The organism is Clostridium caldaquaticum, from assembly GCF_023806125.1.
GTDB classification, from domain to species: domain Bacteria; phylum Bacillota; class Clostridia; order Clostridiales; family Clostridiaceae; genus Clostridium_AT; species Clostridium_AT caldaquaticum.
Window position 1 is genome coordinate 1 of record NZ_JAMSKT010000014.1, and the last position, 57,671, is coordinate 57,671.

Annotated in this window: 55 protein-coding genes, 11 tRNA genes, 1 rRNA gene, 1 other RNA gene, 1 pseudogene and 1 other annotated feature (1 of these 70 running past the window's edge); of the genes and pseudogenes, 61 read left to right on the forward strand and 8 right to left on the reverse strand. The window is 30.5% G+C overall.

Annotation, left to right across the window (positions count from 1 at the left end):
* The 24 genes and pseudogenes from rrf to M2651_RS10000 form a co-directional block, all read left to right on the forward strand.
* Positions 1 to 88 (forward strand): 5S ribosomal RNA (rrf, locus tag M2651_RS14495); the annotation flags it as partial.
* Positions 89 to 219: 131 nt separating this feature from the next.
* Positions 220 to 296: transfer RNA gene (locus M2651_RS09890), tRNA-Ile, on the forward strand.
* A 3-nt stretch (positions 297 to 299) separates the two neighbouring features.
* Positions 300 to 375, forward strand: a tRNA-Ala gene (locus M2651_RS09895).
* Between the two features lie 313 nt (positions 376 to 688).
* Positions 689 to 1,858, forward strand: coding sequence for an ABC transporter substrate-binding protein (locus M2651_RS09900; RefSeq protein WP_252132197.1), 1,170 nt, complete (start codon positions 689 to 691; stop codon positions 1,856 to 1,858).
* Between the two features lie 77 nt (positions 1,859 to 1,935).
* A complete protein-coding gene (locus M2651_RS09905) occupies positions 1,936 to 2,829 on the forward strand; it encodes a branched-chain amino acid ABC transporter permease (RefSeq protein WP_252132198.1) in 894 nt (297 codons plus the stop codon).
* Between the two features lie 9 nt (positions 2,830 to 2,838).
* Positions 2,839 to 3,888 (forward strand): branched-chain amino acid ABC transporter permease, encoded by a 1,050-nt coding sequence (locus M2651_RS09910; RefSeq protein ID WP_252132199.1) that lies wholly within the window; start codon positions 2,839 to 2,841, stop codon positions 3,886 to 3,888.
* Position 3,889: 1 nt separating this feature from the next.
* On the forward strand, positions 3,890 to 4,663 hold the full coding sequence (locus tag M2651_RS09915; protein WP_252132200.1) for an ABC transporter ATP-binding protein: 774 nt from the start codon (positions 3,890 to 3,892) through the stop codon (positions 4,661 to 4,663).
* Positions 4,656 to 5,372 (forward strand): ABC transporter ATP-binding protein, encoded by a 717-nt coding sequence (locus M2651_RS09920; RefSeq protein ID WP_252132201.1) that lies wholly within the window; start codon positions 4,656 to 4,658, stop codon positions 5,370 to 5,372. Before M2651_RS09915 ends, M2651_RS09920 begins: the two co-directional genes overlap by 8 nt.
* A gap of 130 nt (positions 5,373 to 5,502) precedes the next feature.
* Positions 5,503 to 6,000, forward strand: coding sequence for an HDIG domain-containing metalloprotein (locus M2651_RS09925; protein WP_252132202.1), 498 nt, complete (start codon positions 5,503 to 5,505; stop codon positions 5,998 to 6,000).
* A 15-nt stretch (positions 6,001 to 6,015) separates the two neighbouring features.
* Positions 6,016 to 6,531, forward strand: a complete 516-nt coding sequence (locus tag M2651_RS09930; protein WP_252132203.1) for a transcription repressor NadR — start codon at positions 6,016 to 6,018, stop codon at positions 6,529 to 6,531.
* Between the two features lie 19 nt (positions 6,532 to 6,550).
* Positions 6,551 to 7,717 (forward strand): DUF362 domain-containing protein, encoded by a 1,167-nt coding sequence (locus M2651_RS09935; protein WP_252132204.1) that lies wholly within the window; start codon positions 6,551 to 6,553, stop codon positions 7,715 to 7,717.
* Between the two features lie 2 nt (positions 7,718 to 7,719).
* A complete protein-coding gene (locus M2651_RS09940) occupies positions 7,720 to 10,431 on the forward strand; it encodes a UPF0182 family protein (RefSeq protein WP_252132205.1) in 2,712 nt (903 codons plus the stop codon).
* A 310-nt stretch (positions 10,432 to 10,741) separates the two neighbouring features.
* Entirely contained in the window at positions 10,742 to 12,136 is a 1,395-nt protein-coding gene (locus tag M2651_RS09945; RefSeq protein ID WP_252132206.1) for an NAD(P)/FAD-dependent oxidoreductase, read from the forward strand.
* Positions 12,137 to 12,163: 27 nt separating this feature from the next.
* Positions 12,164 to 12,379, forward strand: a pseudogene (locus M2651_RS09950) (DUF1667 domain-containing protein); the annotation flags it as partial.
* A gap of 27 nt (positions 12,380 to 12,406) precedes the next feature.
* Positions 12,407 to 13,684 (forward strand): serine--tRNA ligase, encoded by a 1,278-nt coding sequence (serS, locus tag M2651_RS09955; protein ID WP_252132208.1) that lies wholly within the window; start codon positions 12,407 to 12,409, stop codon positions 13,682 to 13,684.
* Positions 13,685 to 13,835: 151 nt separating this feature from the next.
* Positions 13,836 to 13,926 (forward strand) — tRNA-Ser (locus M2651_RS09960).
* Positions 13,927 to 13,940: 14 nt separating this feature from the next.
* A tRNA-Ser gene (locus M2651_RS09965) sits at positions 13,941 to 14,031 on the forward strand.
* Between the two features lie 41 nt (positions 14,032 to 14,072).
* Positions 14,073 to 14,149: transfer RNA gene (locus M2651_RS09970), tRNA-Arg, on the forward strand.
* Between the two features lie 191 nt (positions 14,150 to 14,340).
* Positions 14,341 to 15,369, forward strand: a complete 1,029-nt coding sequence (locus M2651_RS09975; RefSeq protein WP_252132209.1) for an iron-siderophore ABC transporter substrate-binding protein — start codon at positions 14,341 to 14,343, stop codon at positions 15,367 to 15,369.
* A complete protein-coding gene (locus M2651_RS09980) occupies positions 15,366 to 16,364 on the forward strand; it encodes a FecCD family ABC transporter permease (protein WP_252132210.1) in 999 nt (332 codons plus the stop codon). Before M2651_RS09975 ends, M2651_RS09980 begins: the two co-directional genes overlap by 4 nt.
* The gene (locus tag M2651_RS09985) at positions 16,361 to 17,386 is read left to right on the forward strand and encodes a FecCD family ABC transporter permease (RefSeq protein ID WP_252132211.1); all 1,026 of its coding nucleotides are present in this window, start codon (positions 16,361 to 16,363) and stop codon (positions 17,384 to 17,386) included. The genes M2651_RS09980 and M2651_RS09985 overlap by 4 nt, the downstream gene beginning before the upstream one ends.
* Positions 17,387 to 17,478: 92 nt before the next feature.
* Positions 17,479 to 18,333: an ABC transporter ATP-binding protein gene (locus tag M2651_RS09990; protein WP_252132212.1), complete on the forward strand. Its 855-nt coding sequence runs from the start codon at positions 17,479 to 17,481 to the stop codon at positions 18,331 to 18,333.
* A 207-nt stretch (positions 18,334 to 18,540) separates the two neighbouring features.
* Positions 18,541 to 19,110 (forward strand): serine/threonine protein kinase, encoded by a 570-nt coding sequence (locus M2651_RS09995; protein WP_252132213.1) that lies wholly within the window; start codon positions 18,541 to 18,543, stop codon positions 19,108 to 19,110.
* A gap of 138 nt (positions 19,111 to 19,248) precedes the next feature.
* Positions 19,249 to 19,695, forward strand: coding sequence for a chemotaxis protein CheX (locus tag M2651_RS10000; protein ID WP_252132214.1), 447 nt, complete (start codon positions 19,249 to 19,251; stop codon positions 19,693 to 19,695).
* A gap of 26 nt (positions 19,696 to 19,721) precedes the next feature.
* Here the strand turns inward: M2651_RS10000 and M2651_RS10005 are convergent, their stop codons facing one another.
* The gene (locus M2651_RS10005) at positions 19,722 to 20,609 is read right to left on the reverse strand and encodes a phosphatidylserine decarboxylase (RefSeq protein WP_252132215.1); all 888 of its coding nucleotides are present in this window, start codon (positions 20,607 to 20,609) and stop codon (positions 19,722 to 19,724) included.
* A gap of 206 nt (positions 20,610 to 20,815) precedes the next feature.
* Between M2651_RS10005 and M2651_RS10010 the strand changes: the two genes are divergently transcribed.
* The 4 genes from M2651_RS10010 (at position 20,816) to M2651_RS10025 (ending at position 23,702) form a co-directional block, all read left to right on the forward strand.
* Positions 20,816 to 20,892, forward strand: a tRNA-Arg gene (locus M2651_RS10010).
* 166 nt (positions 20,893 to 21,058) lie between these two features.
* Complete coding sequence (locus M2651_RS10015; RefSeq protein ID WP_252132216.1) at positions 21,059 to 23,026, forward strand: HD domain-containing phosphohydrolase; 1,968 nt, start codon at positions 21,059 to 21,061, stop codon at positions 23,024 to 23,026.
* Positions 23,027 to 23,108: 82 nt separating this feature from the next.
* Positions 23,109 to 23,549: a nucleoside deaminase gene (locus M2651_RS10020; protein WP_252132217.1), complete on the forward strand. Its 441-nt coding sequence runs from the start codon at positions 23,109 to 23,111 to the stop codon at positions 23,547 to 23,549.
* 61 nt (positions 23,550 to 23,610) lie between these two features.
* Positions 23,611 to 23,702, forward strand: a tRNA-Ser gene (locus M2651_RS10025).
* Positions 23,703 to 23,745: 43 nt separating this feature from the next.
* Here M2651_RS10025 and M2651_RS10030 read toward each other — a convergent pair.
* Positions 23,746 to 24,045 (reverse strand): ACT domain-containing protein, encoded by a 300-nt coding sequence (locus M2651_RS10030; protein WP_252132218.1) that lies wholly within the window; start codon positions 24,043 to 24,045, stop codon positions 23,746 to 23,748.
* On the reverse strand, positions 24,035 to 25,714 hold the full coding sequence (gene ilvB / locus M2651_RS10035; RefSeq protein ID WP_252132219.1) for a biosynthetic-type acetolactate synthase large subunit: 1,680 nt from the start codon (positions 25,712 to 25,714) through the stop codon (positions 24,035 to 24,037). Before ilvB ends, M2651_RS10030 begins: the two co-directional genes overlap by 11 nt.
* A gap of 57 nt (positions 25,715 to 25,771) precedes the next feature.
* Positions 25,772 to 26,029: a binding site (T-box leader), on the reverse strand.
* A 208-nt stretch (positions 26,030 to 26,237) separates the two neighbouring features.
* Between ilvB and M2651_RS10040 the strand changes: the two genes are divergently transcribed.
* Genes M2651_RS10040 through M2651_RS10055 form a run of 4 tightly spaced genes read left to right on the forward strand, consistent with a single transcriptional unit; the run spans position 26,238 to position 29,493 of the window.
* A complete protein-coding gene (locus tag M2651_RS10040; protein ID WP_252132220.1) occupies positions 26,238 to 27,197 on the forward strand; it encodes a CobW family GTP-binding protein in 960 nt (319 codons plus the stop codon).
* A 15-nt stretch (positions 27,198 to 27,212) separates the two neighbouring features.
* On the forward strand, positions 27,213 to 27,863 hold the full coding sequence (locus M2651_RS10045; protein WP_252132221.1) for a GTP-binding protein: 651 nt from the start codon (positions 27,213 to 27,215) through the stop codon (positions 27,861 to 27,863).
* Positions 27,860 to 28,774: a permease gene (locus tag M2651_RS10050; protein WP_252132222.1), complete on the forward strand. Its 915-nt coding sequence runs from the start codon at positions 27,860 to 27,862 to the stop codon at positions 28,772 to 28,774. Before M2651_RS10045 ends, M2651_RS10050 begins: the two co-directional genes overlap by 4 nt.
* A complete protein-coding gene (locus tag M2651_RS10055) occupies positions 28,771 to 29,493 on the forward strand; it encodes a TIGR03943 family putative permease subunit (protein ID WP_252132223.1) in 723 nt (240 codons plus the stop codon). The genes M2651_RS10050 and M2651_RS10055 overlap by 4 nt, the downstream gene beginning before the upstream one ends.
* Positions 29,494 to 29,526: 33 nt before the next feature.
* Here M2651_RS10055 and M2651_RS10060 read toward each other — a convergent pair.
* The 3 genes from M2651_RS10060 to M2651_RS10070 form a co-directional block, all read right to left on the reverse strand.
* A tRNA-Tyr gene (locus M2651_RS10060) sits at positions 29,527 to 29,611 on the reverse strand.
* A 3-nt stretch (positions 29,612 to 29,614) separates the two neighbouring features.
* A tRNA-Thr gene (locus tag M2651_RS10065) sits at positions 29,615 to 29,689 on the reverse strand.
* Between the two features lie 14 nt (positions 29,690 to 29,703).
* Positions 29,704 to 29,779, reverse strand: a tRNA-Val gene (locus M2651_RS10070).
* Positions 29,780 to 30,096: 317 nt separating this feature from the next.
* Between M2651_RS10070 and M2651_RS10075 the strand changes: the two genes are divergently transcribed.
* The 7 genes from M2651_RS10075 to M2651_RS10105 all read left to right on the forward strand — a co-directional run bounded on the left by M2651_RS10075 (position 30,097) and on the right by M2651_RS10105 (position 34,044).
* Positions 30,097 to 30,186, forward strand: a tRNA-Ser gene (locus tag M2651_RS10075).
* Between the two features lie 10 nt (positions 30,187 to 30,196).
* Positions 30,197 to 30,462: signal recognition particle sRNA large type (ffs, locus tag M2651_RS10080), an RNA gene on the forward strand.
* A gap of 114 nt (positions 30,463 to 30,576) precedes the next feature.
* Complete coding sequence (gene dnaX, locus M2651_RS10085) at positions 30,577 to 32,199, forward strand: DNA polymerase III subunit gamma/tau (RefSeq protein WP_252132224.1); 1,623 nt, start codon at positions 30,577 to 30,579, stop codon at positions 32,197 to 32,199.
* 80 nt (positions 32,200 to 32,279) lie between these two features.
* Positions 32,280 to 32,624, forward strand: a complete 345-nt coding sequence (locus M2651_RS10090) for a YbaB/EbfC family nucleoid-associated protein (protein WP_252132225.1) — start codon at positions 32,280 to 32,282, stop codon at positions 32,622 to 32,624.
* Positions 32,625 to 32,755: 131 nt separating this feature from the next.
* A complete protein-coding gene (recR, locus tag M2651_RS10095) occupies positions 32,756 to 33,352 on the forward strand; it encodes a recombination mediator RecR (RefSeq protein WP_252132226.1) in 597 nt (198 codons plus the stop codon).
* Between the two features lie 77 nt (positions 33,353 to 33,429).
* Positions 33,430 to 33,702: a YaaL family protein gene (locus M2651_RS10100; protein ID WP_252132227.1), complete on the forward strand. Its 273-nt coding sequence runs from the start codon at positions 33,430 to 33,432 to the stop codon at positions 33,700 to 33,702.
* Between the two features lie 87 nt (positions 33,703 to 33,789).
* Complete coding sequence (locus M2651_RS10105; RefSeq protein ID WP_252132228.1) at positions 33,790 to 34,044, forward strand: pro-sigmaK processing inhibitor BofA family protein; 255 nt, start codon at positions 33,790 to 33,792, stop codon at positions 34,042 to 34,044.
* Positions 34,045 to 34,060: 16 nt separating this feature from the next.
* Here M2651_RS10105 and M2651_RS10110 read toward each other — a convergent pair whose 3' ends face one another.
* Positions 34,061 to 34,213, reverse strand: coding sequence for a hypothetical protein (locus tag M2651_RS10110; protein ID WP_252132229.1), 153 nt, complete (start codon positions 34,211 to 34,213; stop codon positions 34,061 to 34,063).
* Between the two features lie 567 nt (positions 34,214 to 34,780).
* Here M2651_RS10110 and M2651_RS10115 point away from each other — a divergent pair.
* The 17 genes from M2651_RS10115 to M2651_RS10195 all read left to right on the forward strand — a co-directional run bounded on the left by M2651_RS10115 (position 34,781) and on the right by M2651_RS10195 (position 51,982).
* On the forward strand, positions 34,781 to 35,434 hold the full coding sequence (locus M2651_RS10115; protein WP_252132273.1) for a sugar transferase: 654 nt from the start codon (positions 34,781 to 34,783) through the stop codon (positions 35,432 to 35,434).
* Positions 35,435 to 35,534: 100 nt separating this feature from the next.
* A complete protein-coding gene (locus M2651_RS10120) occupies positions 35,535 to 36,320 on the forward strand; it encodes a DUF4422 domain-containing protein (protein ID WP_252132230.1) in 786 nt (261 codons plus the stop codon).
* A 53-nt stretch (positions 36,321 to 36,373) separates the two neighbouring features.
* Positions 36,374 to 37,813: an O-antigen polymerase gene (locus M2651_RS10125; protein ID WP_252132231.1), complete on the forward strand. Its 1,440-nt coding sequence runs from the start codon at positions 36,374 to 36,376 to the stop codon at positions 37,811 to 37,813.
* Positions 37,761 to 38,717, forward strand: coding sequence for a glycosyltransferase family 52 protein (locus tag M2651_RS10130; RefSeq protein ID WP_252132232.1), 957 nt, complete (start codon positions 37,761 to 37,763; stop codon positions 38,715 to 38,717). Before M2651_RS10125 ends, M2651_RS10130 begins: the two co-directional genes overlap by 53 nt.
* A 44-nt stretch (positions 38,718 to 38,761) precedes the next feature.
* Complete coding sequence (locus M2651_RS10135) at positions 38,762 to 39,631, forward strand: N-acetylneuraminate synthase family protein (RefSeq protein ID WP_252132233.1); 870 nt, start codon at positions 38,762 to 38,764, stop codon at positions 39,629 to 39,631.
* Between the two features lie 13 nt (positions 39,632 to 39,644).
* Positions 39,645 to 40,802, forward strand: coding sequence for an acylneuraminate cytidylyltransferase (locus M2651_RS10140; RefSeq protein ID WP_252132234.1), 1,158 nt, complete (start codon positions 39,645 to 39,647; stop codon positions 40,800 to 40,802).
* 25 nt (positions 40,803 to 40,827) lie between these two features.
* Positions 40,828 to 42,270, forward strand: a complete 1,443-nt coding sequence (locus M2651_RS10145; protein ID WP_252132235.1) for an oligosaccharide flippase family protein — start codon at positions 40,828 to 40,830, stop codon at positions 42,268 to 42,270.
* Between the two features lie 60 nt (positions 42,271 to 42,330).
* Positions 42,331 to 43,437 (forward strand): UDP-galactopyranose mutase, encoded by a 1,107-nt coding sequence (gene glf, locus M2651_RS10150; protein ID WP_350338297.1) that lies wholly within the window; start codon positions 42,331 to 42,333, stop codon positions 43,435 to 43,437.
* 158 nt (positions 43,438 to 43,595) lie between these two features.
* Positions 43,596 to 45,101: a hypothetical protein gene (locus M2651_RS10155; protein WP_252132236.1), complete on the forward strand. Its 1,506-nt coding sequence runs from the start codon at positions 43,596 to 43,598 to the stop codon at positions 45,099 to 45,101.
* A 160-nt stretch (positions 45,102 to 45,261) separates the two neighbouring features.
* Positions 45,262 to 45,939, forward strand: coding sequence for a YveK family protein (locus M2651_RS10160; protein ID WP_252132237.1), 678 nt, complete (start codon positions 45,262 to 45,264; stop codon positions 45,937 to 45,939).
* Between the two features lie 12 nt (positions 45,940 to 45,951).
* Positions 45,952 to 46,620 (forward strand): CpsD/CapB family tyrosine-protein kinase, encoded by a 669-nt coding sequence (locus M2651_RS10165; RefSeq protein ID WP_252132238.1) that lies wholly within the window; start codon positions 45,952 to 45,954, stop codon positions 46,618 to 46,620.
* An 18-nt stretch (positions 46,621 to 46,638) separates the two neighbouring features.
* Positions 46,639 to 47,406, forward strand: coding sequence for a tyrosine-protein phosphatase (locus tag M2651_RS10170; protein ID WP_252132239.1), 768 nt, complete (start codon positions 46,639 to 46,641; stop codon positions 47,404 to 47,406).
* A 127-nt stretch (positions 47,407 to 47,533) separates the two neighbouring features.
* Complete coding sequence (locus tag M2651_RS10175) at positions 47,534 to 48,406, forward strand: SGNH/GDSL hydrolase family protein (RefSeq protein ID WP_252132240.1); 873 nt, start codon at positions 47,534 to 47,536, stop codon at positions 48,404 to 48,406.
* A gap of 147 nt (positions 48,407 to 48,553) precedes the next feature.
* Positions 48,554 to 49,132, forward strand: a complete 579-nt coding sequence (locus M2651_RS10180; protein ID WP_252132241.1) for a hypothetical protein — start codon at positions 48,554 to 48,556, stop codon at positions 49,130 to 49,132.
* A complete protein-coding gene (locus M2651_RS10185; protein ID WP_252132242.1) occupies positions 49,122 to 50,300 on the forward strand; it encodes a signal peptidase I in 1,179 nt (392 codons plus the stop codon). The genes M2651_RS10180 and M2651_RS10185 overlap by 11 nt, the downstream gene beginning before the upstream one ends.
* Before the next feature lie 26 nt (positions 50,301 to 50,326).
* Positions 50,327 to 50,833: a hypothetical protein gene (locus M2651_RS10190; protein WP_252132243.1), complete on the forward strand. Its 507-nt coding sequence runs from the start codon at positions 50,327 to 50,329 to the stop codon at positions 50,831 to 50,833.
* Positions 50,834 to 50,911: 78 nt separating this feature from the next.
* A complete protein-coding gene (locus M2651_RS10195) occupies positions 50,912 to 51,982 on the forward strand; it encodes a DUF5305 family protein (protein WP_252132244.1) in 1,071 nt (356 codons plus the stop codon).
* A 30-nt stretch (positions 51,983 to 52,012) separates the two neighbouring features.
* Here the strand turns inward: M2651_RS10195 and M2651_RS10200 are convergent, their stop codons facing one another.
* Positions 52,013 to 52,885 (reverse strand): cation diffusion facilitator family transporter, encoded by an 873-nt coding sequence (locus M2651_RS10200; protein WP_252132245.1) that lies wholly within the window; start codon positions 52,883 to 52,885, stop codon positions 52,013 to 52,015.
* A 459-nt stretch (positions 52,886 to 53,344) separates the two neighbouring features.
* On the opposite strand from M2651_RS10200, the gene M2651_RS10205 reads away from it, so the two are divergent.
* The 5 genes in view from M2651_RS10205 to lonC are tightly spaced (at most 45 nt apart) and all read left to right on the forward strand, a layout consistent with a single transcriptional unit that may run on beyond the window.
* Positions 53,345 to 53,662 (forward strand): MazG-like family protein, encoded by a 318-nt coding sequence (locus M2651_RS10205; protein ID WP_252132246.1) that lies wholly within the window; start codon positions 53,345 to 53,347, stop codon positions 53,660 to 53,662.
* Between the two features lie 10 nt (positions 53,663 to 53,672).
* Complete coding sequence (locus M2651_RS10210) at positions 53,673 to 54,674, forward strand: YybS family protein (protein WP_252132247.1); 1,002 nt, start codon at positions 53,673 to 53,675, stop codon at positions 54,672 to 54,674.
* A gap of 14 nt (positions 54,675 to 54,688) precedes the next feature.
* Entirely contained in the window at positions 54,689 to 56,680 is a 1,992-nt protein-coding gene (locus tag M2651_RS10215; RefSeq protein WP_252132248.1) for a DHH family phosphoesterase, read from the forward strand.
* A complete protein-coding gene (gene rplI / locus M2651_RS10220; RefSeq protein WP_252132249.1) occupies positions 56,680 to 57,126 on the forward strand; it encodes a 50S ribosomal protein L9 in 447 nt (148 codons plus the stop codon). Before M2651_RS10215 ends, rplI begins: the two co-directional genes overlap by 1 nt.
* Positions 57,127 to 57,171: 45 nt before the next feature.
* Positions 57,172 to 57,671, forward strand: the 5' end (the start) of a protein-coding gene (gene lonC / locus M2651_RS10225) for a Lon family ATP-dependent protease (protein ID WP_252132250.1). It continues 1,393 nt past the right edge of the window; 500 of the gene's 1,893 nt are visible here — the first part of the coding sequence; it begins with the start codon at positions 57,172 to 57,174; the stop codon falls past the right edge of the window.

Consider the following 57,671-nt stretch of genomic DNA (forward strand, 5'->3'; position numbering starts at 1 on the left):
CGTTTCCATGCCGAACACGCAAGTTAAGCTCCGAGATGTCGATGATACTGCACGGGAGACTGTGTGGAAAAGTAGATAGTCGCCAATTAAGTTGGCCGATTACGGGGCAATTTAAGAGCGTCGATTCTCATCGACTAAATTGCCCGTAAATGTCCATTTAGGACATTTACCTGCAGGGGAGGCTCTGTGGAAGAGTAGGTCGTTGCCAGATTTGTATATGGATCTTTAGCTCAGTTGGTTAGAGCAACCGGCTCATAACCGGTCGGTCCGGGGTTCGAGTCCCTGAAGGTCCACCATATGGGGGTATAGCTCAGTTGGGAGAGCATCTGCCTTGCACGCAGAGGGTCAAGAGTTCGAATCTCTTTATCTCCACCAAAAACAGTCTGAAAAGGCTGTTTTTTTATTTTTTTGATTAAAATATAGTAGTTTAATTATATATTTATGTTCTAATAATATTTAGTTACTCAAAAACTGATAAATATATATTTAGAAAATTAATAAATGCAATTTTTCTGGTATTGTAATGCATTTCTTTTAATAAATCGACAAAAATATTTATTTTTTTTAAAAATATTGCTAAAATTAATAAAAAATATTATAATTATGAATAAGATTATTTTAAAAGTTGCAATTTTTATATATTTAAAAATCTTGCAATTATAGGACAGTATAAAAAAGGGGGATAACTATGAAAAAGAGACTAGCTGTATTACTATCATTAGTTATGACAGCATCATTAGTATTTGGAGGATGCAAAAAGACAGAATCAACTTCAGCATCTAATAGTTCAGATGTAATAAAAATTGGAGTATTTGAACCAATGACCGGAGCTAATGCAGCAGGAGGAGCATTAGAAGTTGAAGGTGTAAAATTAGCTAACAAGCTGTATCCAACAGTTTTAGGTAAAAAAGTAGAGCTTGTAATAGTTGATAACAAGTCTGATAAATCTGAAGCTGCTACTGCAGCATCAAGATTAGTTGAAAAAGAAAAGGTAACTGCTATTATAGGAAGCTGGGGTAGCGGGTACTCAATGGCTGCAGGACCAATAATTAAGGATGCAAAAGTTCCTACTGTAGCTGCTTCTGCTACAAATCCATTGGTAACTCAAGGAAATGATTATTACTTTAGAGTATGTTTTATAGATCCATATCAAGGAACAGTAATGGCTAACTATGCTTACAGTAAGCTAAATGCTAAGAAAGTGGCAATAATTCAGGAAGTGTCAAACGACTACGCTGTTGGACTAGCTAAATATTTTAAAGATTCTTTTACAAAGTTAACAGGAGATGCAAATTCTGTAGTATCTGTATCAAATTATAATACCGGTGATCAGGATTTTTCAGGTATACTTACAAACATAAAAGCTCAAAATCCAGATGCAATATTTGCACCAGGTAATTTCACAGAGTCTGCACTAATTATTAAACAAGCAAGACAGCTTGGAATAACTGCTCCATTTATAGGTGGAGATACATGGGAAACTCCTGAGTTTATAGATATTGGTAAAGAAGCTGTTGAAGGGGCTACTTTCTCAACTTTCTTTGCAACAGAAAAACCAATAACAAAAGAATCAGAAAAGTTCATGGAAGAGTATAAAAAAGAGTATAATGGCAAGGAACCAGCAGCAGTTGCAGCTTTATCTTATGATGCTTATATATTAATATTAGATGCTATAAATAGAGCAGGAAGTACAGATCCTGTTAAAGTAAGAGAAGAACTTGCCAAATCAAAGGACTTCCAAGGAGCTGCAGGTGTTATAAACTTTGATGAAAATAGAAACGCAGTTAAGAGTGCGGTTATTAAAGAGGTTAAGGGTGGAAAGTTCACATTTAAAGAAATAATAGATTCTGCAAAATAATATAACTTAAGGTAGTACGGAGCTTCAAGGAAACTTGAAGTTCTGTAACTATTTAAGAAAATTTTAGGGGGGACAACATGAGTCTTAATTCGTTTTTACAGCATCTTACTAATGGAGTGTCTCTTGGAAGTTTATATGCATTAGTAGCTATAGGATATACTATGGTTTATGGAATACTTAGACTTATAAACTTTGCTCATGGAGATATTTTTATGATGGCAACATACTTTGCTTTTTATGGTATAGCAGCTTTTATGCTTCCATGGTATGTTTCTTTCATAGTAACAATAATACTTACAGCACTTCTTGGAATTGTAGTTGAAAAATCAGCCTATAAACCTATAAGAAATGCACCTAAAATATCCATTATGATATCAGCTATAGGAGTTTCATTCTTTCTTCAAAATTTAGCAACAGTATTATTTGGTGGAAGACCTAAGAAGTTTCCTGAGCCAGCTATATTTACACAAGTTATTCATATAGGGAATGTATCACTTCAAAGACTTACTTTAATAATACCAGTTGTTACTGTAATAATATTATTTTTACTTTTATATTTAATAAATAAAACAAAAAGCGGTATGGCTATGAGAGCAGTTTCAAAGGACTATGAGACAGCTAGCATAATGGGTATTGATGTTAATAAAACAATATCTTTTACTTTTGCCATAGGCTCAATACTTGCTGCCTTTGGGGCTATTATGTGGGGGATGAAGTTTCCACAGGTTCAGCCTACAATGGGGGTTATACCAGGTCTTAAATGCTTTATTGCAGCTGTAATAGGTGGAATAGGAAATATAACTGGAGCTGTAATAGGCGGTTTTATTCTTGGTATAGGGGAAATACTTCTTGTAGCTTTCCTGCCTTCATTAACAGGTTATAGAGATGCCTTTGCATTTATACTTCTTATAGTAATTCTTCTATTTAAACCTACTGGCATCATGGGCGAAAATATTTCAGAGAAAGTGTAGGTGAAGAGGATGAAAAAAAGAAATTATATTTTAACAATAAGTGCTTTAGCACTTTTAATAGGATTTTTAATATTTGCTCATATATACTTAGATTCCTATATAGTAAGAATATTAAATATGTGTGCTATTTATGTAGTACTTGCTTTAAGCATGAATTTAATTAATGGTTTTACAGGTTTATTTTCTTTAGGACATGCTGGATTTATGGCTGTAGGTGCATATACAACCGCACTTTTTACTATGTCTAAAGAAGTAAAGATGCAGAACTTTTTTATGACTCCAATAATTAAGCCTTTAGAAACAGTTCAATGGCCTTTTATTGCAGCTTTAATATTAGGAGGAGCTTTATCTGCTATTATAGCATTTTTAATAGGTGCTCCAGTATTAAAACTAAAAGGAGACTATTTGGCAATTGCTACACTTGGTTTTTCTGAAATAATAAGAATTATATTTACAAATACACAAAGCATTACAAATGGAGCTTTAGGTATAAAAGGTATACCAAATACTACTAACCTTGGGTGGAGTTTTGGAATTGCAATATTTACAGTAATTTTTATATTGCTGCTTATAAACAGTAGCTATGGAAGAGCTTTAAAAGCTATAAGAGAAGATGAAATAGCAGCTGAAAGCATGGGAATAGGTTTATTTAAGCATAAAATTCTATCCTTTATGATAGGAGCCTTTTTTGCTGGTGTAGGGGGAGGACTACTTGGCAACTTATTAGGTACAATTGACCCTAACATGTTTAAATTCTCTTTAACCTTTAACATACTTCTTATAATTGTTTTAGGTGGAATGGGAAGTGTAACAGGAACTATTATTTCTTCTTTTGTAATAACTATTGCAGGTGAAGCATTAAGATTTTTAGATGAAAGCATGAATTTAGGTTTTATAGTTATACCAGGAGTTGCAGGTCTTAGAATGGTTGTGTTTTCGGGACTTCTTATGATAGTTGTGTTATTTTTCAGCAATGGTTTAATGGGAACAAGAGAGTTTAGTTGGGATAAATTTATCAGTTTTCTTACTAGAAAACCTCTAAAAAAAGGAGGTAACTAAAATGAGCTTACTTAAAACAGAAAATGTAGTTATGCAGTTTGGAGGCTTGACAGCAGTAAAGGATTTTAATCTGGAGCTTAATAAAGGTGAAATTGTTGCATTAATTGGTCCTAATGGTGCTGGAAAGACTACAGCTTTCAATATGATAACAGGAGTTTATACTCCAACATCAGGTAAGATATATTTTAATGGTAAAGATATTACAGGAATAAGGCCGGATAAAATTACAAAATTAGGTATAGCAAGAACCTTTCAAAATATAAGATTATTTAAGGATTTAAGTGTACTTGATAATGTTTTGATTGCAAATCATCTTCATATTAATTCGGGGCTTTTTAGTTCAGTGTTCAGGATGCCTTGGTACTTAAAAGAAGAAAAGTCCATGGTTAAAAAATCTTTAGAGCTTATAGAGAAGGTTGGGCTTATAGATGTGGTAAATGAAAAATCAAGTTCCCTTCCTTATGGTAAGCAAAGAAGACTTGAAATAGCAAGAGCACTTGCTACAAACCCACAGGTACTTTTACTTGATGAGCCTGCTGCTGGAATGAATCCAAAGGAAACAGAAGATTTAACAGAGTTTATACAGCATATAAGAGATGAATTTGATTTAAGTATATTTATGATTGAACACCATATGCAGGTAGTAATGGGAATATCTCATAAAATTTATGTTTTTGACTATGGAGTTACTATTGCAAAAGGAAGCCCTTATGAAATACAGAATAACCAGAGGGTAATAGAAGCTTATCTGGGGGTGAATGAAGAAGATGCTTAAAATAGATAATTTGGTTGTATCCTATGGAGGTATAGAAGCTTTAAAAGGAATCAGTCTTGATGTAGAAGATGGAAAAATTGTTTCTTTAGTTGGTGCAAACGGAGCAGGTAAAAGCACTATGTTAAGATCTATAATGGGGCTTGTTAAACCAAAAAGCGGTTCAATTAAATATAATAATATAGACTTATTAAATTTAAAAACTAAAGATATGGTTAACAATGGTATAGTTTTAGTACCAGAGGGAAGAAGAGTTTTTTCAAATCTTACAGTGCTTGAAAACTTAAAAATAGGAGCTTTTACAAGAAAAGATGAAAAAGGTATTAAAGAGGATATTGAGTGGGTATACAGTCTTTTCCCAAGACTAAAAGAAAGAAGCTGGCAATTGTCTGGTACACTTTCTGGAGGTGAGCAGCAAATGCTTGCTATAGGAAGAGCACTAATGTCAAGACCAAAGCTTTTAATGATGGATGAGCCGTCTTTAGGCCTTGCACCTTTAATTGTTAAGGATATGTTTAATATTATTAAGGAAATACACAAGCAAGGTGTTACCATACTTTTAATAGAACAAAATGCAAATGCTGCTCTTAAAATTTCTGATATTGGGTATGTAATAGAAACAGGAAGGATTACTCTTAAGGGTGAAGGAAAAGAACTTCTCCAAAACGAAGAGGTTAAAGCAGCATATTTAGGACAAAGTACAAAAAAATAAATTTATAAAAACTAGTCTTAATAGACTAGTTTTTATTTTTGAAAATTTCATTAACAAATTGTTAATAGACTAGTAAAGTTAAATGTATTAAAATGTAAGTAAATGCTTTAATAGAAGGATTGAAAAATATATGTCTTTATATAGAATAAAGCAGTTTTACTGGTCAATAACTTCTAAAATAGAATTAGAGGATAGAAAATTTATAGATAAATACTTAAATAATGATGAAAAAAAGTTATTTAACAAGCTCTCAGTATATGAACAAAAGCACTGCATAAATACAGCAAGAGACGTTATTAAAGCCTGTAAAGATGCTGGAATTATAAATGAGATGCTTATTAAGGCTGCGCTTTTGCATGATATTGGAAAAACATGCAAAAAATTAAATCCAATAGAAAAATCTTTAATTGTAATTTTAGACAGTATATCTAAAGGAAAGCTTAAAAAATTTTCAAATATTAAAAAAATAGATGTTTATTATAATCATGCTTATAAGGGTTATAATATTTTGAAAGATATAGGAAATTATGATGATAGGTTTCTTTATTTAATAAAAAACCACCATAACAATACTATTAAGGAAGATAAAGAACTAGATATATTAAAGAAATGCGATAGTAAAAATTAATATAGGAGAGATTATATGAGCTCAAAAGAAAGAAGAAAACTTATTGAAGAATTTTTAATAAAAAGAGGAGCTCCTCAAAAAGGTCAGGATTTAGCTAAGGAATTAGGAGTTACAAGACAGGTAATAGTTAAGGATATAGCTATACTTAGAGCAGAGGGTATAAATATAATAGCAACTCCAGAAGGTTATATGATACCAAAGGATGAAAAACATAAAATTAAAAGAGTTATAGCAGTATGTCATAATCCAGATGAAATTGAAGATGAGCTTACCTGTATCGTAAAGTTTGGAGGTACTATAGAAAATGTTATAATTGAGCATCCTTTGTACGGTGAGATGAGAGGTATGCTAATGATAAAAACTTTGTATGATGTTCAAAATTTTATGGAAAAGTGCAAAAAATATAAGGCAGAGCCTTTGTCTGCACTTACAAGAGGAGTTCATATCCATACTATTGAAGCAGACGATAAGGAAACTATGGAACGGATAATTAAAGAATTAAAAAATAAAAAATATATAATATCAGACTAAATTATTGGGGGAAAGTAAAATGCAAAAAGTAGCATTATTAAAGTGCAGTGACTACAATGTAGAACTTATAGAGAAAACCTTAAGAAACGGCTTTGAGCTTTTAGGTGGGGACTCTTACCTTAGAAAGCTTATACCACATGGGAGCAGTGTTCTTTTAAAGCCCAATATGCTAAGTATAGAACAGGCTGGTTCGCCGGTTATAACTCATTATGCTGTTTTTGAAGCTGTAATACGTATAATTAAAGATTATTCAAGTAATATAAGTTTTGGAGACTCACCAGGATTTGGAGATCCAAGAAAAGCTGCAGAAAAAAGTGGCCTTATGGCAGTTGCTAACAAGTTTGGAGTAAAGTTTGAGGACTTTAAAGAAACTATTCATGTTAAGCTTGATAATTCAATTCTCTGCAAGTCTTGGGATGTGGCAAAAGCTCCTTATGAAGCTGATGTTGTTATATCTCTTCCAAAGTTAAAGACGCATGCTATGGCTTATTTCACAGGTGCTATAAAAAATCAGTTTGGATGTATTTCAGGAACTCAAAAGGCTGGCTGGCATACAAGAATGCCTGATGCTAATAATTTCTGCAAAATGCTTTTAGATTTAAACACGTTAATTGGTACAAGTTTCGCTATATTAGACGGAATAATTGCAATGGAAGGTAACGGTCCTAAAAATGGAAATCCTCATAAGATGGATACAATTATTATGGGTGAGTCTTTAAGTGCTGTAGATTCTGTAGCAGTAAGACTTATAGGTTATAATAATCCTCTGGATACACCTACACTTAAGGAAGTTTATGATAATAAATGGGGAGCTGTTCTTGAAGAAGAAATTGAAGTAGTTGGAGAAACAATAAGTAGTATGAAAGCAGAGAATTTTAAGCTTTCAAGAAAAGGGGGGACTTTTCACTTCTCAAGTCCTGCAGTTTCAAGATTTCTATCAGGAATGCTGGCACCAAGTCCATCTCTTATAGAGGATAAGTGCATAGGCTGTAAAAGATGTGAAGAGGTTTGCCCGGAAAAAGGTAAAGTTATAAAAATGGTAGAGAAAAATAATAAATTAAAACCTGTATGGGAGATGAAAAATTGTATAAGATGTTTCTGCTGCCAGGAATTATGTCCTGCAGGAGCTATAGAAACTAGGAATACAACTTTAGGGAAATTATTAGGTATGGATAAGAGAGGTTAACTATGAAAAAAAGAAATTACGGGTTAATTACGTTAATTGTCTTAATAATTTTTATAATTTTGTTTTTTGACAGAATAGTAAGCTTCTTAGTAAATATAAAATGGTATGAAGAGGTAGGTTATCTTTCAGTATACTTTACAAAGCTGTCAGCTATAGCAAAGCTTATGATTCCATTATTTTTTATAGTTTATATTGGAATATGGCTTTATTACAGGAGTTTAAGAGCAAATATTGCTAAAATATCTAATGTAATAGATGTTAACAAAAAGCCTTTAGAGAGAAAGATATTTATTATAACAAATTCATTAATATCTTTTTTAATATCTTATGCTATAGCATCTAACTATTGGTATAGAATACTTCAGTTTACAAATTCCGTAAGTTTTAATTTAAAAGACCCTATTTTTAATATGGATGTTTCATTTTTTATTTTTAAACTTCCTTTAATTGAATCCTTATATGGAGCAGTTATGGTTTTACTAGTGTTTTTAGTTATAATAACTCTAGTTGTATATTTTATGTTAAATGCTAAAGATAGACTCTTTACAAGAGATATAAAGAATGCCTTTACACAGGCAAAAGGTATAAAAAGCGGTATAACAAGGTTTGCTGGGAAACAGCTTGCAATTGTATCTGCACTTATATTGCTTTTTTTATCAGCAGGCTATATATTAAAATCCTTTAATATACTTTATAGTCCCACAGGTGTAGTCTATGGTGCGGGATATACAGATATAAAGGTAAGCCTGCTTTTTTACAGAATAATAAGTGCAGTATCCGTAATAGCATCAATAGTTATATTTTTAAGTGTGCTTAGAGGTAAGGTTAAGCCTATAATAGTTTCTATAATTAGTATTGTAGTTTTAATTATAGGTCATGGTATAGCTTTTGGAGTTGTTGAAAATTTTATAGTAAAATCCAATCAGATAAGTCTCGAGCAGCCTTATATAATTAATAATATAAATTATACAAGAAAAGCATTTAATATTGACAGCATTGAAGAAAGTACATTTGAAGTTAAGAACAACTTAACTAAGGAAGATATAAAAGAAAATAAAGAAACAATTGATAATATTAAAATCAATTCCTATAAGCCGGCTCTTGAATTTTACAATCAAGTACAGGTTATTAGATATTATTATGATTTTAATGATATTGATATAGACAGATATAATATAAACGGCAAGTATAATCAGGTTTTTATTGCACCAAGAGAGATAGATTCAAGCAAATTAGAAGACAATGCAACAACCTGGCAGAATAAGCATTTAATATATACTCATGGTTATGGAGTAGTTATGAGCAAAGTTAATTCTGTAACTTCAGAAGGACAGCCTGATTTTGTAATTAAAGATATACCACCTGAAAACAGCACAGATATAAGGCTTGAAAATCCAAGAATATACTTTGGTGAAAAGACAAATGAATATGCTATAGTTAATACAGACAGAGCAGAATTTGATTATCCAAAGGGCGGAGATAATCAGTGGAATAAGTATGACGGTAAAGCAGGAATAAAGATGAGTTTTATAAACAGAGTACTTTTTGCAATTAATGAAAGAAATATGAATTTCCTGCTTTCAAGAGATATAAATAGTGACAGTAAAATACTTATAAATAGAAATATTATGGAGAGAGTACAGAAAATAGCACCATTTTTAAGCTATGACAGCGATCCATATATAGTTATAAGTGATGGAAAGCTGTATTGGATAATAGATGCTTATACTACCTCCGACAGATTTCCGTATTCACAGCCTTATAATAATATAAACTATATTAGAAATTCAGTAAAAGTTGTAATTGATGCTGCAGATGGTGATACAAATTTTTATATTGTAGATAAAAATGATCCTATAGCTATCAGCTATTCAAAGATATTCCCAGGGCTTTTCAAAGATGTAAGTACACTGCCTACGGATTTAGTAAGCCACTTTAGGTATCCGGAAGGAATATTTAATATACAGTGTGAGGTGCTTGGAAAATATCACATGACCGATGCAGGAGTATTTTATAATGGAGAAGATTTATGGGAAGTTTCAAAGAATCAAAAAACAGTAGAAGGCGAGAAGCAAATAAATGAAGGGTCTTATATGGTTATGAGGCTGCCAGATAATGATAAAGAAGAAATGATACTTTTAGAGTATTTTAATATGAGAAACAAGGATAATATGGTAGCTTTACTAGGTGCCAGAATGGATAAAGATAACTATGGAAAGATAGTTCTTTATAAATTCCCGACACAAAAAACCATATACAGTCCGTATCTTTTTAAACAGAAACTAAACCAAGACCCTTTAATTTCCAAGGAAATATCTCTTTGGAATAAGGAAGGTTCAGAAATTATATATGGAGATACAATGATTATACCTATAAATAACTCTCTTCTTTATATTGAACCTATTTATTTAAGAGCAACTGGTAAAAATAGTATTCCCGAGATGAAAAGAATAGTGGTTTCCTATGGAGACAGGATAATACTTGCTGAAAGTGTAGATAGTGCTTTAGAGCAAATATTCAACTATACTCAGGAAACAAAACAAATGCCGCAAACTTCAAGTACTAATATGGATTCTAATACTAAAGAAAAAATAAAAGGAGCAAAAGAAGTATTTGATAAAGCTATTGAAGCTCAAAAAAATGGAGACTGGGCAAAGTACGGTGAATACATTAATAACCTTCAAAATATTTTAAATGAATTAAATAAGGATTAAATTTTTAAAGTAAAAGGGAAAATAATTGTTCCCTTTTATTTTTTGCATACTTAATCAGTTTAAACTTTATAAAAGTGTAAAGAATACCAATGTATAAGCATAATTTTTAAAGCAATATTATAAAAATTTTTTTCAAATTATTTCATACACTTTATTCCTAAAGATAAAATTGGTAATATAATAGAAGAGGGAAAAATAAAATTGAACAGTATCGAAGGAAGATTTTAAAAGGCTATATAATAATATTCCTATAGGTACAGAGGTTGTGATACACTAAAGACCTAGGAAACTAGGAGGAAGGTTTTAATTTATGGATTATGATATACTTATTTTAGGAGGGGGAATCATAGGCTGTGCTGCAGCTTATGAGCTTTCTAAGTATAGTTTAAATATTGCAGTAATAGAAAAGGATTATGATATTGCAGATGATGTAGCTCTTATAAATTCGGCTGTAGTATATGATGGTATAGAATGCAGTGATTCTTTGGTTTCTAAGCTTGAGGTAATGGGAAATAATATGTTTGATGAAATTACCTCAAAATTTAAAGTTCCATTTAAGAGAACAGGAGGCCTTATAATAGCAGGTAATAAAAAAGAAGAACAAAAGATAATAAAAATGTATGATAGAGCTGTTAAAAGAGGAATTCAAAATATAAAGCTTTTAGACAGCTCAGAGGTATATAAAATGGAGCCTAATCTTAATATTAAGGTTGAAAAGGCACTTCATTCTGAAAATATAGGGGTTGTTTGTCCCTATGATTTGGCTTTGGCCTATGCAGAAGTTGCTTTTGATAATGGCGTTAATTTTAAGCTTGAGGAAGAGGTTATAGATATTCAAAGAATATCAAAAGGTTTTAAAGTTGAAACTAATAAAAATAAATTCACCTGCAAAATGGTAATAAACACTGCTCCTGTAAAAAAATATAGTATAGATGAAAATTATGAGGACATAGTAAATAATGTTTTCTATTTAAAATATTTTTTACTGGAAAAGGATTTTAAGGGGATTTTTAAAAATACTTTATTTACCATAAGTTCAGAGGGGGAAAGGGAATTTACTATTCCTTCTATGCAGGGCAATACTATAGCTGCACTTAATACAAAAGAAAATTTAAGCTATAATGAAAGCATTAAAAAGATATCTGCTATTATAAATGGTGTCAAGGATGAAAATATTACAAGCTTTTATCAGTCTATGTTTTATAAAAATAATGTACTTATAGATGACAGTTCAGTAGATAAAGGTTATATAAAAATATCGGCAAAGCACTATGGAGAAGTTACAATGACACCTTCTATTGCCAAAATAATCTGTGAAACTGTGGTAAGTAATATGAAATGCAGGCTTAAAAAAGATTTTCACGATAAAAGAAGGGAATTTTATAAATTTAGAGAATTATCTAATAAGGAAAGAGATGAAATAATAAAATTAGATAAAAGATATGCAAAAATAGTCTGCCTTTGTGAAATGATTACTGAAGGTGAAATAATCGAGGCTATAAGAAGACCTTTGGGTGCCCGTACTCTTGAAGGTGTAAAAAGAAGGACTGGTACAACACTAGGAAGCTGCCAGGGAGCATATTGTACAAGTAAAATAGTTTCTATATTAGCTAGAGAAACAAACAAACAAATAACAGAGATAGTTAAAGATTCTAAAAATTCTAGAATTGTATTAAACAGGATAAAAGAATTTGATGGGGTGTAATTTATGGATTGTGGCAGCAAAAGCGGAATCTTAACTACTTTAGTCAGAATAAAAGGTTCAAAACTTAATGTAGTACCTGTAAAAAGCAGTAAGCCCATAGATAAAAAACTTTGGATAGAATGTTCAAAGGCACTTAGCAGAATATATGTAGGAGTTCCTATAAAAATTGGGGATGTAGTTTGTAAAAATATTTTAAATACAGGTGTAGATATTATCTGTACCAAAAATGTAAATAAAGAATAAGTTATTTTAAGAATAGGAGAGGTAGTTATGTTAGACTTAAGAAGAATAAGAAGTAATCCAGATGAAGTTAAAGCACTTATAGGAAGCAGAGGAGAATCTTATGTTGCATTTATAGATGAGATACTAAGTCTTGATGAAAAAAGAAGAGAAATTTTAGTACAGGTAGAAAATTTAAAAAGCAGAAGAAATCAGGTTTCAGCAGAAATACCAAAGCTAAAAAAGGCAGGACAGGATGTAGAGCCAATAATGGCTGAAATGAAGAAGGTAGGAGAAGAAATTAAAGTTTTTGATACAGAACTAGCTTCAATAGATGAAAAAATAGAGAATATATTATTAAGAATACCAAACACTCCAAACCCAAGCGTTCCAGATGGAAAATCTGATGAAGATAATGTTGAAATAAGAAGATGGGGAGAGCCTGTTAAGTTTAACTTTGAGCCAAAAGCTCACTGGGATTTAGGAACCAGCTTAAATATTTTAGATTTTGACAGAGCAGGTAAAATAACAGGTTCAAGATTTACTGTTTACAAAGGACTTGGAGCAAGACTTGAAAGAGCAATAATTAATTATTATTTAAATACTCATGTAGATGAAAATGGATATACAGAAATATTTCCGCCTTTTATGGTAAACAGAAAAAGCATGACAGGTACAGGACAGCTTCCTAAGTTTGAAGAAGATGCTTTCAAAGTAGCTAATACAGACTATTTCTTAATACCTACAGCAGAAGTTCCTGTAACTAATCTATACAGCGATGAAATATTAAATGGAGCAGATTTGCCTATAAAGCATGTTGCTTACAGTGCTTGTTTCAGGGCAGAGGCAGGTTCAGCTGGAAGAGACACAAGAGGGCTTATAAGACAGCACCAATTTAACAAAGTAGAGCTGGTTAAGTTTACAAAGCCTGAACAGTCCTATGAAGAACTTGAAAAATTAACAAATGATGCTGAGAAAGTTCTTCAGGGGTTAGGACTTCCTTATAGAGTTGTTAAACTTTGCAAAGGAGATTTAGGTTTTTCATCAGCTTGCACTTATGATATAGAAGTTTGGATGCCAAGCTACAACAGATATGTAGAAATCTCAAGCTGCAGTAATTTTGAAGATTATCAGGCTAGACGTGCTAATATAAAATACAAAGATAATCCAAAAGATAAGCCTCAATACGTTCATACTCTAAATGGCTCGGGAGTTGCTGTAGGAAGAACAGTTGCAGCGATACTTGAAAACTATCAAAATGAAGATGGAACTGTAACTATACCAGAGGTATTAAAAGCATATATGGGAAACATTGACCAGATAAAGTAAAAATTAAGTGTTGAATATTTTTAAGTTTTACTGTAAATTATATAGTGTGCAGGGAGACAATGACCTTGCACACTGAAATAAAAATTATAGCAAAAATATTGTTGACAAAACAAAAACTCTTTGCTATAATAATCATTGTCGTCAGATATATGGAAAGATGGTCGAGTTGGTTTAAGGCACCGGTCTTGAAAACCGGCGTACGGGTGACCGTACCGTGGGTTCGAATCCCACTCTTTCCGCCATTTAAATATAATATGGAGACGTACTCAAGTGGCCGAAGAGGACGGTTTGCTAAACCGTTAGTAGGGGCAACTCTAGCATGGGTTCGAATCCCATCGTCTCCGCCATAGAGGCACCTAACTTAGTTTAGGTGTTTTTAAATATATATGCGGCGGTAGCTCAGTTGGATAGAGTAGCTGGCTACGAACCAGTTGGTCGGGAGTTCGAATCTTCTCCGCCGCACCAAAATGCTCTTAAAGCTAATAATATTAATGCTTTAAGGGCATTTTTATTTTTTTAAAACAGCTGATAATATTTTTCAATATAAGTTGACAAATTTAACTTAGTATTGTACTATAATACATAGATGATAATGATAATTAATATCAATTCGATATAGTTATCAGGGATTTAATTAAACAATTAGGAGGTTAAATATGAAACTAAAATCAATAAGTTCTATGATTCTTGCTTGTGCATTATTTATAACAGGATGCTCAAGTGCAACAGAAAAAACACAAGGTGAATCTAAGGTCGAGGAAAGCTCTTCTGTCACTTATCCAATTACAGTTAAACATGCATTCGGGGAAACTGTAATAGAAAAAGAACCCAAAAATGTTGTTGCAATTTCTTGGAGTAATCAAGATACCCCTTTAGCATTAGGAGTTGTACCAGCTGGTGTATCTAAGGCAAACTATGGTAAAACAGATGAAAATGGATTATTACCTTGGACAGCAGCAAAATATAAAGAATTAGGAGTGGATAAACCAGTTGTTTTTGACGACGTTGATGGTTTAGATTATGAGGCTATAAGTAATTCCAAGCCAGATGTTATATTAGCAGCATACTCAGGGATTAAACAAGAAGAATATGATTTATTAAGTAAAATTGCTCCTGTAGTAGCATATCCTAACCTTCCGTGGCAAACATATTGGAGAGATCAAATAATAACTAATGCAACTGGAATGGGTAAAAAAGCAGAAGGAGAGAAATTGGTTTCAGATTTGGAGAAATTAATAGCAGAAAAAGCTGCTAAGTATCCTAACATTAAAGGTAAAAAAGTTGCTTTCTGTTACTTTAGTCCTACTGATTTAGGTAAGTTCTACATATATACTTCAACAGATCCCCGTGTAGCGTACCTGTATGATTTAGGATTAGTAGAGGCTGATAGTGTTAAAGAAATTGCGAAAGATACAAAAAGTTTTGCTCTTACAATTAGCTCCGAAAATATTGATAAATTAACAGATGTAGATGTAATTGTGGCTTATGGAAATGATGCATTATTAAAACAACTTCAAGCTGATAAATTATTAGGAACACTTCCAGCAATTAAAAATGGTGCTGTTGCACTTATTGAAGATGGATCAGCACTGGCAGCATCTGCTACCCCAAGTGCCTTATCTATTCCTGCAACTATAGATGAATATTTAAATATAATTGGAGAGGCAGCAGATAAAGTAAAATGAAATTTACAAAGATAATAGGAATATATTTAGTGAGTTTTATTTTTCTAGGTATGTGTGTACTTTCATCCTTGGCATGGGGGTCAAAAAACATAGAATTTAGTCAGGTTATAAATTCTTTACTAAATAATCAGGATATGTCTTTTGCTGCATTAGTGGTTCGTGAGCGTATTCCTAGAACAATTTTTAGTATTATGGCAGGGGCTTCTCTTGGAATATCAGGAGCCCTTATGCAATCTATAACTAGAAATCCAATAGCTGACCCAAGTATCTTAGGTGTTAATACAGGGGCATCTTTATCTGTTGTAATTGGAATAGCATTTTTTAATATTAATTCAGCAAATCAGTATATTTGGCTTGCACTACTTGGAGCAGGCATAACAGCAGTGCTTGTATATTTTATTGCATCTATTGGCAATGGTGGAATGACTCCTATTAAGCTTGCATTATCAGGGTCTGCAACTAGTGCAGTTTTAACATCTTTAGTAAGTGTAATTATACTTCCTAGAAGCGAGGTTATGGATGAATTTAGATTTTGGCAGGTTGGTAGTGTAAGTGGTGCGACTTGGGAGGATATTAATTTAATATTACCATTCATAATAATTGGATTAATAATAAGTATAGTAGCAACGCCAGCACTAAATGTTTTAGCATTAGGAGATGATGTTGCAACTGGTCTAGGTGTAAATAAAGGTTTTATAAGAGTTGTTTGTGCAATTGCAGGAGTTATACTATGTGGTGCAATTACGGCAATCGCTGGTCCTATTGCATTTATAGGGTTGATGATACCCCACAGCATACGTCTTATTTTTGGTTCAAATTTAAGGGGAATAATTCCCTTATCTGCTATTGGAGGTGGAGCACTTTTAATAATTTCAGATGTTTTGGGAAGAGTAATTGGAAGTCCAGGTGAAGTTCAGGTAGGAATTATAACAGCATTTATAGGAGCACCAATTCTTATTATAATTGCTAGGAAAGCGAAGGTGAAAGCTATATGATACAAACTAATCACACTATGATTAGACCGGGTTATATTAGAAGAAAAACTCGTTTGATTAGCATTAATATAATTTTACTTATTGTAACAGTATGTACTTGTCTAATTATGCTTTTATATGGAAAAACTAATTATGATTTAAATACAGTTATAAGAGTTCTTACTGGAGAACAAATACAAGGAGCCAACTTCGCTATAGCAACTCTACGTTTACCAAGAATGCTTTGTGGACTTTTAGCTGGATTAGCTTTCGGTATATCTGGGAATACTTTTCAAACTATGCTAAGAAACCCATTAGCAAGTCCTGATATTATAGGAATAAGCTCAGGTTCAAGTGTTGCGGCAGTTTTCTGTATATTGGTTCTTCGTTTAAGTGGGACTGGTGTTTCTATAGCTGCAGTAACTACTGGAATTTTAGTAGCATCGCTTATATATGTGCTCTCTAAAGGTTCAAATTTTTCAGGTGGAAGGCTTATACTTATAGGAATTGGAATGCAGGCAATGATAAATGCACTTATAGCATATTTACTGGCTAAGGCTTCACAACATGATGTAGGAGCTGCACTTAGATGGTTAAGTGGAAGTTTAAATGGAATGCGTATTGAAGATGTACCAGCTTTATTTATCGTTGTTGTTATATTTGGAATTATTATTTTATGTTTAACAAAACAGCTTCAAATATTAGAATTGGGGGATGAGTTTGCAACTACACTTGGTATTAAAATAAATTTAATACGGATTATTCTAATTTTAAGTTCTGTATTTTTAATTGCTTTTGCAACGGCTGTTACAGGACCTATATCTTTTGTTGCATTTTTATCAGGTCCAATAGCAGCTAGGCTTGTTGGATTAGGAGCACCAAATAGTTTAGCCTCAGGTTTAGTTGGAGAATTATTAGTACTTGTAGCAGATATGATTGGTCAGTTTGCTTTTGGTACAAGATTTCCTGTAGGTGTAGTTACAGGAATTTTGGGAGCGCCATATATGCTATTTCTATTAATAGTTATAAACAGGAGGGTTTAAGTATTAAATGGGCTTAAACGGGCTATCTGTTACTGGAAGTGACGTTCTTAGATTGATTGGGTCCTATGAAATAAAATGAAGGAGGAAGTGTAATGACTAAAAAACAACTATTATTTGAAGCAAAAGAAATAGTAACTGGATATGACAAAAAGATTATAATTGATGGAATTGATATAACTATTCCAAGTAATAAAATAAGTGTTATTATCGGAGCTAATGCATGTGGTAAATCAACTTTACTTAAAACACTTGCAAGACTTATTAGACCTGTGTCAGGAAAAGTTATAATTGATGGTAAAAAAATTACTTCAATGCCTTCTAAAGAACTAGCAAAAGTTTTAGGTCTACTTCCTCAATCACCAATAGTTCCAGAAGGTATTACTGTTTGGGATTTAGTTTCAAGAGGTAGATATCCATATCAATCCTTTTTGAAAAGTATTGATAAAACTGATTTTGAAGCTGTAGAAGAAGCACTTGAAATAATGGGAATAACAGAACTTGCTAATCGTAATGTAGATGAGCTGTCTGGTGGGCAGCGTCAGAGAGTTTGGATTGCTATGGCACTTGCTCAGCAAACAGATATACTTCTACTAGATGAGCCTACAACCTATCTTGATATTGCTTACCAGGTAGAAATTCTTGATTTATTAACGGATTTAAACCGTAAAAGAGGAACTACTATTGTAATGGTGCTTCATGATATAAATTTGTCTGCTAGATATGCGGATTATATATTTGCTCTTCGTAATGGGAAATTAATTGTTCAGGGGACACCATCAGAGGTTATAACATCAGAATTAATCCATACAGTATTTGGATTAGATTGTGTGGTTATAGAAGATCCAGTATCATCTTCACCTTTTATAATTCCAAGAGGAAGACATCACTCTATATCCACAAAAGCAAGTGATAATAGTCTGGAAAAGCCAAGACTTGTAATAGGATAAGTTGTAGGCAATCCAGTTTGTCAGGAGTTTGAATCTTTTCTGCAACTGATGTCATTTCTGTAACCAATTCTTATATTATCCATAAAATATAAATATGAAGATTTTAATCTACAATAAAAATCATGGCAATAGTAATTTTAATAATGCTATATATTAAAAAATATAACAGTAGAGTTTCAATAATTTTATATAAGGTGAGGTTATTCAATGAAAAAAGCATCAGGATACAGGAGTGAACATTTAGGGTATGATGTTAATAAGCTAAAGCTCATTGGACAGGGGCATCAAGGTAAGGTTTATATGCTGCCAAATGATAAAGTACTAAAGGTGTTCTATAATTCAGAATCTTGCAAAAAACAGCTTGAAGTGCTTTTAAAAGCAAAAGACAGTAGGTTTTTTCCTAGTGTGTATGGTTTTGATAATTATTCTATAATCATGAGCTTTGTTTATGGAAGTCGTCTATCATTTTATTTAAAGCAAAATAATATTAATAAACACCTTTCTCTTGAACTTGTAAGACTAATAGAAGAGCTAAAGAGACTTGGATTTACAAGACTTGATGCACGACTTGGACATATTTTTCTGCAACCGGATGATACTGTTAAGGTTATAGATCCAAGAGAAAGCTATGAAAGAAAACAGCCCTATCCAAAATCAATGCTGAAGGGTCTTCAGAAACATGGTGATTTAATGCTTTTTTTTGAATATATTAAACATGACTATCCAGAGTATTATAAATATTGGAGAAAAATGATGTATAAAGAGCATCGGCATTAAACACTTAAAAAATATATATATTGACTTAATATAACAATTTAGTTATAAAAAATACATTTTTTGCAAAACATATTGACTATACTGCAAAAAAATGTGTAACATTTATGGTATAGGATATGTTTGAGGAGAAATGTAAAAATGAATATAAAAAACTCATTAATAGAATCTATGGTTGAAATGTTTCAAATGTTTGGATTAAATATTTCTTTTAAGGAAGATAAATATCAAAATCATCAGTTTTTGGGAGAACAAGTTAATGTATTAGTAGGACTTACAGATGGTTTGACAGGAAATGTAATAATCGGTTTTAAAAAATCTATAGCTTTAACTATAGTATCTGCTATGATGGGTGGAATGCAAATAGAGGAATTAGATTTTATGGCTAAAAGTGCCCTGGGAGAACTGGCAAATATGGCATTAGGTTCTGCTATTATGAAGCTTAAATCAGATAAAATAATAAGTTTATCTCCTCCTACTGTTTTAGTTGGAGAGGAAATGTCTTTAACTGTAAGCGGCAGCAAATCTACAAGGCTTACATTCGGCCTTAATGAAGATTTATTTAATATTATAGTTTCTATTGAATAGGGTATAGAGCATTTGCCCTATACCTTTTAAAGTTTACTGCCTATTTTTTCACCCATAAGTACATAGGTTTCAAAACCTGATTTTGTCTGATTAACTATATCTTCGTCAATTCTTATTTTATCAGGTTCAAAAAACATAATTACAGTAGAGCCTCCAAATTTAAAATAGCCTTTTTCATCACCTTTAGTAACTCTTTTGTTTGGAGTATAAGTTTGAATTATTGAACCTACACAGGTTGCACCTACTTCAACATAAAGAACATCTCCAAAATTATCGGAATGAAACGTGCTCCATTCTCTTTTATTTTGGCAAAAGAGGTTTTTAATCTTTAGAAGAGCTATAGGATTAACTGAGTAATAGGTTCCTTTTATTTTTTTTGTTTCACCACAGCTTCCGCTGTCTATAAAGTGAAACCTATGATAGTCCGTAGGGCAAAGCCTTAGTATAAGGCAGGTACCTCCTTCATATTTTAAAGTTTCCTTGTCATCCTTTATAAGTTCTCTAAGACTATAGGTAAAGCCTTTTACTTGAACAAGCTTATTTAGGTCTATATTTTCATAAGCTAAAAGGCGGCCGTCACCAGGAGAAACTACAGAATTTATGTTCATATCTACAGGTCTTCCATGAGGCTTTAATTTTCTATAAAAAAAATCATTAAAGGAAGTAAAGTCTTCTGAATTTTTTTCATAGATATTCATATCAAGATTAAATTCATTAATAAATTTATTTATCTTGAATTTGCTTATTCCTCTGTCTAAATACCAGCCATATAATTTTGAGAAAAGCTTCTTTTTAATTACAGCTTCTAAAAAAGTCATTCCAATAGGAGAAGAATAGATCCAATTTAAATATTTTTCTCCAGCAATCTTTTCTATTTCATATTTTTTAGTTTTTCTATTGTAGTATTTTATCATGCCATATCCTCTTTAAATTTTTTATTTTTTATAAAGTCCTCTGCTGCTTAAATACATTGCAATTAAACTTCTATATGTAAAGCATATAACAAAATAACCGTTTAATAAAGTATTATTTTTGTAATAAATATGCTTTTCTATCCATTTATTCAATGCTATTGACTTTACAATAAAACTATACTAAAATGTTATGGTGAATAAAATATGTTTCCGTAGCTCAGAAGGATAGAGCGACCGCCTCCTAAGCGGTAGGCCGTGGGTTCGATTCCCGCCGGGAACACCAGAAAACTGTCAGTATTTTTAGCTGGCAGTTTTTTATTTTATGTACCACAAATTGGATTAGCATTAAATTAAAAATTTATTGAAATTAGCATTGAATATTGTTCAATAACCTATCATAATAGATATTGTGAATGTATATTTATTTTTTACTTAGGGGGAAGAAATTGTTGTCAAGTAAGGAAAAATCTATAGGGCAAATATATAAAAAACATATTAAACTTATAATAATACTTATATCTGCTACAGTTTTATCAATATTCTTCTTACTTTTAATAAATTTAAACAGAAATTATAAAGACAGCAATTTAGTAAATGTACTTGGCAAGCAAAGTATGCTTACACAAATGATGGCTAAAAATACTGGAAGGATATATACAATAAACTCAGTATTGCAGGAAAATTTATATGACAAAAGTAATGAAGAAAATTTAAAATATAAACTTTCACAGACAATAAAAAAATTAGAAGATTCTAAAGATGAATATGACAGGCAATATAGCTTAATTAAAAAAGGTTATGTAGTTGTAGATAATAAAAAAATAAGTTTTAAAGGTGCTGAAAAAAAGCTTATCCCTGTTTTTGAAAAAAATGATGAAATATGGAGTAATTTTAAAGAATCTATTGATATTGTATTAAAGGAGCAGAGTAATTCTCAAGAAACAATAAAAGCAATTAAATATATAAATGAAAATAACGAAAAACTTTTAAATTATAGTGAAGAAATAACACGCATAGTTTTGGATTATAATAACAAAGAAACTATGATTATATACTATATTATAATTATTCTTGCAGTTTTAATGCTTGTATTTCTTGCATTGTTTATTAATAAAGCCTATAAAGAATTATTTGTACCAATAAGTCAATTATATAAAGGAATGTCACAGCTTGGTATAACTTTAGAAGATTCATTAGATGTAAAATCAGAAAAAAATGATTTAATGCCTGTATTTTCAGAAGTAAACATGGTGTTTAATCAGCTTAACAGTTTAATTACGCTTATTGAAAATTTAAATAAAAACATCCCCTTTAAAGATATTTTAGAATATATTTTTAAATCCTTTTCTAAATACATACCTTATACACATATAGGTGTTGCATTAATTGATGATGATGGTAAGACAATTAAGGCTTCCTACGGAATAAGCGATAAGGTTCATAAAAACTTAGCTGAAAATATGGCAGAATTTAAGATAGATATTAATAAGACAAGCTTATCTCGTATTGTTGAAAGCGGTAAAGAAAGAATTATAAATGACTTAGAGGAATATGTTAAAAAAGTATCCGATAAAGAATATAATAAAATACTTCTTGAAGCAGGAATAAGAGCCTCTATTACTTTTCCGCTTAAAAATAAAAATGAAGTTATAGGAATAATATTTTTTTCAAGTAATATTAAGAATGTATACAGAAAAGAGCATGTAAGGTTTTTAAGAATGCTGGCAAACAGCATTGTGTTAAGCCTTGAAAAAGATATATTTAATCAGGATATGATTATAAGTTCAACTCTTGCACTAGCAAAGCTTACAGAGGAAAGAGATCTTGAAACAGGGGAACATCTTTATCGAATGAAAATATATTCTAAAATGATAGCAAAGTTTTTATCAAAAGAAGAAAAATATAAAAATATTATTGATTTAGAATATATAAACAATATTGAAAGATTCAGCCCTCTTCATGATATAGGAAAAGTTGCAATTCGTGATGAAATATTACTAAAGCCTGGTAAGCTTACTGCTGAAGAATTTGAAATTATGAAAACGCACGCATTGTATGGAGCAAAGGTATTAAAAGCTGCTGAAGAGAACTTGAAGAAAAAAGGAAGAAATATATTTTTTATGGCTATAGAAATAGCTGAAGGACATCATGAAAAATGGGACGGTTCTGGGTACCCCTATGGAAAAAAAGGAGAAGAAATACCTCTTAGCGCCAGAATTGTTGCTATAGCTGATGCATTTGATGCATTAACAAGCAAAAGGCCCTACAAGGAGCCTTTCAGCTTTGAGCATTCCGTTAAAATAATTAATGAAGGTTCCGGCACTCATTTTGATCCTTATATTGTAGAAGTATTTAATAAAAATATTGATAAAATTAAAAGTAAGTACTTGGAGTTTAAATATAAAAATATTTTATAAAACAGTAAAACACATCTAATTGAAAAATTCTTTTAGATGTGTTTTAATCTTCATATATTAAAAATTATGGTGGTAAGTTTAAATGAAAGAATATTTTATAAAAGAGGCTTTAGAGGAAGCAAAGAGAGCATTAAAGCTAAAGGAAGTTCCTGTAGGAGCTGTTATAGTTAAGGATAATAAAATCATTTCAAGGGCACATAACCTTAAAGAAACTTTAAAGGATCCTTCAGCTCATGCAGAAATTATTGCTATAAAAAGAGCCTGCACAGTTTTAAATAACTGGAGGCTTAATGGCTGCGAAATATATGTTACTTTAGAGCCTTGTCCTATGTGTGCTTCAGCAATAGCACAAGCTAGAATAAGCAGGCTTTATATAGGCACCTTTGACCCAACAGCAGGAGCCTGCGGCTCAGTAGTAGATTTAACAGGTAATTCTTACTTAAGATATAAAACAGAGGTTAATTGGATGTACCATAAGGAATGCAGTAATATATTAAAGGAATTTTTTAAAAATAGGAGATAAGGCATTAATTACAATTGATTTAGCAGATGAATTTATAGTATAATTATATGGAATTAAACATGGAGAGATGTCCGAGTGGCCTATGGTGACGGTCTCGAAAACCGTTGTGCATAATTTTATGCACCGAGGGTTCAAATCCCTCTCTCTCCGCCAAAAAAATGCTGCAGTAAACTATTAAAAGTTACTGCAGCGTTTTTTATACTCCGCCTAATTCAAGAAGCCTATCCATATTATCAAAAATATTGTTATCAACACTGCTGTGTATATTAACCTCCAGTACATCATAAAGCTTTCTAAGCTGCTTTATAATTTGATCCTTAGATTCATCGTCGTTTATAAGAAGGTACATCTTACTTTTTGTACCATCACCTATTCTTCCGCATAATATACCTTCAAGGTTGAAAGCTCTTCTTGCAAATAACCCTGTAATGTGAGTCATAACTCCAGGATGGTTGTTAACTATTAATTCTATAACAAAGTAACTATTAGTTATCATAATATTCACCACCTAACATTTCAGTGTTTCCAGCACCAGGAGGTACAATTGGAACTACATTTTCGTTTGCTCTAACCGGTATATTTATAAGAACAGGACCTGGCTTTAACAAGGCTTCTTCAAGTGCTTCTAAAGGCTTAGCTTCTTTTGAAATGTCATAAGCTTCAACACCAAAGCCTCTGCTTATGGCTGCAAAATCAGGATTGCTTAAAAACTTTGACGCAATATAACGTCCATTATAAATCATTTCCTGCTGTTGTCTTACAAGTCCAAGATGACCATTGTTTAAAATAAGCACCTTTACATTAAGGCCTAAGTCGGATAAGGTTGCTAATTCCTGAATGTTCATAAGAATAGAACCATCTCCGCTGAAACACACAACGGTTTTGTCTTTGTTTTCAAGTGCTGCACCTATTGCTGCTGGAAGTCCAAAGCCCATAGTTCCAAGTCCGCCAGAAGTTAATAAACTGCGTGGATATTTAAATGGATATACTTGTGCAGTCCACATTTGATGCTGCCCTACATCTGTAGCAATTATAGAATCTTTTGGAACAATACTGCTTACATGCTTTATTATATTAATAGGATGCATAAAGTCATCTTTATCAGGCATAACAAAAGGATGTTTAGCTTTCATCTCTCTGACTCTTAAAAGCCAGTCTTCTCTTGGGTTTTCTTCAATAATATCGGTTATATCTATAAGTGTGCTTTTTACATCGCCATTTATAAATAAATGTGATTCTTTTATTTTATTTATTTCAGATTCATCAATATCAATATGAATTATCTTAGCATTAGGGCAGAACTTTGAAGCATTTCCAATAGCTCTGTCATCAAACCTTACTCCAAGAGCCAGAATTAAATCTGATTCATTCATTAAAAAGTTAGTATAGCGAGCTCCATGCATACCAAGCATACCTAAGTACAACTCACTGTCAGGGTTAAAAGCACCTAAGGCCATTAATGTGGAAGCTACGGGAATATTGTTTTTAACTGCAAGCTTATAAACTTCTTCTGAAGCATTGCTGCTTATAATACCACCGCCAATATATAAAATCGGCTTTTGTGAACTATTTATCATTTCTGCAGCCTTTTTAACAAGTTTTTCACAAGTAGCAGTTTTAGTGTTTTTATACACATAAGGTTCTGGCCACTCATCAAACTCTATTTCTTGAAGCTGTATATTTTTAGGTATATCAATATTAACAGGTCCCGGCCTTCCTTCTCTTGCTATTTTAAAAGCCTCTGGAATTACGTAGAATAATTCTTCAACAGACCTTACTAAAAAATTATGCTTTGTTATAGGTATTGTAAGTCCATAAGTATCAACCTCTTGAAAAGCATCGGTACCTATTGCCCCATAAGGAACCTGCCCAGTGATTGAAACTATAGGAACGGAATCAAGTTTTGCATCTGCAATAGCTGTAAGTAGATTTGTTGCTCCAGGTCCTGAGGTTGCAAAACAGACTGCAACTTCCCCGTTAGACCTTGCCATACCTTGAGCAATAAAAGCAGCTCCTTGTTCATGCCTTGATAGTATATGATTTATACTGCTCTCATATAAAGCATCATAAAGCGGCAGGTTTGATCCTCCAGGAATACCTATAATATTTTTGATTCCTTGTCTTTCTAGCAATTTGATAGTTATAGCTGCTCCGCTATACTTCATAAAAAGCCCCCCTTTTAGTCAAAATATTTATTGATAAAAAACCCTTCATCCTTACTAAACAAGGACGAAGGGTAAACTCCGCGGTACCACCTAGATTTGTATAAAAATACACACTCAATACAGCACGGGCAAAAAACCGATGCTGCTTCCCTTTTAACGATGGGGTTACGGTTAAAACTACTCTCAATATTTTTTATATTGATTTCATTTAACAACTCCGAGGCTACCTTCTATATATCCTTCAGGGGAAATTTCCACCAGCATTCCCTCTCTAAGCTTCAGAATATATATACTCCTCCTCATCAAAGCTTTTATCTGAAAATTCTATTTTTTAAATTTTACAATATAAATCTTGCATAGTCAATAGTTTTTTTAAAACTTTTTTAATAGAAAACAATATCAGGCTAAAGCTTTTTTTATTTAAGCTTTTTATTTTTTTGCTCTATTTTAAGTATAAATTAAACTATGCTTAAATAAGATTTAATAGTATAGGTATGGCAATACAGGAGGAATATTCAATAAAATGAAGGTTAAAGTTGATATTTTTTCAGGATTTTTAGGAGCAGGAAAAACTACTTTAATAAAAAAGCTCATAAGTGAAGATTTATATAAAGAAAAGGTTATTGTTATTGAAAATGAATTTGGAGAAGCAGGTATAGATGGAAGCATTCTTAAAAAAACAAATATTGAAGTTAAAGAAGTAAATGCAGGATGTATATGCTGCAGCATATCAGGAGATTTTAAAAGAGCCTTAAAGGAAGCGGCCTATAAATATAATCCTGACAGAATTATTATAGAGCCTTCAGGAGTTGCAAAGCTTTCGGAAGTTATGGCAGCCTGCAGCAGCTTAGAGTTAAGAAGTTTTTTAGAGCTTAACATGATAATTACAGTAGCAGATGTATTAAAATTTGAAATCTACAGCAGAAACTTTGGTGAGTTTTATAAAAATCAGATTATAAATGCTAAAACCATAGTGCTAAGCAGAACACAAAATGCAAGCATAGATAAGATATCTCAAATTAAGGATTATATATATAACTTAAATGCTAAAGCAGTAGTAGTAACAACTCCTTGGGATAAGCTTTCTTCAAAGAGAATAATTGAGCTTGCACAAAGTGCTGAAAAAATGAAGCTTCAGGAGGAGGTTAATTTAATAAGAAAACCTATAGGAAGCACAAATTTAAAAACTTTAAAAGCTCATAGAGGAGATGAAATATTTCAAACTATAGGCTGGGAAACCCCAAAAAAATTTCAATACAAAGCTTTACAAGATAAATTAAACAAAATTAATGACTGCAGAGAATATGGAGATGTTTTAAGAGCAAAAGGAATAGTTGAGATAGAAAATAATGAATGGATTCAGTTTGATTATGTACCAGGAGAATTTGAAGCAAGAAAAACAACTCCTGATTATTCAGGAAGAATTTGTGTGATCGGTGTTAATTTAAATAAGCAGAATTTAAATAAATTATTCGGATTATAAATGAGGTAAATAACTATGAATATTAAAATTGAACTTGAAATTGTAACTGGCTTTATTGGTTCAGGAAAAACCTTGTTTATAAACGAGCTTCTTAATAAAACACTAGTAACAGGTGAAAGAGTTCTTATTATACAATGTGAAGACGGAGAAAAAAGAATAAAGGTACCTGATAGGAAAAAAAGCAAGGTTATAATAAAAGAATACAACCCTTCAAAAGCTTTAACAGAAGCCTGCCTTAAGCAAATGATTAATTTTTATAATCCCCACAGAGTTATTATTGAGCTTAACGGAATGAGAAGGTTAGAAGAAACTTTAATGTTACTTGAAGGAGAGCTTAATGAAAGTTTTTTAGAACCTATAATTTACTATATTGCAGATGCAGCATCTTTTGAAATATTTTATAGTAATATGACAGAACTTATTGCACCTTTTATAATCCACAGCAGCTTAATAATAATAAATAACTGCGGTATTATAGATTTTAAAAAGAAAAAAAACATAATAGCTCAAATAGAGGCTTTAAATAACAATGCCTTCATAATACAAATAGATGATATAAGTAAATTAGGAGAGGCACTTTTAGATAAAGATTTATTAAGCAGAGGTTTAGTAAAGAAAATATTAATAAAATTAAAAAACAGTATTTTAAGGTGGAATACAGTATGATTGAGAATTTTTCGGTAATTTTTTTAAGCATAGTGCTGGAGGCACTGCCTTTTGTAATGCTGGGTGCCTTTATTTCATCAATTATACAAATTTATGTATCGGAAAATACAATAGCAAAAATACTGCCTAAAAATAAGTTTATCGGACTTCTTGCAGCTTCCCTTGCAGGCTTGGTGTTTCCAGTATGTGAATGTGCAATCATACCAATTACAAGAAGACTTATTAAAAAAGGTGTACCTTTAAATATAGCCGTTACCTTTATGCTGGCAGTACCTATAGTAAATCCTGTAGTGCTATTATCTACCTATTACGCCTTTCACAGCAAGCCTTATGTAGTGTTTATAAGAGGAGGTTTTGGACTATTAGCTGCAATTACTATAGGATTTTTAACAGGAATAATGGAGGAGAAAAAAAACCCCTTAAAACCTTCATTTATAGAAAATGACAGTATTTGCAGCTGTGGCTTTGATCACAGCTATAAAAAGCAAAAGTCTAAATTTTTAGAGATAGTGCAGCATATGAATATGGAGCTTTATGATATAGGTAAGCTCTTAATACTTGGTGCTTTTATATCTGCAGCATTTCAGACAATAGTTTCAAGAAAATACATATTGCTTGTGGGAGAGCACTCAATATATTCAATAACAGCTATGATGCTTTTTGCCTTTGTATTATCTTTATGCTCAGAGGCAGATGCCTTTATAGCCAGTACTTTCCTAGGGCAATTTTCCTTAGGAGGAATAGTTTCATTTTTAATATTAGGTCCTATGATTGACATAAAAAATACTTTAATGCTTACAGCTTCTTTTAAAAGCAGATTTGTTATTAAGCTTATATTTTTAGTCTTTATCATCTGCTTCATTATAGGATATATCATAAATGCAGCAATTAAAATAGGAGTAATTCAATGAAGAGATTTAATAAGAATGAATTTTTATGGTTTTTAATATTGTTTTTTTTCACTGTATACATATATTATTTAATTTCAACAGGAAAAATATTTCTTTTTATTCACCCTAAATTAATAGTTTATACTTCTTTTTCTTTTGTTATATTTGGAACTCTTACTGTATTCCAGTTTTTTAACATATTTAAAGTCAAAACAAGAGCTAAGATGAAAAATGGATTTTTATTATTTGCTTTTGCTCTAGTAACAGCAGTTTTTATAGCTCCTGGAGGACTTACCCCTGATATTATAAACCAGAAGGGAGTAATTTTAGTCAGCTCAAATAATATAGAAAATATAGGAAAGCATACTCACAGTAAAGAAGAAATAATAATCGGTAATACAATTGAGTTTAATGCAAAAAATTATATACACTATTTAGAGGAACTTAGCAGCAATATTGAAAAGCATAAAGGTAAAAAGGTTAAAATAAGCGGATTTGCTTATAAAGAAGAAAATTTAAATAAAAATGAGTTCATGCTTTTTAGAATACTTATAAATTGCTGTGCTGCGGATTCACAAGTTTTTGGTATAATGTGCAATTGGGATAAGGCAGAAGTTTTAGAAAAGGACAGCTGGGTAAATGTAGAAGGAATACTTAAAGTTAAAGATAATCGCCCATTTATTTTGGTTAAAAAACTTGAAAGAGCTGAAAAGCCAGTTAATACTTATATTTATGAATAGAAAAAAGCTAGAGTAATTAATTACTCTAGCTTTTGGTGGAGGAAGATGGATTCGAACCATCGAAGTCAGAGACAACAGATTTACAGTCTGCCCCCTTTGGCCGCTCGGGAATTCCTCCATATGGAGCTGGCAATAGGAATCGAACCTACAACCTGCTGATTACAAGTCAGCTGCTCTACCGTTGAGCCATGCCAGCATACTAATTTTAAATGGTGGGCACAACAGGGATCGAACCTGTGACCCTCTGCTTGTAAGGCAGATGCTCTCCCAGCTGAGCTATGCGCCCGTGTCTTTGAGGCTTAACATCTCAGCGACGAATTTTATTATAACTGGAATATTAATATTCATCAACTGTAAAAATTGACTGTTATATTAAATTAGCTCGCTGTATATATTAATTATCTCGTTTTTTCTTTTGTTTAGATATAAGTTTTATATTTATATAACTCTTAGTACCATAATAAACTATAGAGGGAATAATATACTATTAAGAATTTTAAGAGAAATTACTTGACTGTATGAACTGTAGTTGGTATAATCAATCTTGTCGTTAGGCAATAAAGCTTAAGACAATAATTAAATAATATAGTTTCATGAGAATCTGGAGAGATGTCCGAGTGGTTTAAGGAGCACGCCTGGAAAGCGTGTATAGGGGATACTCTATCGGGGGTTCGAATCCCCCTCTCTCCGCCATTTAAACTTTCCGTGCTAGATGGGGAACTAGCGGTGCCCTGTAACCTGCAAACCGCTACAGCAGGATTGAATTCCTCGCCTAGGCTCTAATCTGTGAGGTCTGGTCTATAAAAGTGGCGTTGAGAATCGGGTCCCACGCAACGGAAACTCATGAACCCCGTCAGGTCCGGAAGGAAGCAGCGGTAAGTGATAATTTTCGTGTGCCGTGGATTAACCTGGTTTGAGCTAACTGTATAGATAACGCTCATATGTTATCAGTCAAAGCGAGGTGCACGGTTTACATAATGTATAATTGATATTAAAGATGCTAAATAAGCATCTTTTTTGTTTTAATTACGGTGTTATTAAGGTATAATATAAGTTAGTTATAATCTGCAAAGAGGTGAGAGAATGGCATATACAGCTTTATATAGAGAGTGGAGGCCTAAAACCTTCAGTGACGTTGTAGGTCAAAAGCACATAACTACAACACTGAAAAACCAAATAAAGACTGGCAGGGTAGCACATGCTTATCTCTTGTGCGGAACTAGGGGTACAGGAAAAACTTCTACTGCTAAAATACTTGCAAAGGCTGTAAACTGCCTTAATATACAAGATGGTGAACCTTGTAATGAATGTGAATCCTGCAGAAAAATTAACTCAGGATTATCTATAGATTTTGTTGAATTAGATGCAGCTTCTTATAGAGGTATAGATAAAATAAGAGATATAATAGATGAAGTTCAATACCCTCCAAGAGAAGCAAAATATAAAGTTTATATAATAGACGAAGTTCACATGCTTACAAAGGAAGCAGTAAACGCCTTCCTTAAAACTTTGGAGGAACCTCCAAGCAGGGTTATGTTCATACTTGCAACTACAGACCCTCAGATGCTTCCTATAACTATACTCTCAAGGTGTCAAAGATTTGATTTTACAAGAATAAAATCACAGGATATATTTGAAAGGCTTAGAAAGATAGTAAAAGAGCAGGGAATATTAGCTGATGATAAAAGTTTAAACTTAATAGGCAGAATGTCTGACGGAGCAATGAGAGACGCTTTAAGTATACTCGATCAGGCTATATCTATGGGTAATGGCAAGGTAGAGTATGAAGCAGTTATAAATATGCTTGGACTTGTTACAAACGAATACTTATTAAAGCTTACAGATGCTGTTATAGAAAAAGATGTGGAAAAGTCTATGAAAACAGTTGACGATGTAGTTTTCAGCGGTAAGGATGTTTATAACTTTATAAAAGATATAATTAACCATCTTAGAAACCTTATGATAGTTAAAGTAAGCAAAAATCCCGAAGATATACTGGATATGTCTGAAGAAAATATAAATAGCTTAAGGGAGCAGGCACAAAGAATAAGAATAGAAGAAATAATGAGGAGTATCAGAATACTTCAGGAGGCAGAAGAGCAATCAAAATGGAGCAAGCAAAGCAGAATCTATCTTGAACTTGCTATAATAAAGCTTTGCAAAATTGAGTATGATACTTCTAAAGAAGTTATTTTAGCAAGGCTTAACAGGCTTGAAGAAGCCTTAAGACAAGGCAAGATAACAGTAACTGCAACAGAAGCAGCTCCTGCACCTTCAAAGGTTATTAGAAAGCAGGCAGCACCAGATCAGAAAAAAATAGAAGATGTAAAAGAAGTTTTAACTGAAGAGCACAGAGTAAGCTCTAATTTAAATATAAACTCTGTAAAAAAATCCTGGAGAGATGTATTAGAGATGATAAAAGCTAGAAGACATATGGTTATATATGCTTCTTTAATTACAGGTGAGGTTTATAGCTGCAGCGAAGGAGTAATACAGATAAAATTTGATGATATGTATGCTTTTAACAAACAAAGGCTTGAAAAAGAAGAAAACAGAAAAATAGTAGAAGATATATTTTCACAGGCACTAAAAGAAAAAGTCAGAATAAAATATATTGTAGACCAAAAACAAGAACTGGAAAAATCTCCAGAGGAGCTTTTAAAAGAAACTTTTGGAGAAGAACTTGTGGAAATAATTGATGAATAGGTATATAATTCTTTTTGTATAATTATATACCTGAAGACGTAATTAAAAGATAAAAATAATATATCAGGAGGTTTTAAGTTATGGCTAGAGGCGGTTTCCCAGGTTTCGGCGGTGGAGCTAATATGAATAATCTTATGAAAACAGCACAGAAATTCCAGCAGCAGATGGAAGAGATGCAAAAGGAGCTTGAAAATAAGAGATACGAAGAAAAAGCAGGCGGCGGTGCTGTAACTGCTGTTGCCAATGGCAAGAAACAAATTGTAGATTTAAAGATAGCTCAGGATGTAGTAGATCCGGACGATGTTGAAATGCTTCAGGATTTAATACTTACAGCAGTAAATGCAGCACTTAGAAAGGCAGAAGCAGATACTGCAAATCAAATGGGTAAATTAACAGGCGGATTAAACATACCAGGATTATTCTAAAATTAGTTATCAGGAAGAAGTTAGGATTAATTTTCCTAGCTTCTTTATTTATTTTTGTACATTGATTATAATTTTTAATGTATATGTTTAAATTAAGATTAGTTACAGACTAAAGAAATGGAGGAACTAACATGGATTTTTATCCCGTTGCTATAGAAAAACTTATAGAAGAATTTGCCAAGCTCCCTGGTATTGGTTATAAAACTGCACAGAGACTGACGCTGCATGTTTTAAATCTTCCCCAGGAGGAAGTGAGAGAATTTGCAGAGGCTCTTGTTAAAGCCCGTGGAACTATAAAGTACTGCTCTGTCTGCGGAAACTTTACAGACAAAGACCCTTGCAGCATATGCAGTAATCCAAGCAGGGACAGCAGCATGGTATGCGTAGTAGAACAGCCAAAAGATATTATGTCTATGGAAAAGGTAAGAGAATACAACGGAGTATATCATGTGCTTCATGGAACTATCTCCCCTATGGCAGGAAGAGGACCAGAACAGATAAAGCTTAGAGAGCTTATAAGAAGGTTAAACGGAAGTGTTAAAGAAGTAATTGTAGCTACAAACCCTAATATAGAAGGTGAAGCTACAGCTATGTATATATCGAAAATAATAAAACCCTTGGGAGTAAAGGTAACAAGAATAGCTCACGGAATTCCAGTTGGCGGTGATTTAGATTACGCTGATGAAGTAACTCTTTCAAAGGCTTTGGAAGGAAGAAGAGAAATTTAGTATAAAACATGTATACAAATCTCATTTTGTGTCAATGATTTTAATAAAAATAGATTGTCCAAAATGGGAGGATATGTATGAATAAAGCAGGCATAATAGAGTATTTATCAAAAAAATTAAAGTATAGTAAGGAGCAATTGGAGCTTATTGAAGCTATAGATGAAGCAAGGGAAGAATTAAATATTACAAGGCAGTACTTTGAATCAGTAAACGACCCCCAGCTTGTTGACTACGCCATATACAAAGAAGAGGCAGCAAAAGCTCGTTTATCTTATCTTTTAAAACAGGCAAAAGAAAAGGGAATAAGGGTGGACGCAAGTCTTATGCTGGATGAAATGGAAGCGGTATAATTTTATTAATATAAATAAAGCCCCTTGAATATAATTGTTATATATAATACAGTATATGTAAATAAAGAAATGCAAGGGGGAAAAAGAATGGAATACATGGGATACTTTCTAATAGCTGTTATAGCTTTATTTTTAATTGTAAAAATATTTTCCTGGCCAATAAAAATACTATTTAAGCTTATAATAAATGCAGTATTAGGTGTAATACTGCTTCTAATTGTAAATTTTTTCGGTTCCTATTTTCATTTTTATATCGGAATAAACTGGATAACAGCTTTAATAGCCGGTTTCTTTGGAGTGCCTGGAGTAATATTTCTTATAATATTTAAATTGTTTTTATAGTAAAAAAACTGCTAATTTAATTGGCAGTTTTTTTTACGTCTTCATTATCCAGTTTTTTAAGCATATCTACTTCATATAAATTTCCTCCGCAAACACTGCACTTTTGATTAGGTTCAGTGTTTGCAGTGTACCAAACACGCCCGCAGTTTTCACATACCAATTTTATCAATAATTCCACCCCCAAAGTTGTAACCCAATACTATATTTATTAAGCTCATTAATAAATATGCCTGTACATAAAAAATATTTAAAATAAAAAGCAGAATAATCAGCTGTATTTAATAACAACAAAGTACGTAGAATTTTCAGGTATGGTATAAATTACATGTATTAATAAATATTTTTTCAACAATATTTTATTAATTTATTTAAAAAATTATGTTATAATACAATAAATAAATATTTTTTATAAATGTTTTGTTATCAATTGTCGAACTTTTCAAGAAAATGCGTTTGTATGCAAAAGGATTTTATTATATATTATATAATGGTTATGTAACTGTTTTTCAGGGGTAGGATTGCTGAATTTTTAGGAATGGGATTCATTTTTGTATGTACAAGCGTAGTAAAATTCTATTTTGTGAAGAATAATTTTAAAAATATAGTACATAAATATAACTATTAAAATGTCCAAATAAACTTAAAGATAAAATGTTTATTATATTGTATTAATATTTACAAAATAAAGAATTATATGATTTTGATAAGGGGGTAGATTTTATTGGAGGATTACAAAATTCAAACAAAAAATGAGCATGTTTTAATATTAGAAACCAATACTAAACCAGTGTATGAAATTTTAAAAAGATGTTTTGATGTAGTTAGTTCTTTATTGGCTATAATAGTTTTATTACCGTTATTTATAATAATAATTATATTAGTTAAATTGGATTCAGAAGGATCGGCTTTTTTTGTTCATAAAAGGCTTGGGAAAGATAGAAAATTTATAAAAGTTTATAAATTTAGGACAATGAAAAAAAATGCGGAAGAATTGCTTGAGAATCTAGCACCAGAACAAAAGGCTGAATTTGAAAAGAACTTTAAACTTGAAAATGACCCGAGAGTTACAAAACTTGGACATTTTTTAAGAAGATCTAGTTTAGATGAATTACCACAATTGCTTAATATATTAAAAGGAGATATGTCTGTAGTAGGGCCTAGACCTATAGTTGAAAAAGAAGTTAAATTATATGGAGTGTATGCAGAAAAATTGTTTACAGTTAAGCCGGGATTAACTGGAAATTGGCAGGCTAATGGAAGAAGTGATACTACATATGAAGAAAGAGTACAGCTTGATATGGATTATATAGATAATAGAAGTTTTTTATTAGATATTAAAATTATTTTTAAAACAGTAATAAGTGTTTTGAAATGGGAAGGTGCTAGATAAATTAGGATGTATTGAGAGATTAGTATTATAGAATAATTTATAATATATATGGTGGATATCTGTTTATGAATAAGTTAAATAAAGAGGAGTTTGAAAATTAATGGATATAAAAATACTTGTTGCAACACATAAAAAATATGCAATGCCACAAGAAAAAATATATATACCTTTGCATGTTGGTAAAGAAAGTAAAGAAAAATTAGATTATCAAGGAGATAATACTGGAGATAATATATCGATAAAAAATGCAAATTATTGCGAATTAACAGGACTTTATTGGGCTTGGAAAAACTTAAAATGTGATTATATAGGTTTATGTCATTATAGAAGATATTTTACAAATAAAAATTTGTTTATACGAGTTTTAAAGAAAAATAGCAAATTTGATTTAATATTAAAAAAAATAGAAATTGAAAATTTATTTAAAAAATACGATATCATTTTACCTAGAAAAAGAAACTATTATATTGAAACTATAAAATCACATTATGAACATGCACATAATATAAGGGATTTAGAAGAAACTAGAAAAATCATAGAGCAGAAGTATCCTGAGTACTTAAAAAGTTTTGATGCAGTGATGAAAAGAAGAACATTATATTTGTTCAATATGTTTATAATGAAAAAAGAACAATTTGATAATTATTGTAAGTGGGTGTTTGATATTTTGTTTGAATTAGAAAAACGAATAGACATCTCACATTACAATAATTATCAGAAGAGAGTATTTGGATTTTTAAGTGAAAGATTGTTTAATGTTTGGTTGGAGTATAATTGTAATTTTATAAAAAAACAAATTAGGGTAATAAATTTAGAAAAAACAAATTGGTACAATAAAATTAATGATTTTATCTTAAGAAAAATAAATTTTACTAGTAAATTATAGAGGTTTACAATATATTTTTATTTACTGTTTATGTTTAAGAATGGAGTAGATATATGCATATTACTATTTTAGGATATATATTTATACCTTTAGGTATGGTTTTATTTTTTTTTCTTAAAAGTGATTATTTATTATTTTTAACTGTTATGTTTTCTGGTTTTACTGCATCAAGTGTTATAAATGTTGAATATATTAGTTTTGGACTTGCTCCAAGTTATTACTTTGGTATGTTATTTATTATTAAGTATATTTTTATTGTATTAAAAAATAAAAACTTAGTAAAACCAAATTTTTATTTAGCGTTGTTTATTATAATTTCTTTTATATCAATGATGTTGTCAAAATTTTTGAATAATGAGGGGATATTGGTATACGGCATAGGAAATGGACTTAGGCTTAAAGTAGTAGAGTTTTCAATGCAAAATATTACTCAATATATGTATCTAATTTTTGCATTTATTATATATTGGTTAATTAAAGATAGATTAAAAGATGATATAAGTTTTATTAATAAAATAATAAAAGTATATTTGTTTTCAGGATTTATTATTTCATTAATTGGTTTTTATCAAGTTGTAGCATATTATTACAATTTATCTTTTGATATAATATTTAGATCTAATCCTTTAGGGTGGCAGCAAGGAATTAGGATATATGCTGTAGCAGCAGAACCTTCAATGATGGCATATTTTATTGTTCCGACATTATCTTTAGCATTTTCATACAAGAAAAAAGTAGGAGGATTAAATAGCTATATAATTTTTATATTGCTATTTATATTAGGTGTATTAACAACATCTACTACTTTTTTAATAGGAATAATAGGATTTGCAGTAGTTTATTTTTTTAGGAATATAATTAATTATAGAACAATAATAAAATATTTAACATTTGTAGGTGTATTGGTGTTTATTGTTATAGTTATATTTAATTTTAATGAGGAAATAAGGATTAGGTTATGGGATAAAAGTATTGCAAAATTACAGTTAAATAATGCATCAGGTGTGTCTAGATATGAAGTGTTTTCGCAAATGATTTCAGTAGGATTTATGTATCCGTTTTTTGGTGTAGGATTTGGTTCAGGAAGAAGTACAGATTTATATTCTCATTTGTTTGCAACTACTGGTATAATAGGTAGTGCAACATTCTTTATATATATTTTTTATAGTTTTTATAAAATGTTAAAATATTCAAGAAAAAATTATTTAAAAGAAATAAGTGATGGATATGTTTATTTTTTGTTTACGTTTTTAATATGTTCTATTTCTGTACCAGAATTTATGTTTCTATTTTTTTGGGTAAATTTTGGTGTAATAGATAGTATTATACTAAGTTATAAGAGTTTTGAGACATGTAATAAGAGGAATATTGATAAAAATTTACAAAAGAAATGTTATAAAAACATTCGTGATATCAAAATTGAAAGGAGATGGAAAGTTATTGTATTTTTATATATGTTCTACTCCATATCATGTATTATTAAGTTTATGTAATATATTTTTAACAAAAAAGAAATCAGTACTTTATTTAAGTACTCATGATAATAATTCATTTAAAATATTTTTAAGTTATAAAGAAAATTTGAAAAAGTTAGATTTGATTAGCGAAATTTATATAAGAAAAAGAAATAAAAAAAAAGAAAAAATAAAAATTGAATCTATAAAAGATAGGATAGAGTATATTAAAATAAAACCTAAATTATCAAATTCAAAAGTATATAATTTTGCATGGAATGCTTATTCATTGTACACAACATCTAATTTTTTATATAAAAAGTCAAACATTGTATTTTTTATAGAAGAAGGGGCTTATCAAAATGTAAATCCAAAACCATCAAAGTTAATACTTTTTATTAAAAAATATATTTACGGTATCTCTACAGATTTTTATAAAGATGAGAAATTGAAAAAAATATTAGTTCAATATCCTGAAAAGTATCCAAAACATTTAATAGGTAAGATAGAAAAGTTTGATGTTAACTTATTGTTTAATAGATTAACTAAATATGAAATACAGAGTATAGTAAAAATATTTTTATCTGATTATGATATTGAAAAATTAATTAATATAAAATCTAATAAAAGTATTATAATATTAACTCAACCTTTATCAGAAGACGGATTTATAAGTGAAAATGAAAAGGTTAATCTTTATAAGAAAATAATAGATAAATATAATAATTACAGTGTGGTTATAAAAAAGCATCCTAGAGAAAAAACTAATTATTGTTTTGAAAATGTAACAGAGATAGAGGGAGCATTTCCTAGTGAGATTTTTTCATTTATAGGTATAAGGTTCAATAAAGCTATTGGTATATGTACTAGTGCTATTACATTGATAGATGCAGATGAAAAAGTAAATTTAGACGAAGATTTCTTAAAGAAAAATAAACGCTAAAATAAATATTAAAATTTAAAAAACTAAGGAGGCAATTTTGTATTATGTATAACAAACCAAGATTAATCGCAGAAGTAGGCTGTAACCACAAGGGAGAAATGGAAATAGCAAAGGAGCTAATTAAAATAGCTGCAATATTCTGTAAGGCAGATATAGTCAAATTTCAAAAAAGAAATAATAAAGAATTACTAACCCCAGAACAATACAATGCTCCACACCCAAATCCAGTAAATTCATATGGAAAAACATATGGAGAACATAGGGAATATTTAGAATTTACTTTAGAGCAGCATAGGCAATTAAAAGAATGGTGCGAAGAGTTTGGAGTAGTTTATAGTACATCAGTATGGGATTTAACATCAGCAAAGGAAATAACGTCACTTAAACCAGAATTAATAAAAATACCATCTGCATGTAATAATCATTATGAAATGTTAGATTGGTTATGTATTAATTATGAAGGTGAAATACATATATCTTTAGGTATGACGACACATGAAGAAGAAGACAAGCTTATAAGATTATTTGAAGAAAAAGGAAGAAATAAAGATTTAGTACTATATAGCTGTACATCTGGATACCCAGTACCATTTGAAGATTTATGTTTACTTGAAATTAAAAGATTAAAAGAAAGCTATGGTCATAGAGTAAAAGAAATAGGTTTTTCAGGACATCATTTAGGTATAGCAGTTGACATAGCAGCTTATACTTTAGGTGCTACAACTATAGAAAGGCACTACACACTCGATAGAACATGGAAAGGAACTGATCATGCTGCTTCTTTAGAGCCAGATGGAGTAAGAAGATTAAAGCGAGATTTAGAAGCAACATATAAGGCTTTAGCATACAAAAAAGAAGAGTTATTAGATATCGAAAAAATTCAAAGAGAAAAATTAAAGTATAGAGAAAGATAGAGAGGTGCTATATATGAACGTAGCATTTATACCTGTAAGGGGTGGAAGTAAGTCCATCCCTCTTAAAAATGTAAAAATAATTAACGGAAGACCACTAATATATTGGACTTTAGATGCAGCGATAGGCTGTGAGGATATTGATGAAGTAATTGTTGCTACTGACAGTGAAAAGATTAAACAAGTTGTTAATAATTATAATTCGCCTAAAATTAAAATTGTTGGCAGATCAGAGGAAACTTCAACTGATACTGCATCTACTGAATCTGTTATGTTAGAGTTTTCATATAGATATAGTTTTGATAATATTGTTTTAATTCAAGCTACCTCTCCGCTTTTAACTTCAGAAGATTTATCTAGAGGCTTGAAAAAATTTAAAGAAAATAATATAGATTCTGTTTTATCAGTTGTAAGACAAAAGAGATTTATCTGGTCAGAAATTAATAGAATAGCTAGGCCTATGAATTATGATTATCTTAATAGACCAAGAAGACAAGAATTTGAAGGTTTTTTAGTTGAAAATGGAGCTTTTTATATAACATCCAGAGAACGATTATTAAATAGTAAGTGTAGAATATCTGGAAATATTGGCCTTGTTGAAATGAATGAAGATACATATTTTGAAATTGATGAACCAAGCGATTGGATTATTATTGAAGAATTATTAAAAGTTAAGAAAGGAGAAAATTTACATAAATTTGATTTAAATAATATTAAAATGTTGATTACAGATAGTGATGGTGTTTTAACTGATGGAGGTATGTATTATAGTGAAAACGGAGATGAGTTGAAAAAATTTAATACTAAAGACGGCATGGGTTTTCAATTACTTAGAGAAAAAGGTATTAAAACAGGTATTATAACTGGTGAAAATCGTAAGTTAGTTGAAAATAGAGCAGTAAAAATGAAGATAGATGAATTACATATGGGTATTTCTAATAAGTTAGAAGTCATTAATAACATATGTAAAAAATATAATATTTCTTTAAATGAGATAGCTTATATTGGTGATGATATTAATGATATAGAAGTTATTGAAGCAGTAGGATTTGGTTGTTGTGTAAATGATGCAATGCAATTAGTTAAAGAAACTGCTAAGTATATAACAAAAGCAAATGGTGGTCAAGGCGCTGTTAGAGAAGTAGCTGAATTGATTTTAATGCATAAAAATTAGTTTTAAAAATTTAAGAAGGTGAAAAATGAGTGTTGTAAAAAATTATATTTATAGTGTTCTCAGTGGAGTTTTGCTTACTATTATACCTATAATAACAATACCATATATCGCCAGAGTTTTAGGTAAGGAATATACAGGAATACATTCTTTCACTTTTAGTATTGTTCAATATTTTGTTATGTTTGGTTTAATGGGGACATTAACATATGGAAATAGAGCTATTGCATATGTTAGAGATGATTTAAAAAAAAGAAGTAAAGTTTTTTGGGAAATATTTTATTTAAATTTTTCATTAGTATTTTTAACTACTATAGCTTACTTTATAGCTGTTTTTGCTTTATTTGATTATAATTTAAGAAAATATTATATAATACAATCAATTAATCTTTTTGCAGCAGCTGTAGATATTACTTGGTTTTTCTATGGTATGGAAGAATTTAAAAAAACTATTTCAAGAAATATGATAATAAGAATCACTGGAGCAGTGTTAATTTTTATCTTTGTAAAAGACTCAACTCATATATGGAGATACAGTGTTATTATTGCAAGTTCAAGTTTATTGGGCAACTTAACACTTTGGATGTATGTTCCTAAGGTTATTATCCTGCAGAGTATTGTACCTAAGAAGGTTTTATGTCATTTTATTCCTAGTTTTAAATTATTTATTCCTAGAATTGCTGTGCAGGTGTATACATTATTAGACAAAGTAATGTTAGGTATTATGAGTACTAAGGCTATTGTGGGCATATATGAGTTAACAACTAACATTACTAAAATGCCGTTACCTTTAATAACTTCATTAGGTACAGTAGTAATGCCAAGAATATCTTTTTTATTTGCAAATAATGATCATAATAAAATAAAAGATTATTTAAATAAAACTTTTAAATTTCAAACATATATATCATTATTACTATATTTTGGAATAACTGGTGTTTCGTTTGAATTTGTGCCTTGGTATTTTGGTAAAGGATATGAATTATCAGTTCCTTTAATGTGTATATTAAGTGTTACAATAATAGGTATTTCATGGAGTAATGTTATTGGTGCTCAAATGATGATACCAATGCAAAAGGAGAAGGAATATACAATATCTTTATTTATAGGAGCAGGTATAAATTTTTTAATTAATTTACTTTTAATTCCTCGTTATAATGCTATTGGTGCTGCGATAGGTACAGCTATTGCAGAATTAGTAGTTGCTGTTTCTCAACTAATATTTGTGAGAAAAATTTTGAATATAAAAGAATTGTTTAAAGATATTTGGAAATGTTTTATATCAGGTATAGCTATGTTAGCAATAATAAGATCAATAGGATTATTTAGTTATAGTAGTATATTAACAACAATAATTCAGATATCTTTAGGAACTATTGTATATATATTAATACTAATATTGTTAAAGTCAGAAACTAATGAGTTATTGATTTGTTCAATACATAAAATGTTAAAAAAGAAAATTAAATAAGAATTTATTGTATTCAAATTATTTGGATACAATAAAAGAATATACTGGTAGGTGGTTGATGTGATAAAATATGATTATTTAATAGTTGGAGCAGGACTTTTCGGTTCAGTTTTTGCCTATGAAGCAGCAAAGGCAGGGAAAAAATGTTTAGTAATTGATAAAAGAAATCATATTGGCGGTAATATATATTGTGAAAATATAGAAGGAATTAATGTACATAAATATGGGGCTCATATATTTCATACAAGCAATAAAAAAGTATGGGAGTATGTAAATAGTTTTACAGAGTTTAATAGATATACAAATTCACCAGTAGCAAACTATAAAGGTGAGATATATAATTTGCCATTTAATATGAATACTTTTAATAAGCTTTGGGGGGTTATTACTCCTGAAGAAGCAAAAGATAAAATTGAGCAGCAAAGAAAAGAGGCAGGAATAACTAAGCCAAATAACTTAGAAGAACAAGCAATATCTTTAGTTGGAACTGATATTTATGAGAAGTTAATTAAAGGGTATACAGAGAAGCAATGGGGCAGAAATGCAACTGAACTACCAGCGTTTATAATTAAAAGATTACCAGTAAGGTTTACTTATGACAATAATTATTTTAATGATAAATATCAAGGGATACCTGAAGGTGGGTACAATATAATAATTGAAAAAATGCTTCAGGCAGCAGATATTAAGCTAAATACTGATTTTTTTGAAAATAGAGAGGAATTAGAGACTTTAGCAGATAAAATTGTATTTACAGGAATGATAGATGAGTTTTATAATTACAGATTTGGTCATTTGGAATATAGAAGTTTAAGGTTTGAACATGAGATATTAGATACTGATAATTATCAAGGAAATGCAGTGGTAAATTATACAGAAAGAGAAATACCTTTTACAAGAATTATAGAACACAAGCATTTTGAGTTTGGTGAGCAGGAAAAAACAGTTATAACAAGGGAATATCCTGCAGAATGGAAGATTGGTGATGAGCCTTATTATCCTATAAATAATGATAGAAACAATGAGCTGTTTAATAAATATAGAGAACTTGGTGAAAAAGAAGAAAAAGTGATTTTCGGTGGAAGACTTGCAGATTATAAATATTATGATATGCATCATGTTATTTATAATGCGTTAGAGGCTGTAAAAAAAGAGTTTGGAAATTGAATGCCAATTAAACCTTGACAATTGAAAATATTTTAATAAAAATTGGATAAATTTGATGATATATAGCTGATTTTGTTTACAAAAAATGGTATTAATTTACTTCCAATTTATGTATAATTTAATTATACGTAAAATAGAGAGTAGAGGTGTAAGCAGAATTGAGCGCTATAGATATTGCTAATATTAAATATGAATTGACAGCCAATAATAAATTAATTAAAGCTATAGTTGATCTGAAGGAAAAGCATGCAAGTTCTATTATTGATAATGAGTTAATTATAAAATTTGATTTATATGATAATATGTTAAATGTTTCTATAAAAAATATCAGTAGTATGCCTGTTGTTTTAAACAACCTCAGGTTAAATTTATTTTCAACAGAATACAATAAAGAAGCGTTTTTTATTATTAATCCAAAGAATTTCAGTGAAAAAATAACTTGTATGCCTATACAAAAAGTTAATAACGAAAAAATAAAATCTCATTTGTTTGAGATTTTTGTTGATGAGGAAAATTATGTGAGTAAAATTTTTGGATTTTTAGGCTGTCAATTTTCGGGAAACTTTATTGAAAATGTTGTAAAAAGAAACGAGCTTAAAATAAATGCGGTTTATAATTTTGTAAATCAGGAATTGCAGCCAGAAGAGGAGTTTAATTTAGATGCTATTTATATAAAAGACGGAGTAAATATATTTTCACTTTTAAATAATTTTATTGATAGAATGGTTTGTAAGTTTGATACTGAGGAAGATTATAATAAAAAGTTAGTATTAAAAAAATCCGATGTATATAGTATTTTATTCACTTACAGAGCAAATAAAAATACACTTAAAATAAATAATAAACCAGTATGTATTAAAAATGGAAAAAAGAAGCTTTATGCGGTGGATATATCCAATGAAGAAGGAAAAAAACAAGTGTTTATAAATGCAAATGCAGTTTTAACTCGGGCAAATGCTTTAGATTTAAATGGTATATGCCAGTTAATAAAAATCATTGAAGATAATAAGCTTTTTAATGTTTATTTTGAGTTAAACAAGCTGTTTATTTTGCTTAAAAATCATTTTAAAGGAGTAAAGTTTTTCTCAGAAGATTATCCTTTAGGTTTATTTTTAGATAATATTATTTTAGAAAATAACAAACTTGCACTTAATGAAAAAAAGAGTTTTATGAGTTTAATAAGTAAAAGAAAAGATAATTATGCTATAAATTATGACTTTTTTATTAAGCTTGTAATGCAAAGAATTGTATCCTATTCCAATCAGAATGTTTCTATGAATAACAAGAAGATTGATGAACTTATGTATATTGTTTCAGGAGGTTCAAATTTAGAGCTACTATCAAATAAAGAGCTTATAAACATGGCTGAAGATTTAGATATAAGTCATCCTATTATTCCGTACATAAAAAATGAAAAGGTTTTTGCAACGCTTTTAACAGGGAAAAAATATATGTATCTTGCAGTATTTAACTTACAAAAAGATATTATAAAATTTTACTGCGATTTAAAAGCTTGCTCAGGATACAGAGAAAAAGATGGAGTTGCTACTGAAATTTACTCAAATAATAACTATCTTATATCTGATGGAAAGATATACATCAGGGATTTGTCTCCTATGAATTGCTGTTTATTTAAAAAGATAAAAGTAAATCCAGCAGTATAAGTAGTAATAGCAAGCAATTTTATTCCAGTAATCTACTTATACCGCAAATAATTCCAAGGTGAAGTTAGCAAAAAGTCTTTAACTTTGCCTTTTTTTAATTTATAATAGAAAATGACTGTATATATTTATATAGAGTTTTTAACTCATAAGGAGGAAGACTATGGAATTACAAGAATATTTAAGTATTTTAAAGAAAAGATGGAGCTTAATAGTTATTGTTACTTTAGCAGCCACACTTGTTAGTGGTATAGTAAGTTATTTTGTAATTCAGCCCACATATAAATCTGATATTTCTGTAATAATAGGAAAACAGGATAATACTGCTTCACAAACAACATCTATGAGCTATAATGATGTTATGATGTATCAAAAGCTTGTTAAAACTTACAGCGAGCTTGCTAAATCCAGGACAGTTGCAGAACATACAATCAATGCTTTAGGTATAGATATGAAAGTAAGTACTCTTCAGGGAATGATATCTGTAGCACCAAAGGGAGATACGGAATTTTTAACTATTACAGTAAAATCAAAAGACGCTAAACAAGCTATGGATTTAGCTAATCAGCTGGCAAAATCCCTTAAGGCTGTAAGTTCAGATGTAAAAAAAGTGGACAATGTTCAAATACTTGATCCTGCACAGCTTCCTTTAAATCCAGATAGTCCAAAGCCGCTACTGAATATGGCTATAGCATTTTTCTTAGGGTTAATGGTTTCTGTTGGAGTAGTGTTTTTACTTGAATATCTAGATAATACTGTGAAAAATCCAGATGATATAGAAAAACTATTGGATATACCAGTTATAGGAACAATACCTTTTATTACAGATGCTAATAAATAATGAGGTGAAGGTATGCATAATGAGATGATTTCAATTAAAAATCCAAAATCTGCAGCGGCAGAGGCGTTTAGAACACTTAGAACTAATATACAGTTTTCTTCTCTTGACGAGGAGTTAAAAACTATAGTAGTAACTTCTACTCAGCCAGGTGAAGGAAAAAGCACTGTTGTATCAAATCTTGCAATTACTATGGCTCAAACAGGAAAAAAAGTTTTACTTATAGATTGCGACCTTAGAAAGCCTACCATTCATAAAAAGCTTGGTATATCTAATCAAGATGGACTTACAAGCCTTTTATCTAAGGAAAAAAGTGCAGAGGAGGTTATTAAAGCTTCTAGTATTCCTAATTTTTATGTTTTAACAAGCGGACCAATACCACCAAATCCTGCGGAACTTTTAGGAAGTAAAAGATTTAAAGCTTTAATAAAGGAATTAGGTGAAGTATTTAATGTAATACTTTTAGATGCTCCACCGGTTCTAGCTGTAACAGATGCACAGCTTCTGTCTACTTTCTGCAGCGGCGTTGTTTTTGTAGCAGGATATGGACAAGCTGAAAAGCATGCTATAGTAAGAGCTAAGGAGCTTATAGATAAAGTAGGCGGGAAAATTCTTGGTGTTGTAATTAATAAGATACCAGCTAAGTCTAAAAGCTACTATTATTATAGTTATGATTATAAATAAATTTGGAAGTGAAGATATATGATAGACTTTCATAGTCATATTATTCCAAGTATAGATGATGGCTCTAAAGATTTTGATATGTCTTTAGAAATGCTGAGCCTAGCAGTAAGTGAAGGTACAAAATATATATGTGCTACCTCTCATTATATACCAGGTGAGATAGAGCAGGATAGAGATTTGTATGATAAAAGACTAAGTGATTTGTCAAAGTTTTGCTTTAGGCAGAATATTGATATAAATATACTGCCTGCATTAGAGCTTTATATGCATCCAGAGCTTTCAAGGCTTTATAGGGAGAGAAAAATCTGGGGTATAAATAACACGCAATACCTTCTTATTGAGTTTCCTATGCAGCAGTTTCCTGTTTATACTGAGGATGTTTTGTACGAGCTTAGGCTGCAGGGAGCTGTGCCTGTTATAGCTCATCCTGAGAGAAATTTTAGAATAGGAAAAGACATTTCTCTTATTAGTAATTTAGTAGAGCAGGGAGCATTAGTTCAGGTTAATGCAGGAAGCTTAAGAGGTATATATGGCAAAGATATAAAAAAAGCTGCGGAAAAGCTTATAGATATGAATTTAATTCATATGGTTGGCAGCGATGCCCATGATAATAGAAGAAGAAATGCAAAGATTAAGGAAGCTTATGAAGTAATAAGAGATAAGAATAGTGAGCTTTATAACTGGCTTATAGATAACGAGAAAAATATAATTGAAGGTTTAAGCGTTGAAACTCTGCCTGTAAAATACAAAAATAAACGAAAGGGATTTTTCGGGCTATTTAAATAAATAATTGTTATTACCCTTAAAAGTTAAGAATAGTCATAACTTGCGGGGTATTTTTTATATAATAATAAAAAGTGATATTATTTAGCAGGTGATGTATGTTTTTCCATAGGTATTTAGGAGGGATAGCATGGAAATATTATTTAAAAGCAGGATTTTTAAGTTTTTTGTAACTTCAGTATTGCTAATTTCGTTAATTTTAGTGGTTGTATTTGGACAAATAAAGGTAAGGCAGAATTCTGCTAAGCTTCAGGCAGAGTTAGCTAATATGGAAGCTGATAGAAAATCTGCTACAGATAATACTTATGAACAGAAAAAAGAGGCTGCTGAAGGAGTTTCATTACCTTCTTCTGCAGAAAAAACTTATACATATAAAGGAGCAGGCAGTATAGGTCAGTTAAATATTACTAGATGGAAGGATAAAAAATGGCTGGCTCTTGGAGATAATATTACTGCTAAAAACAGTTACCAGTCCAGAGTAAAGCTGTCCTGCAGCATGGCAAACGTTACTACTGATGCTGATGCTGGGAGGCTTATGGGTGATGCAGCAAATAACATAAATTCGGATAAATTAAAAGATATTGATATTGTTACTGTTTTCGCAGGAACAAGCGATTATTCTCTTAATACTCCGCTGGGAACTATAGGGGATAATGAAAATTCTAATACTTTTTATGGCAGTGTACATAAAACTATAAAGAAAATTTTAGATTCAAAAGAAGATGTAACTATTGTATTTTTTACTCCGCTGAAAAGAGGAGCTTATAAAAATTATCCTGTTTACCCTGGTGCTAATAGTGCTGGTGTGAAATTAGAAGATTATGTACAGGCTATTAAAGATGTTTGTAAATCTTATAACATATTAGTATTAGATTTATTTAACAACAGCGGAATAAATGAAAATAATATTAAAAATTATACTATTGATAATCTGCATTTGAATGAAGCTGGTTCACAAAGGATAATCAAGCAGATTTCTGATTATTTTAAGACTATAAAATAAATTAAAGGGATGTTTTATCTGGCTTATGTTCCAGACAAAACATCCTTTTAGTTTTTTAAAACTTTATATAATTTAGCTGTTAAAAACTGTTTATAAATTTATAAAATGGCTAGAATGAAGATAATGGGTCATAGGAGTGATAACTTTTTGAGAAGAAAAAGAAAGAATGGGTTTTCAAAAGGAATAGTTTTAATAAGTTTAATTGTAATATTAAGCTTCATAGGTATATGCTATGCTTATTGGAAGGAAGATATCAATGTTTCTGCATCTATTAATACAGGTAATATGGATGTGTATTTTTTAAGTACTGCCGACGATTTAACTTATGGAAGTAATGTAAGTATAAGTTATGAAAAAGACAGCAATGTAAGTAATTCTTCAAACAATAATGTGATGAATGTAAATTTAGTAATGAAAAAAGGCGGAGAAATTAAGGTTAAGTACACTACAAGAAATGGGGGTACAGTTCCAATTATACCAAAACTATATCAAATATCAGTTACGCCTAATTCTGGCGGAGTTGGTATAGTATTTAGTCCAGGTTATTACATGTTCAAACCTGGAGCAAATGGGTGGGGAACGATGACAATAAGAGTATATAATTCTGCAAGCCTTGGTAAATATAATTTTAATATAGTGCTGCCTCATAAACAATATATAAACAGTAAAGACGGAAAATGGCAGAAAAATGTTGTTGTGAAAGGAATTGTTGAAGTTGTTGAGTAATATTAAAGCTAAATGCAGTCTGCTTAGTTTATTTTTACTTTTTATATATTTTTTTGAAAGCACTTTTTCAGGTTTATCATTAATAAGTTTTGAACTTAATTATGTTATAAAGATGATTTTATGGGGTGCTTTAGCTTTAGCAGTATATTTTTTTCCTAGAGCAAGGGTGCATGGAAAACTAAGCTTTAGAGTTAAGCTTAATTTTCTGGCTTTTAATTTTGCAGTTATATTCATAATTGTATCAGTTTTATTTGGACTGATAGATGGTTTTGGCAAAAGTCCCTATAGTCATTCATTAACAGGTATATCTATTAATTTGCTTATGTTAATTTCCATGGTAATAGCTAAAGAAGCCTTGAGAAGTTTTATAATAAACAGTCTTGCAAAAAATACAATCTATAAAACATTACTTCCTGTATCAATTTTAATGGCTTTAATAAACATACCTTTTAGCAAGTTTATTAGTCTTACAGGGTATAAAAGTATAATTCAATTTACTGCTCAATATTTTTTGCCTTCTTTTTTTCAAAGCTTAATGTCATCTTATATAGCATATTTAGGGGGAGCTTTACCATCAATCATATATATGGGTACTATACAAGTCTTTCACTGGGTATCACCTGTACTTCCAAATCTTAAGTGGATTACAACAGCGTTAGCAGGAATATTATGCCCTATGTTCAGCTTAATAACTCTTCAAAATATGTATTATAAAGAAATTAAAATGCTTAAAACTAGAGAGTACAGCAGGATAGATATATTAAAAGGAGGCATGATAAGTATTTTATGTATAGCTGCTGTGTGGTTTGCCTCAGGTGTATTTTCTATATATCCATCTGTAATAGCTACAGGCAGTATGAAACCTGTAATAGCTCCAGGAGATATAACTATAAATAAAAAAGTTGCTTCAGAAAACTTAAAGGCTGGTGATATAGTTCAATTTAAAAATGATAATATATTGGTTTCTCATAGAATTACAGGATTTGTTGAGAAAGATAATAAAATTTATTTTAAAACTAAAGGGGATAACAATTCATCAGAAGATTTAGAACTGGTGGCATCAGAGCATATAAGGGGAAAAGTTATAAAGGTAATCCCTAAAATAGGCTGGCTTACTCTTTTAATAAAAAATAAAGATGACATACCCCTTGAAAAAATACAGTTTTAATAAAAATGAGAGGAGACAATTATAGTATGAAAAATATTAAAATTATAACAATTCTGCTTACTGTTTTTATTATGTTAATGGGTGTTGGATATGCAGCATGGAATCAGGATATATCAATCGAAGCTGTTTCAGAAACTGGCACTTTTAATGTTGCTCTAGAAAATGGAACGGTTGCTGTTTATGCAGACAGTAATAATACTCCTGAAGCTATAAATCAGGGAATTACAAGAATTGCTTCAGCAACAGCTGATGGAGTTTCAGGTACAGTAAATATAACTAATCTATATCCTGGTGCTAAAGCAGTTGTAACTATACCTGTTAAAAATACGTCAACTATACCTGTAAAAATAGAAAATGTAGCTTTGCCTAGTTCTAATAGCAGCTACGATGTCAGTGTAACCTATCCTGATAATTTAGCTGCAGTAAACGGTACAGGTAATATCGTATTTACCGTTATTGTTAATGATAATGCACCAGAAAATGTTCAAGCAGCATTTAACTACTCAGCAACCTTTAAGCAGTTTAATAAATAAGTTACGATTTGTTTTCAACTGGTAAATTTTTTTACTTGAGGGTATTTTGAAATGAGAGATTTATTAGGAGTGTAATAAGTGAAAATTAAATTAAACAAAAATGTAAAAGTTATTTTAATAACTGCAAGTTCAGGTTTATTAATATTATGCTCATTTTTGCTTTATAAAGAAAATAGGGCTCCAGATTATTTAGAAAAAGTTGTTAATACATATAACAGTAAAAGCAGTGTTAATTATTCTGTAAGTTTAAAAGATAACAGTTTGTATAATAGTAAGTCTTTAGGTGAAGATAATGTGTATATAAGTTCATACGTTGATAATATAAATACATTATTTAGTTATAATCTGCAGGGGGCAGAGAATAGGGATATAAAAGGAGATTATAGGGTTATAGCAGCAGTAGAAGGATACTCTAATGAAAAAGATGAAAAAATTATATGGAGAAAAGAGTTTGAGCTCATTTCAACACAAGCAATAGAATTTAACGATAAAGGGATATCGATATCAAAGGAAGTACCTATTAATTTTGATGAATATAATAGCTTTGCAGCAAAAATCATTAATGAATTAAGGATTACGTTACCTGTTAAGCTTACTGTATCAATGGTGGTAAATTTGAAAATTAATGGAAGAGGCGAACCTGTAGAAAAAATTTTTTCCCCTTCTATTGTAATCCCGCTTAATACTCCCTATTTTCAAATTACAAAGCTTAATACAGATGAAAAGGCGGAAAAAATAGATATAGTAAATAAAGTTCCTATTGAACATAATATAAAAATAACTGCAGTTTTAATTGTTTTAGTAGTAATTTTATTTTCAGTTTTTATTTATATATTATTTTTTACTGAAACAGTATTAAAAAATAATATACAGGAGAAAAAGATTAAGAGAATTTTAAAGGAATACGGAACTAGACTGGTGGCTTTAAGTACAGAAGAAATTCAAAGTTTCAAAAACAAATATTCTGTAAGGTCAATGGAAGATTTGATTAAATTAGCGGATGAATTAAACAGACCTGTTTTTTATAATTACAGCTCTTGTAAAAACAGTATAGACAGGTTTTATGTAATAGAAAATAAGCAGCTGTATGAATATAAATTGGATTTTAATTTAGAAACCGCTAAAAGTAATATATTTATATTTAAATAGAAAGTGCCATTAAAGTGGCACTTCTATTAGTTAGTTTTTATAAAAAGGTTCTATATGAATAATGAGCTGAATATTTTTATTAATTTTTTCTTTCATTTTCTTTTCCATTTGATGTATTAAAGAATGAGATTCTTCAATATTCATTTTAGGTTCTATCATAACGTGCATATCAATATAAATATCATTTTCGCTTCCGCGGCTTCTGATTTTGTGTACATTTTTTACTTCCTGAAATTCTAATGCTATTTCTTTTATTTTTTCAGTATCAATCATAGCCTTATCAACTAAAATACTGCTGGCTCCTTTAAAAATTTCCCAGGCGGCATGAAGGACAAAAGCTGAAACAACTAAAGAAGCTATAGGATCTATTATAACAGGGAAGCCGAGTTTAATACAGGCTAAAGTAAAAAGCACACCTATAGATACAAATATATCGCTTTTTGTGTGAAGTGAATCTGAAATTAAAATATAGCTGTTTAGTTCTCTTCCTTTTTTATATTCATAATTTGAAACAAAAATATTTATACCTAAAGTAATAAGCAGTGTAACAAGGCTTTCAGAAGTAATATGAGGAGTTACAGGTGATAAAAAGCGGTAAAAGGCGTTTATTATAATTTTGCCTCCAATAAAAAATAACATTATAGCAATAAAAAGTCCTGCCAAGGTTTCAAACTTTTTATGTCCATAAGGATGCTCTTTGTCTACAGGCTTTGCTGCAAGTCTTATTCCTATTAGTCCTACTATATTTGATGAGCCGTCTGTCAAAGAGTGAAAACCGTCAGCTGTCATACTGGTACTTTTAATTATAGTACCAATTGTAATTTTTAAAAGTGCTACAGATAAATTTGCAAAAAGTATTAGCCATAAAATTTGCCTGATTTTTGTAAAAATTTTGTCATTCATTATATTTGTGTCTCCTTTATTTTTCAAATGATAATAAAAATATATGCTGAAGTTCAAACAAGTGTTACAGAAACCTATTATCAATTGATAATAATATCCATATACAATATAAAGAATATGTTAAATAAACGATTTTGTATAAATATTCAATAATTTTGCATAAAAATTATCAATTGATAAAAAACATGAATTGATTGTAACACTAAAATCACGTAAAGTAAATATATTTTTAAAATTATCAAAGAGATATTTATTATCAATTGAAAATGCATTACGCATAATTATAGATTTCATTAAGGAATTAATATCATAAATATATATAAACCTGATGCTGTAGACAAAGGGTTATTGCATAAATTGCTAAAAATAACTAAAATAGATGTATAGAGTGTTGTAAACTTATTCTTGTCAATACATATAGATATATAGGGGATAAATAAATTTCGGGAGTGTGTGCAGATGAAAAGAGATGAGTTTAATATAATGTCAAATATAAAGATAATTGAACAGCTGAAAGCAGAACTTCTTTGCATAATAGGAGATTTTTTTAAACTGCTTACAAAGGGAAGCAATGTAGCTCATGATGCTATATTAGATTGTATTTCTGGGGCAATAATAGTATTATATATACTTGCAGAAAGATTAGGTTATTCTTTTAATGCAGTAGATGAAAGCATGAAGAAAAAGTTAAAATTAGGTATAGTTGAGGAAGATAGTATAGAAAAACAGGGCAGAGATTTAAGCAGACTTTATACTCACATAAAAGAAAGAAACTAGTGGAGGATTTATGGAAAACAGGAAATATAATACAAAATCAACGGTTGAAGCTGGACTTATATCAGGTATAATTATAGTACTGATGCTTATAACAGGATATGTTCCTGTTATATCTTTCATGGGTACCCTTCTGCTGCCGATACCTGTAGCACTTTTATATATAAGGCATAGTATAAAGGTTACACTTACGGCTGTAGCAGCAAGTTTTATAATTACAGCAGTTATATTTAATCCTATAAGTGCTCTGCTTTCTGCAATTTCTTTTGCAGCAGTAGGGATTACAATGGGATATTGTATTAAAAAGGATAAGAGCTCTAATACAATAATAGCTTTACTAACAGCTGTATCTTTAGCAGTATCTATAGTAACAATTATTTTGTCTATAATGCTTATACAAAAGACAACTATTGTTCAGTTTTTTACTAAAACTATAAATGACCTTAATGAAACTATTAAAGAGTCTGTTGAAATGGCTAAAAGCTTTTATGCAAGTGCAGGTATGAGCAAAGAGCAGCTGGCACAAATAGATACAGTTTTTGGTAGTTTAAATGCAGATTTTATCGTTAATGCTTTTGGGGCAATAATGATTATGCAGGCTTTTTTTTCAGCTCTAATGAATTATATTGTAGCAAAAGCTATACTTAAAAGATTAGGTTATAATGTTAAGAGAATAGTTCCTTTTACTGAAATTTATATGCCTAATGTAACAGGAATGCTTTTTATTCTTCCCACTATTGTTGGAATGCTTATTCAAAGAAAAAATCCAGCTATAGGAAAGCCTGTTTTGGTTTCCGGGCAGTATTTAATGAGTTATGCATTTATGTTGATAGGACTTTCTGTAGTTACATATTTTCTTAAAAATAGATTTAACTTAAGAAAAGGTGTAATGGTTTTGATAATATTATTTACAATATTCAATCCATTATTTATGAATATATACATATTCATAGGATTAGCTGATATGTTGTTTGATTTTAGAAAAATAAATCCGCACAGAATTCCAATAAGATAGCTGGAGGCTTTATAATGGATAATAAATATAAAAATTTCAGTACCAGCAACGCTCTTTATATGATAATAATAGCTTTAGCCATTGTTGTTATGTTTTTATACGGTCATTTTATCATAGGTTTTATTGCCCTAGCTGTATATGCTGTCCTTTTAGTTTATAATATAGATAGGTCAAGAGTAAAAAAGGATGAATGGAAAAAGTTTATTGAGGATTTTTCATCACAATTAGATATTGCAACCAGAAGCACTCTTATTAAGCTGCCTTTTCCTCTCATTATAGTAGGAGACAATGGAAACATTGTATGGTATAATCAAAATGCTTCTGCTATGCTTGAAGGTGAAAGTGTTCTTGGATTTAATATAACTACATTAATAAGCGACTTTAATATTAAGCAGGTTTTAAATGAAAAGAAAAATGGTTATAAACATATAAACATAAAGAATAAATATTATGATATATTTACAAGCATAGTAAATACTTCTGAAAATAAGAGTAAAAAAGACAGAATAGTGCTTTTATACTTTTATGACGTAACAGAGCAGGTAAATATACAAAAAGAGATAGATGATAACAAAACCTCAGTAATGCTTATAGAGGTGGATAATTTAGATGATGTTGTAAAATCTACAGAAGAAGATAAGAGGCCCCATTTGATTGCTGATATTGAGAGGACTTTAAACAATTATGGTCAGAGTCTTAATGCTATTTTTAAAAAGTATTCAAGCAGCAAGTATATATTAGTAACTCAGGACAAGTTCATTCAAAGTGAGATGGAAAAGAAATTTGATATACTTGATACTGTAAGAGAGATAAATCAAGGCAACACTTTAGCTGTTACTTTAAGTATAGGGGTAGGAAGGGAAGGGAGTACAGCATTTGAAAATAATGATTTTGCTGTAACTGCTAAAGAACTGGCTCTAGGTCGAGGGGGCGATCAGGTAGTTGTAAAATCTGGAGAAAAGTTCTCTTTTTATGGGGGAAAAACTAAAGAAGTTGAAAAGAGAACTAAGGTTAGAGCAAGAGTTATTGCGCATGCTTTAGTAGATTTAATAAATGGAAGCAGAAATGTATTTGTAATGGGACATAAAAACCCAGATACAGATTGTTTAGGTGCTGCCATAGGAATAAACAGTGCTGTGAAACTTTTAAATAAGCCTTGTTATATAATTTTGGAAGGTAAAATTTCAGCAGTAAAAGGTATGCTTGAAAAATTCAAAGATGATGCGGATTATGCTGATACCTTTGTAAGTAGTGAAGATTGCAGACAAAACTTAAGCGAAGATAGTTTACTTATTATAGTAGACGTCCATAATAAAGGATATATTCTTGATGCTGAGCTTGCAAAGGAATTTAAAAAAGTAGTAATTATCGATCACCATAGAAGGCTTGCTGATGTAGTTGAGGGGGCACTGCTTACTTATATAGAGACATATGCTTCATCAACTTCAGAGCTTGTTACAGAAATGCTTCCTTATATGGTTGAGAATCCTAAAATAAAGCCTGTTGAAGCTGAAGCTCTTCTTGCAGGTATCTGTGTAGATACAAAGAATTTTTACTTTAAAACAGGAGTAAGAACCTTTGAAGCTGCAGGATTTTTAAGAAAACTTGGTGCAGACACCATTGATATAAAGAAGATGTTTACGGAAAATCTGGATACTTATCTCAAAAAAGCTGAAATAATTAAGTCAGCAGAGGTAGTAAATGGCATAGCTATAGCCACCTGCCCGCCTGAAATAGAAGATACTGTATTGGCTGCACAAGCAGCGGACGAACTGCTAAATATTACAGGTATTCAAGCATCATTTGTTTTTGTTAAAATAGATGATGAAATATTTATAAGCGGTAGGTCCCTAAGTGATGTCAATGTACAGTTAATTCTGGAATCCCTAGGGGGAGGAGGGCACATGAATATAGCTGGTGCTAAACTAGATGGCTTGTCTTTAGAAGAGGCTGCAGAAAAACTAAAAGATGCTATTGACAAATACTTAAGGGAAGGTGAAAAATAATGAAAGTTATATTATTAGCTGATGTTAAAGGAATAGGTAAGAAAGGTGAGGTTGTAAATGCTTCTGATGGATATGCAAGAAACTTTTTATTTCCTAGGAAACTTGCACAAGAAGCTACAGAAGCCAATTTGAATGTTTTAAATCAAAAGAAGGAAGCTGAAAGAAGAAAAAAATTAGCTGAAACAGAAGCAGCTCAAAAGCTGGCTGATGAACTTAAAGGAAAAGAAGTTAAAATAATGGCTAAGTCAGGAGAAAATGGAAGGCTTTTCGGCTCTATAACAAGTAAGGATATAGCAGATGTAATAAATGCTAAGTATAAAGTAAATATTGATAAGAAAAAAGTAATTGTAGATGCTATAAGAACTCTTGGAACTTATGAGGTTGAAGTGAAGCTTTATCCTGAAGTGTCTACAAAGCTTAAGGTTGTTATAGCTGAGCAAAAGTAAACTTACTTCACTCCTGAAACTAGTTGTACTAGAGGGGGAAAACCAATGAAATCACATTTTGAAATAGATACTAGTTTCAATGAAGAAAAATTAAAAAGTATACCTATAGAATCTCAAATAGATGTATTATTTCAGGTTATCAATAAAGTGCTTGATGAGGGTGCTGTAAGGGCAAGAATTGCTAAATTTAAGCTTCAAAAGCATATTCACAGCGGTGATATATATAGAAGAATTTATGCATTAAATAAAATAGTCAGCGATGGAAAAGGCATATCTACTATTCCAAGTGAAAGCAATATTCATGAAATTCTTGCTGATACAAACAAATGGATTGCTGAAGCTGTTGCTAGAAGACATGTGCAGAATGAAATAGAAAAAGAAGTTGAGAGAGCACTTATTCAAAGACAGGATAAATATATTGAGGAAATCAGGCTTAACATTGTTAAAAAGCAAAAAGGACCTGAAAATGCAAAAACACTAAAAAAATATGCTCAGCTTGAAGTGCTTGATTCTAAAAAGCTTACTAAGAGTATTCAGTCTCTTTT

Bases quoted from the DNA above. Each gene is read 5' to 3' on its own strand.
- M2651_RS10055 (WP_252132223.1), top strand. From the start codon at position 28,771: ATGAAGAGATTTAATAAGAATGAATTTTTATGGTTTTTAATATTGTTT.
- M2651_RS09900 (WP_252132197.1), top strand. From the start codon at position 689: ATGAAAAAGAGACTAGCTGTATTACTATCATTAGTTATGACAGCATCA.
- M2651_RS10205 (WP_252132246.1), top strand. From the start codon at position 53,345: ATGAAAAGAGATGAGTTTAATATAATGTCAAATATAAAGATAATTGAA.
- M2651_RS10120 (WP_252132230.1), top strand. From the start codon at position 35,535: ATGGATATAAAAATACTTGTTGCAACACATAAAAAATATGCAATGCCA.
- M2651_RS10045 (WP_252132221.1), top strand. From the start codon at position 27,213: ATGAATATTAAAATTGAACTTGAAATTGTAACTGGCTTTATTGGTTCA.
- M2651_RS09910 (WP_252132199.1), top strand. From the start codon at position 2,839: ATGAAAAAAAGAAATTATATTTTAACAATAAGTGCTTTAGCACTTTTA.
- dnaX (WP_252132224.1), top strand. From the start codon at position 30,577: ATGGCATATACAGCTTTATATAGAGAGTGGAGGCCTAAAACCTTCAGT.
- M2651_RS10165 (WP_252132238.1), top strand. From the start codon at position 45,952: ATGCATAATGAGATGATTTCAATTAAAAATCCAAAATCTGCAGCGGCA.
- M2651_RS10040 (WP_252132220.1), top strand. From the start codon at position 26,238: ATGAAGGTTAAAGTTGATATTTTTTCAGGATTTTTAGGAGCAGGAAAA.
- M2651_RS09920 (WP_252132201.1), top strand. From the start codon at position 4,656: ATGCTTAAAATAGATAATTTGGTTGTATCCTATGGAGGTATAGAAGCT.
- M2651_RS10215 (WP_252132248.1), top strand. From the start codon at position 54,689: ATGGATAATAAATATAAAAATTTCAGTACCAGCAACGCTCTTTATATG.
- M2651_RS09975 (WP_252132209.1), top strand. From the start codon at position 14,341: ATGAAACTAAAATCAATAAGTTCTATGATTCTTGCTTGTGCATTATTT.
- M2651_RS10190 (WP_252132243.1), top strand. From the start codon at position 50,327: ATGAAAAATATTAAAATTATAACAATTCTGCTTACTGTTTTTATTATG.
- M2651_RS10000 (WP_252132214.1), top strand. From the start codon at position 19,249: ATGAATATAAAAAACTCATTAATAGAATCTATGGTTGAAATGTTTCAA.
- M2651_RS09985 (WP_252132211.1), top strand. From the start codon at position 16,361: ATGATACAAACTAATCACACTATGATTAGACCGGGTTATATTAGAAGA.
- M2651_RS10005 (WP_252132215.1), bottom strand. From the start codon at position 20,609: ATGATAAAATACTACAATAGAAAAACTAAAAAATATGAAATAGAAAAG.
- M2651_RS10100 (WP_252132227.1), top strand. From the start codon at position 33,430: ATGAATAAAGCAGGCATAATAGAGTATTTATCAAAAAAATTAAAGTAT.
- M2651_RS09980 (WP_252132210.1), top strand. From the start codon at position 15,366: ATGAAATTTACAAAGATAATAGGAATATATTTAGTGAGTTTTATTTTT.
- M2651_RS10020 (WP_252132217.1), top strand. From the start codon at position 23,109: ATGAAAGAATATTTTATAAAAGAGGCTTTAGAGGAAGCAAAGAGAGCA.
- recR (WP_252132226.1), top strand. From the start codon at position 32,756: ATGGATTTTTATCCCGTTGCTATAGAAAAACTTATAGAAGAATTTGCC.
- M2651_RS09935 (WP_252132204.1), top strand. From the start codon at position 6,551: ATGCAAAAAGTAGCATTATTAAAGTGCAGTGACTACAATGTAGAACTT.
- M2651_RS10170 (WP_252132239.1), top strand. From the start codon at position 46,639: ATGATAGACTTTCATAGTCATATTATTCCAAGTATAGATGATGGCTCT.
- rplI (WP_252132249.1), top strand. From the start codon at position 56,680: ATGAAAGTTATATTATTAGCTGATGTTAAAGGAATAGGTAAGAAAGGT.
- M2651_RS10175 (WP_252132240.1), top strand. From the start codon at position 47,534: ATGGAAATATTATTTAAAAGCAGGATTTTTAAGTTTTTTGTAACTTCA.
- M2651_RS09990 (WP_252132212.1), top strand. From the start codon at position 17,479: ATGACTAAAAAACAACTATTATTTGAAGCAAAAGAAATAGTAACTGGA.
- M2651_RS10145 (WP_252132235.1), top strand. From the start codon at position 40,828: ATGAGTGTTGTAAAAAATTATATTTATAGTGTTCTCAGTGGAGTTTTG.
- M2651_RS09940 (WP_252132205.1), top strand. From the start codon at position 7,720: ATGAAAAAAAGAAATTACGGGTTAATTACGTTAATTGTCTTAATAATT.
- M2651_RS09945 (WP_252132206.1), top strand. From the start codon at position 10,742: ATGGATTATGATATACTTATTTTAGGAGGGGGAATCATAGGCTGTGCT.
- M2651_RS10140 (WP_252132234.1), top strand. From the start codon at position 39,645: ATGAACGTAGCATTTATACCTGTAAGGGGTGGAAGTAAGTCCATCCCT.
- M2651_RS09915 (WP_252132200.1), top strand. From the start codon at position 3,890: ATGAGCTTACTTAAAACAGAAAATGTAGTTATGCAGTTTGGAGGCTTG.
- serS (WP_252132208.1), top strand. From the start codon at position 12,407: ATGTTAGACTTAAGAAGAATAAGAAGTAATCCAGATGAAGTTAAAGCA.
- M2651_RS09905 (WP_252132198.1), top strand. From the start codon at position 1,936: ATGAGTCTTAATTCGTTTTTACAGCATCTTACTAATGGAGTGTCTCTT.
- M2651_RS10050 (WP_252132222.1), top strand. From the start codon at position 27,860: ATGATTGAGAATTTTTCGGTAATTTTTTTAAGCATAGTGCTGGAGGCA.
- M2651_RS10210 (WP_252132247.1), top strand. From the start codon at position 53,673: ATGGAAAACAGGAAATATAATACAAAATCAACGGTTGAAGCTGGACTT.
- ilvB (WP_252132219.1), bottom strand. From the start codon at position 25,714: ATGAAGTATAGCGGAGCAGCTATAACTATCAAATTGCTAGAAAGACAA.
- M2651_RS09925 (WP_252132202.1), top strand. From the start codon at position 5,503: ATGTCTTTATATAGAATAAAGCAGTTTTACTGGTCAATAACTTCTAAA.
- M2651_RS09930 (WP_252132203.1), top strand. From the start codon at position 6,016: ATGAGCTCAAAAGAAAGAAGAAAACTTATTGAAGAATTTTTAATAAAA.
- M2651_RS10125 (WP_252132231.1), top strand. From the start codon at position 36,374: ATGCATATTACTATTTTAGGATATATATTTATACCTTTAGGTATGGTT.
- M2651_RS10135 (WP_252132233.1), top strand. From the start codon at position 38,762: ATGTATAACAAACCAAGATTAATCGCAGAAGTAGGCTGTAACCACAAG.
- M2651_RS10160 (WP_252132237.1), top strand. From the start codon at position 45,262: ATGGAATTACAAGAATATTTAAGTATTTTAAAGAAAAGATGGAGCTTA.
- M2651_RS10030 (WP_252132218.1), bottom strand. From the start codon at position 24,045: ATGATAACTAATAGTTACTTTGTTATAGAATTAATAGTTAACAACCAT.
- M2651_RS09995 (WP_252132213.1), top strand. From the start codon at position 18,541: ATGAAAAAAGCATCAGGATACAGGAGTGAACATTTAGGGTATGATGTT.
- M2651_RS10090 (WP_252132225.1), top strand. From the start codon at position 32,280: ATGGCTAGAGGCGGTTTCCCAGGTTTCGGCGGTGGAGCTAATATGAAT.
- M2651_RS10105 (WP_252132228.1), top strand. From the start codon at position 33,790: ATGGAATACATGGGATACTTTCTAATAGCTGTTATAGCTTTATTTTTA.
- M2651_RS10200 (WP_252132245.1), bottom strand. From the start codon at position 52,885: ATGAATGACAAAATTTTTACAAAAATCAGGCAAATTTTATGGCTAATA.